Annotated in this window: 50 protein-coding genes and 1 tRNA gene (2 of these 51 only partly in view); 34 read left to right on the top strand and 17 right to left on the bottom strand. The window is 64.6% G+C overall.

Annotation, left to right across the window (positions count from 1 at the left end; genetic code table 11):
- The 7 genes from sufC to IEV62_RS00495 all read left to right on the top strand — a co-directional run.
- Nucleotides 1–617 carry the 3' portion of a Fe-S cluster assembly ATPase SufC gene (gene sufC, locus IEV62_RS00525; protein WP_188444816.1) on the top strand. The gene continues 127 nt to the left of window position 1, outside the view, so only the last 617 of its 744 coding nucleotides appear in the window; the start codon falls outside the window, past its left edge; the stop codon is at nt 615–617.
- A 127-nt stretch (nt 618–744) separates the two neighbouring features.
- Nucleotides 745–1,569 carry a SufD family Fe-S cluster assembly protein gene (locus tag IEV62_RS00520; protein ID WP_188444815.1) on the top strand — a complete coding sequence of 275 codons (825 nt, stop codon included), beginning with the start codon at nt 745–747 and terminating at the stop codon, nt 1,567–1,569.
- Nucleotides 1,566–2,831, top strand: coding sequence for an aminotransferase class V-fold PLP-dependent enzyme (locus tag IEV62_RS00515; protein ID WP_188444814.1), 1,266 nt, complete (start codon nt 1,566–1,568; stop codon nt 2,829–2,831). The genes IEV62_RS00520 and IEV62_RS00515 overlap by 4 nt, the downstream gene beginning before the upstream one ends.
- Nucleotides 2,828–3,286: an SUF system Fe-S cluster assembly protein gene (locus IEV62_RS00510; RefSeq protein WP_188444813.1), complete on the top strand. Its 459-nt coding sequence runs from the start codon at nt 2,828–2,830 to the stop codon at nt 3,284–3,286. Before IEV62_RS00515 ends, IEV62_RS00510 begins: the two co-directional genes overlap by 4 nt.
- A gap of 135 nt (nt 3,287–3,421) precedes the next feature.
- Nucleotides 3,422–3,775, top strand: a complete 354-nt coding sequence (locus tag IEV62_RS00505) for a HesB/IscA family protein (RefSeq protein WP_188444812.1) — start codon at nt 3,422–3,424, stop codon at nt 3,773–3,775.
- 16 nt (nt 3,776–3,791) lie between these two features.
- Nucleotides 3,792–4,244: a MaoC family dehydratase gene (locus IEV62_RS00500; protein WP_188444811.1), complete on the top strand. Its 453-nt coding sequence runs from the start codon at nt 3,792–3,794 to the stop codon at nt 4,242–4,244.
- Nucleotides 4,241–5,128, top strand: coding sequence for an HpcH/HpaI aldolase/citrate lyase family protein (locus tag IEV62_RS00495; protein WP_188444810.1), 888 nt, complete (start codon nt 4,241–4,243; stop codon nt 5,126–5,128). The genes IEV62_RS00500 and IEV62_RS00495 overlap by 4 nt, the downstream gene beginning before the upstream one ends.
- 9 nt (nt 5,129–5,137) lie before the next feature.
- On the opposite strand, the gene IEV62_RS00490 is transcribed toward IEV62_RS00495, so the two are convergent.
- Nucleotides 5,138–5,386 carry a hypothetical protein gene (locus IEV62_RS00490; RefSeq protein ID WP_188444809.1) on the bottom strand — a complete coding sequence of 83 codons (249 nt, stop codon included), beginning with the start codon at nt 5,384–5,386 and terminating at the stop codon, nt 5,138–5,140.
- Nucleotides 5,383–9,393: a putative inorganic carbon transporter subunit DabA gene (locus tag IEV62_RS00485; RefSeq protein ID WP_188444808.1), complete on the bottom strand. Its 4,011-nt coding sequence runs from the start codon at nt 9,391–9,393 to the stop codon at nt 5,383–5,385. The genes IEV62_RS00490 and IEV62_RS00485 overlap by 4 nt, the downstream gene beginning before the upstream one ends.
- Nucleotides 9,394–9,500: 107 nt before the next feature.
- Here IEV62_RS00485 and IEV62_RS00480 point away from each other — a divergent pair, with 107 nt between their 5' ends.
- From IEV62_RS00480 to IEV62_RS00430, 12 genes are all read left to right on the top strand, one after another.
- Nucleotides 9,501–10,406: a LysR family transcriptional regulator gene (locus IEV62_RS00480; protein WP_188444807.1), complete on the top strand. Its 906-nt coding sequence runs from the start codon at nt 9,501–9,503 to the stop codon at nt 10,404–10,406.
- Nucleotides 10,407–10,511: 105 nt separating this feature from the next.
- Entirely contained in the window at nt 10,512–16,004 is a 5,493-nt protein-coding gene (locus IEV62_RS00475; RefSeq protein ID WP_188444806.1) for an AMP-binding protein, read from the top strand.
- Nucleotides 16,005–16,126: 122 nt separating this feature from the next.
- On the top strand, nt 16,127–17,527 hold the full coding sequence (locus IEV62_RS18135; RefSeq protein ID WP_229732735.1) for an SDR family NAD(P)-dependent oxidoreductase: 1,401 nt from the start codon (nt 16,127–16,129) through the stop codon (nt 17,525–17,527).
- Complete coding sequence (locus IEV62_RS18130) at nt 17,518–19,815, top strand: SDR family NAD(P)-dependent oxidoreductase (protein ID WP_229732734.1); 2,298 nt, start codon at nt 17,518–17,520, stop codon at nt 19,813–19,815. The genes IEV62_RS18135 and IEV62_RS18130 overlap by 10 nt, the downstream gene beginning before the upstream one ends.
- Nucleotides 19,812–20,744 carry an acetyl-CoA carboxylase carboxyltransferase subunit alpha gene (locus IEV62_RS00465; protein ID WP_188444805.1) on the top strand — a complete coding sequence of 311 codons (933 nt, stop codon included), beginning with the start codon at nt 19,812–19,814 and terminating at the stop codon, nt 20,742–20,744. Before IEV62_RS18130 ends, IEV62_RS00465 begins: the two co-directional genes overlap by 4 nt.
- A 162-nt stretch (nt 20,745–20,906) precedes the next feature.
- Nucleotides 20,907–22,580 (top strand): M4 family metallopeptidase, encoded by a 1,674-nt coding sequence (locus tag IEV62_RS00460; RefSeq protein ID WP_188444804.1) that lies wholly within the window; start codon nt 20,907–20,909, stop codon nt 22,578–22,580.
- 116 nt (nt 22,581–22,696) lie between these two features.
- The gene (locus tag IEV62_RS00455; RefSeq protein WP_188444803.1) at nt 22,697–23,605 is read left to right on the top strand and encodes an ABC transporter ATP-binding protein; all 909 of its coding nucleotides are present in this window, start codon (nt 22,697–22,699) and stop codon (nt 23,603–23,605) included.
- Entirely contained in the window at nt 23,602–24,354 is a 753-nt protein-coding gene (locus IEV62_RS00450; RefSeq protein WP_188444802.1) for an ABC transporter permease, read from the top strand. Before IEV62_RS00455 ends, IEV62_RS00450 begins: the two co-directional genes overlap by 4 nt.
- Nucleotides 24,351–25,445, top strand: a complete 1,095-nt coding sequence (locus IEV62_RS00445; RefSeq protein ID WP_229732733.1) for a sensor histidine kinase — start codon at nt 24,351–24,353, stop codon at nt 25,443–25,445. Before IEV62_RS00450 ends, IEV62_RS00445 begins: the two co-directional genes overlap by 4 nt.
- Nucleotides 25,442–26,047 carry a response regulator transcription factor gene (locus tag IEV62_RS00440; protein ID WP_188444801.1) on the top strand — a complete coding sequence of 202 codons (606 nt, stop codon included), beginning with the start codon at nt 25,442–25,444 and terminating at the stop codon, nt 26,045–26,047. The genes IEV62_RS00445 and IEV62_RS00440 overlap by 4 nt, the downstream gene beginning before the upstream one ends.
- A gap of 134 nt (nt 26,048–26,181) precedes the next feature.
- Nucleotides 26,182–28,014 (top strand): amidohydrolase family protein, encoded by a 1,833-nt coding sequence (locus tag IEV62_RS00435; protein WP_188444800.1) that lies wholly within the window; start codon nt 26,182–26,184, stop codon nt 28,012–28,014.
- Between the two features lie 126 nt (nt 28,015–28,140).
- A complete protein-coding gene (locus IEV62_RS00430; RefSeq protein WP_229732732.1) occupies nt 28,141–29,448 on the top strand; it encodes a serine hydrolase domain-containing protein in 1,308 nt (435 codons plus the stop codon).
- Between the two features lie 21 nt (nt 29,449–29,469).
- Here IEV62_RS00430 and IEV62_RS00425 read toward each other — a convergent pair whose 3' ends face one another.
- A complete protein-coding gene (locus IEV62_RS00425; RefSeq protein WP_188444798.1) occupies nt 29,470–30,951 on the bottom strand; it encodes an ArnT family glycosyltransferase in 1,482 nt (493 codons plus the stop codon).
- A gap of 219 nt (nt 30,952–31,170) precedes the next feature.
- On the opposite strand from IEV62_RS00425, the gene IEV62_RS00420 reads away from it, so the two are divergent.
- Entirely contained in the window at nt 31,171–31,320 is a 150-nt protein-coding gene (locus IEV62_RS00420; protein ID WP_188444797.1) for a hypothetical protein, read from the top strand.
- 125 nt (nt 31,321–31,445) lie between these two features.
- On the opposite strand, the gene IEV62_RS00415 is transcribed toward IEV62_RS00420, so the two are convergent.
- Nucleotides 31,446–31,520: transfer RNA gene (locus IEV62_RS00415), tRNA-Glu, on the bottom strand.
- Between the two features lie 132 nt (nt 31,521–31,652).
- On the opposite strand from IEV62_RS00415, the gene IEV62_RS00410 reads away from it, so the two are divergent.
- Nucleotides 31,653–31,799, top strand: a complete 147-nt coding sequence (locus IEV62_RS00410) for a lmo0937 family membrane protein (protein ID WP_188444796.1) — start codon at nt 31,653–31,655, stop codon at nt 31,797–31,799.
- 21 nt (nt 31,800–31,820) lie between these two features.
- Here the strand turns inward: IEV62_RS00410 and IEV62_RS00405 are convergent, their stop codons facing one another.
- The 5 genes from IEV62_RS00405 to cysS form a co-directional block, all read right to left on the bottom strand.
- Nucleotides 31,821–33,407, bottom strand: a complete 1,587-nt coding sequence (locus IEV62_RS00405; RefSeq protein WP_188444795.1) for a class II 3-deoxy-7-phosphoheptulonate synthase — start codon at nt 33,405–33,407, stop codon at nt 31,821–31,823.
- A gap of 171 nt (nt 33,408–33,578) precedes the next feature.
- Nucleotides 33,579–33,899 (bottom strand): 2Fe-2S iron-sulfur cluster-binding protein, encoded by a 321-nt coding sequence (locus IEV62_RS00400; RefSeq protein WP_188444794.1) that lies wholly within the window; start codon nt 33,897–33,899, stop codon nt 33,579–33,581.
- 51 nt (nt 33,900–33,950) lie between these two features.
- The gene (locus IEV62_RS00395) at nt 33,951–35,222 is read right to left on the bottom strand and encodes a cytochrome P450 (protein WP_188444793.1); all 1,272 of its coding nucleotides are present in this window, start codon (nt 35,220–35,222) and stop codon (nt 33,951–33,953) included.
- 146 nt (nt 35,223–35,368) lie between these two features.
- Nucleotides 35,369–36,304, bottom strand: a complete 936-nt coding sequence (locus tag IEV62_RS00390) for a D-2-hydroxyacid dehydrogenase (RefSeq protein ID WP_188444792.1) — start codon at nt 36,302–36,304, stop codon at nt 35,369–35,371.
- Entirely contained in the window at nt 36,301–37,725 is a 1,425-nt protein-coding gene (gene cysS, locus IEV62_RS00385; protein ID WP_188444791.1) for a cysteine--tRNA ligase, read from the bottom strand. The genes IEV62_RS00390 and cysS overlap by 4 nt, the downstream gene beginning before the upstream one ends.
- A 126-nt stretch (nt 37,726–37,851) precedes the next feature.
- Here cysS and rpsU point away from each other — a divergent pair, with 126 nt between their 5' ends.
- The 8 genes from rpsU (at nt 37,852) to rfbB (ending at nt 43,892) form a co-directional block, all read left to right on the top strand.
- Nucleotides 37,852–38,058 carry a 30S ribosomal protein S21 gene (rpsU, locus tag IEV62_RS00380; protein WP_010162663.1) on the top strand — a complete coding sequence of 69 codons (207 nt, stop codon included), beginning with the start codon at nt 37,852–37,854 and terminating at the stop codon, nt 38,056–38,058.
- Between the two features lie 76 nt (nt 38,059–38,134).
- A complete protein-coding gene (locus IEV62_RS00375; protein WP_188444790.1) occupies nt 38,135–38,773 on the top strand; it encodes an FKBP-type peptidyl-prolyl cis-trans isomerase in 639 nt (212 codons plus the stop codon).
- 158 nt (nt 38,774–38,931) lie between these two features.
- Nucleotides 38,932–40,341, top strand: coding sequence for a cytochrome ubiquinol oxidase subunit I (locus IEV62_RS00370; protein WP_188445006.1), 1,410 nt, complete (start codon nt 38,932–38,934; stop codon nt 40,339–40,341).
- Nucleotides 40,338–41,339 carry a cytochrome d ubiquinol oxidase subunit II gene (gene cydB / locus IEV62_RS00365; protein ID WP_308510330.1) on the top strand — a complete coding sequence of 334 codons (1,002 nt, stop codon included), beginning with the start codon at nt 40,338–40,340 and terminating at the stop codon, nt 41,337–41,339. The genes IEV62_RS00370 and cydB overlap by 4 nt, the downstream gene beginning before the upstream one ends.
- Entirely contained in the window at nt 41,336–41,461 is a 126-nt protein-coding gene (locus IEV62_RS00360; RefSeq protein WP_229732731.1) for a DUF2474 domain-containing protein, read from the top strand. The genes cydB and IEV62_RS00360 overlap by 4 nt, the downstream gene beginning before the upstream one ends.
- Nucleotides 41,462–41,488: 27 nt before the next feature.
- Complete coding sequence (locus IEV62_RS00355; RefSeq protein WP_188444789.1) at nt 41,489–41,815, top strand: hypothetical protein; 327 nt, start codon at nt 41,489–41,491, stop codon at nt 41,813–41,815.
- Between the two features lie 89 nt (nt 41,816–41,904).
- Entirely contained in the window at nt 41,905–42,786 is an 882-nt protein-coding gene (gene rfbA / locus IEV62_RS00350) for a glucose-1-phosphate thymidylyltransferase RfbA (RefSeq protein WP_188444788.1), read from the top strand.
- Nucleotides 42,783–43,892 (top strand): dTDP-glucose 4,6-dehydratase, encoded by a 1,110-nt coding sequence (gene rfbB, locus IEV62_RS00345; protein ID WP_188444787.1) that lies wholly within the window; start codon nt 42,783–42,785, stop codon nt 43,890–43,892. Before rfbA ends, rfbB begins: the two co-directional genes overlap by 4 nt.
- Before the next feature lie 196 nt (nt 43,893–44,088).
- On the opposite strand, the gene IEV62_RS00340 is transcribed toward rfbB, so the two are convergent.
- The 3 genes from IEV62_RS00340 to IEV62_RS00330 form a co-directional block, all read right to left on the bottom strand.
- Nucleotides 44,089–44,580, bottom strand: a complete 492-nt coding sequence (locus IEV62_RS00340; RefSeq protein WP_188444786.1) for a hypothetical protein — start codon at nt 44,578–44,580, stop codon at nt 44,089–44,091.
- Nucleotides 44,581–44,701: 121 nt separating this feature from the next.
- A complete protein-coding gene (locus IEV62_RS00335; RefSeq protein WP_229732730.1) occupies nt 44,702–45,457 on the bottom strand; it encodes a metallophosphoesterase in 756 nt (251 codons plus the stop codon).
- Nucleotides 45,458–45,500: 43 nt separating this feature from the next.
- The gene (locus IEV62_RS00330; protein ID WP_188444784.1) at nt 45,501–46,736 is read right to left on the bottom strand and encodes a glycosyltransferase family 4 protein; all 1,236 of its coding nucleotides are present in this window, start codon (nt 46,734–46,736) and stop codon (nt 45,501–45,503) included.
- A 359-nt stretch (nt 46,737–47,095) separates the two neighbouring features.
- Here IEV62_RS00330 and IEV62_RS00325 point away from each other — a divergent pair, with 359 nt between their 5' ends.
- The 5 genes from IEV62_RS00325 to IEV62_RS00305 all read left to right on the top strand — a co-directional run bounded on the left by IEV62_RS00325 (nt 47,096) and on the right by IEV62_RS00305 (nt 54,165).
- A complete protein-coding gene (locus IEV62_RS00325) occupies nt 47,096–48,328 on the top strand; it encodes a sugar transferase (protein ID WP_229732729.1) in 1,233 nt (410 codons plus the stop codon).
- A 133-nt stretch (nt 48,329–48,461) separates the two neighbouring features.
- Nucleotides 48,462–49,226: a polysaccharide biosynthesis/export family protein gene (locus IEV62_RS00320; RefSeq protein ID WP_188444782.1), complete on the top strand. Its 765-nt coding sequence runs from the start codon at nt 48,462–48,464 to the stop codon at nt 49,224–49,226.
- Between the two features lie 51 nt (nt 49,227–49,277).
- Entirely contained in the window at nt 49,278–51,530 is a 2,253-nt protein-coding gene (locus tag IEV62_RS00315) for a GumC family protein (protein WP_188444781.1), read from the top strand.
- Nucleotides 51,527–52,750, top strand: a complete 1,224-nt coding sequence (locus tag IEV62_RS00310) for a hypothetical protein (protein ID WP_188444780.1) — start codon at nt 51,527–51,529, stop codon at nt 52,748–52,750. Before IEV62_RS00315 ends, IEV62_RS00310 begins: the two co-directional genes overlap by 4 nt.
- Nucleotides 52,750–54,165, top strand: coding sequence for an O-antigen ligase family protein (locus IEV62_RS00305; protein WP_188444779.1), 1,416 nt, complete (start codon nt 52,750–52,752; stop codon nt 54,163–54,165). The genes IEV62_RS00310 and IEV62_RS00305 overlap by 1 nt, the downstream gene beginning before the upstream one ends.
- A gap of 3 nt (nt 54,166–54,168) precedes the next feature.
- On the opposite strand, the gene IEV62_RS00300 is transcribed toward IEV62_RS00305, so the two are convergent.
- The 5 genes in view from IEV62_RS00300 to IEV62_RS00280 are tightly spaced (each overlapping or abutting the next) and all read right to left on the bottom strand, a layout consistent with a single transcriptional unit that may run on beyond the window.
- On the bottom strand, nt 54,169–55,275 hold the full coding sequence (locus IEV62_RS00300; RefSeq protein ID WP_188444778.1) for an acyltransferase family protein: 1,107 nt from the start codon (nt 55,273–55,275) through the stop codon (nt 54,169–54,171).
- The gene (locus tag IEV62_RS00295; RefSeq protein ID WP_188444777.1) at nt 55,272–56,090 is read right to left on the bottom strand and encodes a glycosyltransferase family 2 protein; all 819 of its coding nucleotides are present in this window, start codon (nt 56,088–56,090) and stop codon (nt 55,272–55,274) included. The genes IEV62_RS00300 and IEV62_RS00295 overlap by 4 nt, the downstream gene beginning before the upstream one ends.
- Complete coding sequence (galE, locus tag IEV62_RS00290; protein WP_188444776.1) at nt 56,080–57,084, bottom strand: UDP-glucose 4-epimerase GalE; 1,005 nt, start codon at nt 57,082–57,084, stop codon at nt 56,080–56,082. The genes IEV62_RS00295 and galE overlap by 11 nt, the downstream gene beginning before the upstream one ends.
- Nucleotides 57,081–57,611 carry an LbetaH domain-containing protein gene (locus tag IEV62_RS00285; RefSeq protein ID WP_229732728.1) on the bottom strand — a complete coding sequence of 177 codons (531 nt, stop codon included), beginning with the start codon at nt 57,609–57,611 and terminating at the stop codon, nt 57,081–57,083. The genes galE and IEV62_RS00285 overlap by 4 nt, the downstream gene beginning before the upstream one ends.
- Nucleotides 57,608–57,671: the 3' portion of a glycosyltransferase gene (locus IEV62_RS00280; RefSeq protein WP_188444775.1), read on the bottom strand. The gene runs 1,145 nt beyond the window's last position; 64 of the gene's 1,209 nt are visible here — the last part of the coding sequence; its start codon lies off the right edge, out of view; the stop codon is at nt 57,608–57,610. Before IEV62_RS00280 ends, IEV62_RS00285 begins: the two co-directional genes overlap by 4 nt.

Here is a 57,671-nt window from a genome sequence, read left to right as displayed (position 1 = left end):
TCGGCTATGTGCTCGGTGGGCGGCCGGGGTATGAGGTTACCGCCGGTAGCGTAACTTTCGGGACTTTAGACCTGCTCGCCCTCGCCCCGCACGAGCGCGCCGCCGCGGGCCTGTTCCTCGGCTTCCAATATCCGGTCGAAATCCCCGGTGTATCGAACGTGCAGTTCCTGCGCGAATCCTTGAACGCGCAACGCCGTGGGCGCGACGAGAAGCCGTTGTCGGGTGCCGAGTTCCTCAAACTCGCGCGCGCGCAGGCCGATGCGCTGAGTATGGACCAGGAGATGCTCAAGCGCCCGGTCAATGTCGGCTTTTCGGGCGGCGAGAAGAAGCGCAACGAGATGGTGCAGATGGGCATTATCAATCCCATGCTGGCGATCCTCGACGAGACCGACAGCGGGCTCGACATTGATGCGTTGCGCGTCGTTGGCGACGGCATCAACCGGATCATGCGCAAGCCCGACAAAGCGGTGATCCTGATCACGCATTATCAGCGGCTGCTCGATTATGTCGCGCCCGATTTCGTGCATGTGCTGGCGGGCGGGCGGATCGTGCGCTCGGGCGGGCCGGAACTGGCGCTGGAGCTTGAGCGCGAAGGCTATGCCGGGGTGGCGGCATGAGCGCTTTCTCCTGTTTCCTCCCCTCCCTGGAAGGGAGGGGCTGGGGGTGGGTCGGCCCGTTGTTCGGGCAGACCGCGCTCCTCATACCGACCCACCCCCGACCCCTCCCTTCCAGGGAGGGGAGGCAATGAGCGTTGCCCTTCCAACGCGCCGCGATGAGGCTTGGCGCTATTCCGATCTCGAAGCCGTCGCCTCGGTCTGGCCCGTCGCGGCCGCCGACGTGATCGACGTTCCGGCTGGCACGCAGGTGTCGCGCGTCATCGTGCAGGATGCCGCGACCGACGCCGTCGCGATTCGCGATTACCGCGTGATCCTGCGCGAGGGCGCCACCGCAACCTTCCACGTGCTCAACACCGGTGGCCAGCTCGGTCGCGTGACCATCGACGTGACGTGTCACGAAGGTTCGCACTTCGAACTCGGCGCGGCGATGCTCGGTGGTGGCGCGCAGACGCTCGAGATCGTCACCACGCTCAACCATATCGAGCCGAACTCGACCTCCAACCAGGTTGTGCGTTCGGTGCTGGGCGGGCGCGCGACGGGGTCGTATCTCGGCAAGGTCGCGGTCGCGCGGCATGCGCAGAAGACCGATGCATCGCAATCGGTGAAAGCGATGCTGCTGACGCGCACCGCCACCGCCAATGCCAAGCCTGAACTTGAAATCTATGCCGACGATGTGAAGTGCGCGCACGGCGCGACGGTTGGCGAGTTGGACGCGAATGCATTGTTCTACCTCGCCTCGCGCGGGATTGCCCCCGCCGAAGCCAAGGCGCTGTTGCTCCGCGCGTTCATCGGATCGGTGTTCGAAGGGATTGCTGACGACGCCGAGCGCGCCCGCGTCGAGGCAGCCGCACAAGGGGCTTTGGAGCGGATGCTCGACAGCTCCCTCTCCCAACGGGAGAGGGAAGGGGTCCGCTCGGCGAAGCCGAGTGGGAAGGGTGAGGGTGACTTATGACGATTGCGCTGCACCCTCACCCTTCCGCGGCTTTGCCGCTCCCTCCCTCTCCCAACGGGAGAGGGATAAACGCGCTCGACCACCGCGCCGATTTCCCGGCGATCCCGGCAGGCTGGGCGTATCTCGACACCGCCGCCACGGCGCAGAAGCCGCAAGTCGTGATCGATGCGATCACGCGCGCGTATGACACCAGCTACGCCACGGTCCACCGCGGCGTGTATCAACGCTCCGCCGACATGACGCTCGCCTATGAAGCGGCACGGCGGACGGTTGCCCGCTTCATCGGTGCTGCTTCCGAGAACGAAATCGTGTTCGTGCGCGGCGCGACCGAGGGGATCAACCTTGTCGCGCAATGCTGGGCGGGCGAGCAACTGCAGGCGGGCGACCGCATCCTGCTCAGCCAGCTCGAGCATCACAGCAACATCGTGCCGTGGCAGATGGTGGCGGAGCGTGTTGGCGCGCACATCGACGTCCTCCCACTGACCGCCGATTACCAGATCGATCTCGACGCGATGGCGGCGATGATCACACCGGCGCACAAGATCGTCGCGCTGGCGCATGTCTCGAACGTGCTCGGCTCGGTGCTCGACGCGCGTCGCGCGGCGGACATCGCGCATTCGGTCGGCGCGAAGATTCTGCTCGACGGGTGTCAGGCGGCGCCGCGCATAACGCTCGACATGGCAGCGCTCGACTGCGATTTCTACGTCCTGTCCGGGCATAAGCTCTATGGCCCGACCGGGATCGGCGTGTTGTGGGCGCGGGCTGAGCTGCTCGATGCCATGCCGCCGATGCAGGGCGGCGGCGCGATGATCGACAAGGTCAGTTTTGCAGGCACGACTTATGCCCCGGCACCGGGGCGGTTCGAGGCCGGGACGCCGCATATCGTCGGCGCGCTCGGGCTGGCGGCGGGAATCGATTATGTTGAAAGCATCGGGCTGGCGCGCATCCATGCGCATGAAACCGCGCTGGTGAAGCTGACGCGCGACGCGTTGTCGCAGATCAATTCGGTGACACTCTATGGCCCGGAGGATTCCGCCGGGATCGTCAGCTTCAGCATCAAGGGCGTGCATCCGCACGACATCGGCACCATTTTGGACGAAGCGCACGTTGCGGTGCGCGCGGGGCATCATTGCGCGCAGCCGCTGATGGAGTATCTCGGCGTCGATGCTACGGCGCGGGCGAGTTTCGGGGTCTATAACAGCGCCGCCGATGTGGATGCGCTGGTCAAGGGCATAGCGCGCGTAACAAGGATTTTCGGATGAGCGACCGGATCGAAATCGAGGAAGTGAACGCGGTCGAGCAGCCACCGCGCGCGCGCGTCGACGCGCCCACTGAAACGCGCGAGCGCAAGCGCGACTATCTCGAAGGCTTTCTGTCGCAAAAACCGCAAGTCGAAGCGGCGGGCGAACCCGGCGGCGAATTGTACGAAGCCGTCGTCGCGGCGCTCAAGGACATTTACGATCCGGAAATCCCCGTCAACATCTACGATCTCGGTCTCATTTACGGCGTCGATGTCACCACCGACGGCCACGCCGTCGTCACAATGACGCTGACCACGCCGCATTGCCCGGTCGCCGAGACGATGCCGACCGAAGTCGAACTGCGCGTCGGCGCGGTGCCGGGGATCGGATCGTCCGAGGTCAATCTGGTGTGGGAACCCGCCTGGGACCCGGCCAAGATGTCCGACGATGCGAAACTTGAATTGGGCATGCTGTAATGCATCAAGCCCCTCCCCTGAAGGGGAGGGGTTGGGGTGGGGCCTCTCCGCGCATTCCGGCGGTGGATTAGGCGGCACGGCCCCACCCCCACCCCCTCCCCTGAAGGGGAGGGGCTAAAGAAGAAAGAGACGCCGATGACCACGACCACCCGCACCCGCCCCGCCGCGCTGATCCTGACCGCTTCGGCCGAGGCGCGGATCGCCGATCTGATGGCGAAGGCACCCGCCGATGCGATCGGCGTGAAGCTGTCGACTCCGCGGCGCGGTTGTTCGGGCCTGGCGTATTCGGTCGATTATGTGAGCGACGCCAAGCCGTTTGACGAACGCATCGATACGCCCGGCGGTACGCTGTTCGTCGATGGCGGATCGATCCTGTATCTCATCGGCAGCACGATGAACTGGGTCGAAGATGATTTCGCGGCGGGCTTTGTTTTCGTCAACCCCAATGCCAAGGGGGAATGCGGGTGCGGCGAGAGCTTCACGGTCTGATTGGGGATAAGGCGACATGGCAGGACTTTGGTTCGACGAATTAACGGTCGGACAGACCTTCCACCACGCGATCCGCCGGACGGTAACCGAGACCGATAACCTGCTCTTCTCCACGCTGACGCATAATCCGGCGGCACTGCACCTTGATGCCGAGGCGATGAAGGACAGCGACTATGGCCGGATCATCGTCAATTCGACCTTTACGCTGGGGCTGATGGTCGGCGTGTCGGTCGGCGATACGACACTCGGCACCGCGATCGCCAATCTCGGCTGGGACGAAGTGCGCTTTCCGGCACCCGTGTTCATCGGCGATACGCTGCGGATCGAAACCGAGGTGGCCGATCTTCGCGAGTCCAAATCGCGGCCCACTGCCGGGATCGTCACCTTTCTCCACCGTGCGTACAATCAGCGCGACGAACTGGTCGCGACGTGCAAGCGCAGCGGCCTGCAACGGAAGAAACCGGCATGAGCCTGCTCCGATCCTGGCTGTTCATCCCCGGCGACAGCGAAAAGAAACTGGGCAAGGCGGATGGCACGGGCGCGGATGCGCTGATCCTCGATCTCGAAGATTCGGTTGCGGCGGAGAACAAGCCGCGCGGGCGGGCGCTCGTTGCGGCGTTCCTGCGCGATCGTCCCGCATCCGCGCGCACCAGCCAACTGTGGGTGCGGATCAACCCGCTCGACAGCGGCCTGGCGCTCGACGATCTGGTCGCGGTGGTTGCCGCCGCGCCCGATGGGGTGATGCTGCCGAAATGCGGCGGCCCGGCGGATATCGCGCAGCTGTCTTACTATCTCGATGCACTTGAGGCGCAGGCGGGCATCGCGGCGGGGTCGATCCGGATTGTGCCGGTGGCGAGCGAGACGGCTGCTGCGCCGTTTGCGCTCGGCGATTATGCCGGTGCCAAGCTCGATCGGCTGCTTGGGCTGACCTGGGGGGCGGAGGATCTGGCGACCGCGCTCGGTGCCAGCACCAACCTTGATCCCACCGGCGGGTGGGCGCTGACCTATCGGCTGGTGCGATCGCTCACTTTGATGGGTGCGAAAGCGGCGGGGGTGCAGGCGATCGACACGCTGTATGTCGACTTCCGCGATGAGGCGGGTCTGCGCGCAACGTCGCGCGCCGCGCGCGGCGAGGGTTTTACCGGGCGCCTCGCGATCCACCCGGCGCAAGTCGCGGCGATCAACGAAAGCTTCCTGCCGTCTGCCGAGGAGATTGCGCATGCCGAGCGGGTCGTCGCGGCGTTTGCTGCTTCGCCGGGCGCGGGCACCGTCGCGATCGACGGCCGGATGACCGACATACCGCATCTGAAGCAAGCCCAGGCGGTGCTGGCGCTCGCCGCCGCGACGCCGTAACCGCGCGCCTTACCCCACCGACGCCGTTGCCAAAGCGAGATCGATCTGCGCCTGGCAGCGCGGCAGCAGCAAATGCCGGATCATTTCCATGTCGTTCTGCAACGCGACCGGATCGGCCCCCTCCGCCGCCCGCAACGCCTGTTTGAGCCAATCGCTCATCCGCGGGTGATCCAGCACCCAGGCGATCCGTGCGTCCGCCGCTGCGATGCGGAGTTCGGGCTCCGGTCGCGCTACTTCCATCTGACGGTTCGGCGTCATGCCTGGACCGCCGGATCGCGCGCCGGGGCGACGGCGAGTTCCGCGGCGACGACCGCTTCCCACGCCAGATCGCCACGATAGCGCCACGCCATCTGCCCGGCATCATCGAGCGCGAAGAGATGGAGCCAGCGATTGTCGAACAAGGCGCGCACCGCCGGATGCCGTTCGAGGATCGCGGTCATCGCCTCGCGCGGCGCCTCGATACACACGCTCAGCCGCAGCGGCTCGTGCGCCAAGGCAACGCCGTCATGCAGCGATTGCCATGGCAGCCCCGCGCGCAGCGTCCCGCCATTACCTTCGACCACGCCGATCCCGCCGACGACATTGTGGAGCAATTTGTTGCCGCCGCCGAACAGATCGGGCGCCACGCTCGATCCGTAATATTGCAAGCTGATCCAACTCGCCACAACGACGGGCGCGGTCATGATCAGCTTGAGCACGCCGAACCCCGCATCGTCGGGCCAATGATAGTCGTGCAGGAACGCGCGACCCTGCAGTGATTTGCCCGTGGTGCGGCTGCGCGGCGCGGCGATGAACGCCTTGCATCCCGCCAGCGCCCATTCGGGGCGGGTTTCGGCCCAGTCGCGGCTGCGCCGGGTCAGGCAGCTTTCGGACAGAGCGCGCGGCAGGCGCAGCGCGCGCTCCCCGCGCGTCAGGGCGCCCGCATCCGCCAGCAACCCGCGCGCGCGGATCACGGCGGCGCGGTGCTCGGGCGAGGGATGGTCGCCGGCATAGATAAACACCGTGTCGGTAGTCGTGTCGTGCAGCGCGGCGAGGAACAAGGTCGCCGCCGGGATCAGAATAGCGCGCGCGCGCAGACCGTCGCGGATCGCGGGATCGTTGAGCAGTCCCGCCAGCAAGCGCGCATTGACCTCCCCCGAATAGCCGCCGCACGCGCCGCACTGCAGGCCGCTCGCATGCGGATTGTTGACGACGTTCGCACCATGCCCGACCAGCAGAACGAGCGGCGCGAAATCGCGCGTGAGCGACATCGCCCGCAGGATCGATTCCGCCATGCCGATCCGCGCTGCCAGATCGAGCGGCGGTTCGGCGTGCGGTGGCGGATCGTTGGGCACGGCATTGGCGTGGAGCGCGAAGGCGTCGCGCAGCAGCTTGCCGATATAGACCGGCCCCGCCGCCTCGACAAAGGCGAACGAGGATATCGCCGCCAGCTTGAAGCGGCCCCATGCCCGCGTCGCGCGGGCCTTGTAGCGCGCGAGCGTATCGGCATCGAAGTCTGCGTTTTCGCCCGAACGCGAGGTGAGGCCGGGATTGAGCAGCACCGGCAAACGATGCTCTGCCACATCGGAGGCAAAGCGGCGATGCGATGCGGTCAGCCCGAAAAAGCCCGCAAACCCCAACGTCTGAATGCCGGGATGCACCGATTCGAGTGCGCGCCGGAAAACCTCTGATCGCACGTCGATGCAGAATGCTGCTTGCAGGATGACGGGGGTCGGATCGGCGACGGGGTGCGCTGCCGATAGCGTCCGGCCAAGATCACGCTGCGCCGCGCGTTCGCATGCTTCCTGCAAGATGGCATCGACGATCGCGTCGGCGCTGGGCGCGACGGGTTGCGCGTGCGCCGCGATCGCTGCGTCCCATTGTCCCGCGATCAGCGGTGCGTAGCGGGCGAACAGCGCTTCTTCCCACAATAAGCGGATCGACAGAAAGTCGGTGATCGTAGCATCATTCGCCCCGCTGAGCTCGGCTTGCCAGAGCTTGTAGCGCGCGTATTGCGCCCACCCGCCGAGCGTGATCAGCAAGCTATGGAAATAGGTCTGCGCGGCTGCAGCGGGGAAGCCCAATTGTCCGGCGGCGCGCGCGCTTGCCTCCGCCGCCGTCTCGGGCGCGTCGGCGACGAAGCGTGCAAACCCCACCAGACCGGCAATTTCGGGCGTCAGATCATGCGTCGCGACCGCCTGCCAGGCGGCGTAGGCGCTGCGTCCCGTGGGGGCCGCCCACAAGGCTTGCCCTTCGTCGAAATAGGCTGCTGCCCAGGCACCGAAGCGCTCGGCGATGATACCGGGCCAGTCGATCCCCGATGCCGCCGCCGCCAGATCGGCAATCGTCGGCAGCGCCGCGATCGGCTCCGACGACCGCTCGGTTGCGGTCTTCAGCGCAGCGACCGAGTCGGGACGAAGCGCTGCAGGCGCGATCGCAAGTGCGGCGGCGAGATCGTCATCGCTCACGGTGCCGTCGGCGATGCGGGCGCGATACCAGTGGCGCGGCATTGTGACGGGGGCACCGGCAACGCGCGCCAGCAATGCGGCGGTCTCGGCAAGGGTCTGGTCGCTCTGGCCGAAATAGGGGTTCACCGCGACGCTCGACGCCAGTGGCCAGACCGGCGGGATGGCGCGCGCCGCCGCATCGGCGGCTTCGAACAGCGCGCTGGGATCGACAGTCTGCGGTTCGAATCGCTTAGCCATTGGCTTCCTCTCCTTGCCCGACATGCGCACCGGCTGCACCGTCCAGCCGCCGAGCAACCGGTCGAACAGGGCGTTGGCGTAAACGCCGTTGGACAAATGGACGCGCAGACCGGCGGCGGCGGGGTGGTAGGCCCAGAGCGGGAACATCGCCTGCGCGATCGCGACCAACCCGAAGCTCAGCACCGCAAGCACGATGAGCGCCCATTCGAGCGGCCCCGGCATCGGGGTTGCGGGCAGCGCGTCGGTGGTCAGCCACTGCGCAAGGCCATGCAGCGCGAAATAGCCGATCGACGCCGCGACGGCATAGACCGCCACGCGCCGCGTCAGCGCGCGCGGGGCGGCATCGGCAAAGCCCTGCGCGAAGAGATAGGCGATCCCGAAAATCAGGATCGCGCCGAGCGCAATGCCTTGCGGCGATTGGTGGTGGAACCCGAATGCCGCGCCGATCGCGCCATAGATGCCGAGCGCGACCAGAAACGCGCGGCCAACGGCCTTGGTATTGGGGATTGCCACCGGCCCGGGACGACGCGTGACCGCGATCCGCTCGACTGCGCCGCCCGAGGCAAGAAACGAATGCGCCTTGTACAGCGAATGCGCGACGATATGCAGCAGCGCGAGCGGGAACAGCGCCAGCCCGCATTGCATGATCATGAAGCCCATTTGTGCGACCGTCGACCAGGCAAGCGAGGTCTTCACCGCCGGCTGGGTCAGCATCACCACCCCGCCGAACAAAGCGGTCAGCCCGCCGATCATCACCAGCACCGCGAGGACGCCGGGTGCCAACAGCATGACGTCGGCAAAGCGGATCAGGAGGAAGCCGCCGGCATTGATGACACCCGCATGGAGCAGCGCCGAGACCGGGGTCGGCGCTTCCATCACTTCGGTCAGCCAACCGTGGAGCGGAAACTGCGCCGATTTGAGCAGCGCGGCGATTGCCAGCAGCCCGGCGGCGGCCACCGCAAGACCGCCGCCTTCCCCGGCGCGCGCGGCAGTCAGGATCGCGGCAATGTTGCTCGTTCCGTAGCTGATGACGAGCAGCGCCGCTGCACCGACTAGGGCTGCATCGGCGGCCCGCGCGGTGACGAATTTCTTGCGCGCCGCGCGCTGTGCCGCGACGCGATCGGGATAGAAAAGCAATAGCCGGTGGAGCCCGAGGCTCGTCGCCACCCAGGCGAGGACGAGCTGCACCAGATCCCCCGACAGGACGAGCAGCAGCACGGCCGCCAGCGTCACGCACAGCCAGCCAGTGAAGCGTCCTTGCCGCGCTTCCCCGTCGAGATAGGTCCCGGAATAGCGCACCACGATCCATCCAACGAACGACACCAGCAGCGCCAACGTTACGCTGACCGCGTCGAGCCGCGCGGCAAAGCCGACGCCCGCAAGTCCGATCACGCGGCTTTCGACCGGCCCGTGGCTAATCAGCACGACCGCTGAAATGGCCGCCACTGCAACCGCCGCCAGCGCCGCGCCTTCCGCCAAGCGCGCCACCCCGCGAATGCTGCGCGGTGGCGTGATAAAGGCGATGGCCGCGCTCAGCAGCAGCGTGAGCGGGGCGGTGAAGGGCAAGAGATCGAATGGCACCGGTTTCCCCCAAGCGCTGTATTGCGCGTGAAAGCGGCCATTACGCTTGCGATTTGATCGCGAAAAATTCATTGTTTTTATCGTATCGTTCTGTTTTAAAGAACGATGTGAAGACGCTCAACTTTAACCACCTGCGCTATTTCTGGGCGGTCGCGCATGAGGCTAGCTTGACGCGCGCGGCCGAGCGGCTGAACCTGTCGCAATCGGCACTGTCGGTGCAGATCCAGAAACTGGAATATCAGATCGGCCACATGCTGTTCGACCGCGTCGGCAAACGGCTGGTGCTGACCGAGGCCGGACAGATCGCGCTCGATTATGCCGATACGGTGTTTCAGGCGGGCGATGAATTGCTGAGCACGCTCGACGGGCGGCCGCTCGCCAACCGCCAAGTCTTGCGCGTCGGCGCGCTCACCACGCTGTCGCGCAACTTCCAGCTCCAGTTCCTGCGCCCGCTGGTCGGTCGCGCCGATGTCGAGCTGATCGTGCGATCGGGCACGATCCGCGACTTGCTCGCCCAGCTTGAGGCGCACAGCATCGATGTCGTCTTGTCGAACAGCGCCGCCCCGCGTGATGCCCGCGCGTCGTTTCGCAACCATTTGCTCGATCAACAGCCCATCAGTCTGGTCGGTCGTCCGCGGCCCGGCCCGCGCACATTCCGCTTTCCCGAGGATTTGCGACACGAACCGATCCTGTTGCCGAGCCTCGACAGCGATATCCGCGTCGGGTTCGACCGTTTGCTGGAATTGGCCGGAATCCGGCCGATCATTCTTGCCGAAGTCGATGACATGGCGATGTTGCGCTTGCTCGCGCGCGAACGCGAAGGGGTGACGCTCGTGCCGCCGATCGTCGTCTTCGACGAACTCGAAGCCGGAACGCTGGTCGAGCATTGCCGCATCCCGCAATTGACCGAGCGTTTCTACGCGATCACCCAGAAACGCCGCTTTCCCAATCGGCTGCTGGGCGACCTGCTCGAACGATCCGCCCCAGCGGGAACCGCGCTCGCCGACGACTGATTCGCCGCTACGGAACGCTGGCGATCGGATGTCCCGTCGGGCGGAGTTGCCAATCGCTCGATATTGAGGCTCAATGTTGCCAAAATATCAGGGGGATGATTCGGGATGGTGGGAGCGTCAACGATCGTCGCCGATGTGGTTCCCACGCATAATCCCGTCCGTACCCGCAGCGACTGGGCGACGATGCGCGCGGCGGTGCTCGCCGATCCGGGCGCGTTTCATGGGAGCATCGCCGCACGGACGATGCACTGGTTCGTCGCCGCTGTCGGCGCGGCGGGGGCGTGGCTCTCGCGGGGCGACGATGGACATTGGTCTGGTTGGGACGCGCAGACCGGCGCGGCGGTAACGCCCGCTCTCCCCGCCGACTTCGCGCCGTGGACGCAGGCGTTCGACGGATCCGAGCCGCCGCACTGGCGCTGGTTCGTCGGTGGGCGCACCAATGCCTGTTTCAGCGAAGTCGACCGCCACGTGCTGGGCGGGCATGGCGATGAAACCGCCTTGATCTTCGAGGGCGACCGCTGGGACATGTCGGCGGGGGGCGGGCAGGGTGCGCCGGTCGATTGCTTCAGCGTGTCGCGCAAGCAGTTGCTGCTCGAGACCGCGAAATGCGCGCTTGCGCTGGAGGCGTTGGGGCTGAAGGCGGGCGACCGCATCGCGCTCAACATGCCGAGCATCGTGCCGCAGATTTACTGGACCGAGGCGGCAAAGCGACTCGGCATCGTCTACACCGCCGTGTTCGGCGGTTTCAGCGACAAGACGTTGTCGGACCGCATTTGCGATGCCGGCGCGCGCGTCATCGTCACCTCGGATGGCAGCTATCGCAATGCGCAGGTGGCTGCCTTCAAGAACGCCTATACCGATCCGGCGCTCGACAATTACGTGCCGGTGGCGACCGCGCTGGCGATCCTTGCCGAGACCGACCTCGAACTTGCCCCCGCCGAAACCGAAACGATCCTCGCGACCGTCAAGCAGACGCTGGCGGGCGAAGTATCGGTCGAACGCTCCGACGTGATGCGCGGCGTCGGGCGCGCGCTGATTACGCTGGGAAGCGAGAGCCGGATCAGCAGCGCCAACGCCGCGCGCGTGCGCATCGCGATCGCCTCCAGCCTGGTAACGCTGCCGCCGCGCGTCGAGACGGTGATCGTCGTGCGCCACACCGCGCAACCCGACATCATCTGGCGCGAAGAGCGCGACCGGTGGAGCCATGAGCTGACCGATGCGGCGCTCGAAACGCTGCTGGCGAAGGCGGGCGATGCCGGTTTCGCGGTGACGACGCAGGCCGAGTTGCTGGCGTTGCCCGATCAGGATTTCGTCCGCGCGATCTGGGCCTCGTCAAAGCCGCTGCCGGTCGATGCCGATTATCCCATGTTCTTCATCTACACCTCGGGCTCGACCGGCAAGCCCAAGGGGATCGTCCACGCGCACGGCTATGCCGCCGGGCTGGCCGAGACGATGGCGGTGGCGTTCGATGCGCGGTCCGGCGACACGCTGTTCGTCGTTGCTGATCCGGGCTGGATCACCGGGCAATCCTATCTGATCTGCGCGCCGCTGATGACGCGGGTGACGAGCGTGGTGTCGGAAGGGTCGCCGGTCTTCCCGCACGCCGGGCGCTTCGCCTCGATGATCGAGCGGCACAAGGTTACGATCTTCAAGGCGGGCGTGACCTTCCTCAAATCGGTGATGTCGGACCCGTCCAATCTCGCCGACCTCCAACGCTACGACATGGGGCGCCTGCGCGTCGCGACCTTCTGCGCCGAGCCGACCTCGCCCTCGGTGCAGGCGTTCGGGATGCAGCATGTCGTGCCGCAATATATCAACAGCTATTGGGCGACCGAGCATGGCGGCATTGCCTGGACGCATTTCTACGGCAATCGCGATTTCCCGCTAAAGGCCGACGCGCACGCCTATCCCTTGCCGTGGATCGTCGGCGATGTGTGGGTCGAGGATGCCGATGCGGTGACCGATGCTACGCCGTTCGCGCGCGACGGCGGGGAGGGCGTGCCGTGGCGCCAGGCCGCAATGGGCGAGAAAGGCGAGATCGTCATCGCCGCGCCATACCCCTACCTCGCGCGCACGATCTGGGGCGATGTCGAGAATTTTCGCGTCGAAAATGGCAGTGTGGCAACTGAGTGGCGCGGTGACGCGGCACGCTGGATCGACGGCTATTGGAAGCGCTGGCGCGGGAGCTGGGCCTACACCCAGGGTGATTTCGCGATCGCGCATGACGATGGCTCTTTCTCGCTCCACGGGCGCAGCGACGACGTCATCAATGTCTCGGGTCACCGCATGGGGACCGAGGAGATCGAGGGCGCGGTGCTGCGCGACAAGGCGCTCGACCCCGATTCGCCCGTCGGCAATGTGCTGGTGATCGGCGCGCCGCACCGCGAAAAGGGGCTGACCCCGCTCGCCTTCGTGGTGCCCGTCGCGGGGCGCAAGCTGACGCTCGACGACAAGCGCCGCCTGTTCGAACTGGTGCGCAGCGAAAAGGGCGCGGTCGCGGTGCCGGCCGATTTCATCGAAGTCTCGCAATTCCCCGAAACGCGCTCGGGCAAGTACATGCGCCGAATGGTGCGCGCTTTGGTCGAGGGCGGAGACGTCGGCGACGTGACGACGCTGCGCAACCCCGAAGCGCTGACCGAACTCAAGACCGCGATCGACGACTGGCAACGCAAGCAGCGCCTCAGCGAGGAGCAATCGCTGTTCGAACGCAACCGCTATTTCCTGGTGCAGTACAATACCGTCGCACCGGGCAAACGCGTCGCGACCGTCACCGTCACCAATCCGCCGGTCAACGCGCTCAACGAACGCGCGATCGACGAGCTGGTCGTCGTGGTCGATCAACTCTCCCGCAAGGACGATGTCGTCGCGGTGGTGTTCACCGGGCAGGGCACCGCCTCGTTCGTCGCGGGCGCGGACATCCGCCAGATGCTCGAGGAAATCCATACCTTCGACGAAGCGATTGTCCTGCCCAACAATGCGCAGCTCGCCTTCCGCAAGATCGAAACGATGGGCAAGCCGTGCATCGCCGCGGTGCAGGGCGTGGCGCTCGGCGGCGGGATGGAGTTCGCGCTGGCGTGCCACTACCGCATCGCCGAGCCGACCGCGCGCTTCGGCCAGCCTGAGATCCGCTTGCGCTTACTGCCCGGCTATGGCGGGACGCAGCGTCTGCCGCGCTTGTTGGCGGATAGGAATGGCGCGGAGGGCGTGCGCGACGCGCTCGATCTGATCCTAGGCGGGCGGAGCATCAATGCGGCTGCGGCCACGGGCATTGGCCTTGTCGATACCTTGGTCGAAGGATCGCGCGACGCGCTGGCCGAGGCGCACGCGGCGGTGCGCGCCTTTGTGAAGGACGGCGAGAAGAGCCCGCTCGGGGCAGCCTATGCTGCGCGACAGGCTGCCACCAACGCGTGGGAAGCGGCATCCTCGGTCGATCTCGATGCGGTGCTGGAAGACGATTTCCTCAAGCGCATCCAGCGCCAGCTCGACTGGGCGGGACGTGGCACGGCGGGTGCGCGGGCGCTCGAAGCGGTGCGCACCGGCCTCGAGCAGGGCATGACCGCAGGCCTCGCGCGCGAAGCGACGTTGTTCGCCGAGGCGATCATCGATCCCGAAGGCGGCAAGACCGGCATCCGCCAGTTCATGGACAAGGTCAGCCCGCCGCTTCCGGTGCGGCGCGACGGCGTTTGGCTGGACGACGAGCATGAACCGCGTGGGAAATCGCTGGAGGCAGCGGGCGAACTCCTCCCCGTCGGCGCGCCCTTCTACCCGGGCGTCACGCGCATTCCCGAATGGCAGTACGCCTTCGGTATCGCCCGCGATGCCGAGACCGGCGCCCCGCGCTTCGGCCCGCCCGCGAGCCACGAACGCGAACTGATCGTGCACGTGCCCGAGCCAGCGCCGAACGAGGCGTTGCTCTACATGCTGACCAGCGAGGTCAATTTCAACGACATCTGGGCGCTGACCGGTATCCCGGTCTCGCCGTTCGATTCCCATGAGCAAGACGTCCAGATCACCGGCTCCGGCGGCATCGCGTTGGTCGCGGCCCTTGGCAGTGAGACGCGGGCCGAGGGGCGGGTGAAGGTCGGCGATCTCGTCACCGTCTATTCGGGCACCAACGATCTGCTGAGCCCGCAGGTCGGCAACGACCCGATGTACGCCGACTTCTCGATCCAGGGCTATGAGACCGAAACGGGCAGCCATGCGCAGTTCCTGACCGTGCAGGCGCCGCAGATGCACGCGATCCCGCCCGACCTGACGCTGGAACAAGCGGGCAGCTATGTCCTCAACCTCGGCACGATCTCGCGCTGTCTGTTCACCACGCTCCAAATCGCGCCGGGGCGGACGCTGTTCGTCGAAGGCGCGGCGACCGGCACCGGACTCGATGCCTTGCGCAGCTCGGTCCGCACCGGCTTGCAAGTGACCGGCCTGGTCTCCTCACCCGAACGCGCCGCCTTCATCACGGAACAGCAAGGCGCGGTCGGCGCAATCGATCGCAAAGATCCGCGCCTTGCCGACCTCTATACGATCGTCCCGGAGGATCCCGAAGCCGCGCGCGCTTGGGAAGCGGCCGGCGCACCGCTGATCGCCGAATACGAGTCGCTCAACGGCGGTAACCGCGCCGATTATGTCGTCAGCCATGCCGGCGAAACCGCTTTCCCGCGCAGTTTCCAATTGCTGGCGGAAGGCGGCACGCTTGCCTTCTACGGCGCGTCATCTGGCTACCATTTCAGCTTCATGGGCAAACCCGGCGCGGCTTCCCCGGAGGAGATGCTGCGTCGCGCCGCTTTGCGCGGTGGCGAGGCGGTGCTGATCTATTACGGCCCGCGCTCGACCGCCTTGCTCGACGAGACCGGCCTCGAAATGATCGAGGCGGCGCGGCGCTTCAACGCGCGCAGCGTCGTCGCCACCACCACCGATGGCCAGCGCGAATTCCTGCAATCGCTCGGCCTCGAAGACGCGATCGAGGGGATCGTCAGCCTCGAATCGATTCGGCGGAAGGAGGGCGCCAATTTCCTGTGGCCCGACACGATGCCGCTGCTGCCCGATTCCAAGGTTGATATCGAAATCTTCAAGGCGGCAGTGCGCGATTATCAGGATCGCGTGATGAAGCCGTTTGGCAGCGCCGTCGGCAAGATCTTGCGTTCGCCCGACAATCCGCGCGGCAGCCCCGATCTGATCATCGAACGCGCAGCACAGGATACGCTCGGCGTCTCGACGTCGCTGGTGAAGCCCTTCACGGGCCGCGTGATCTTTGCCGAGGATCTGGCGGGCCAACGCTTCACTTTTTATGCACCGCAAGTGTGGACGCGGCAGCGCAAGATCCTGATGCCGACCGCTTCCATCCTCGGCACGCATCTGTGCAACGCCTATGAAGTGTCGCGGATGAACGACATGATCGCGGCGGGGCTGCTCGAAGTCACCGAGCCGCACGTGGTGCCGTGGGACGGCTTGCCCGAGGCGCATCAGGCGATGTGGGAAAACCGCCATTCGGGCGCGACCTATGTCGTCAACCACGCGCTCCCCGAACTGGGCTTGCGCAGCCGCGATGCTTTGCTGGAGGCGTGGGCTGCGACGGAGGCAAATCCGCCCGACGCTTAATTGCATCGGGAACGCGCAACTCCCGTTGCCGTTATGAAAATCCTCGATAAGATCAGACACGCCCTCCCCAGGCTCTGAACACCAAGGTGCGAACCAATATCGCACGACACGTGGAGAGTGACATGGCGAAGGCGAACACCCCTGTGGTTGCACCCGGCGACGGTCGGTTGGCGGGCAAGATCGCCGTCGTAACCGGGGCGGCCGGCAACATCGGCGGCTATATCGTGCGGCACTATCTCGCCGAAGGCGCAACGGTGGTGATGACCGGGCGCACGCCCGAGCGCACCGATGCCGCCGCTGAGGCAATCCGGGCGGAGACGGGAGTCGATACCGCACGGCTCGCGACCGTGGCGCTCGATGGCGGCGATCCGGAATCGGTCCGCGCAGGGGTTGCCGATGTGGTGAAGCGCTTCGGGCGGATCGATATCCTCGTCAACAATGCTGGATCGGCCGGGCCGAAGCAGCCGATCGAACAATTGCCGATCGACGCCGATGAGCTCGCCGCGCTGAAGAAAGCGGGCTCGACCGACGGAGAAACCGTCGGCGACGCGATCCGCAACATCTTCGGTGTCGCCTGGAACGTCTCGCGCGCGGCGGCGACGGCGATGGGCGAGGGTGGATCGATCATCAACATCTCGACGATCTTCTCGCGCACGCCGTATTACGCGCGCACGGCGTATGTCGTGGCCAAGGCGGCGATGAACGCTTTCTCGCGTGAATTGTCGCTCGAACTCGGCCCGCGCGGCATCCGCGTCAATCTCGTCTTCCCCGGCCCGATCGAGAGCGAGCGCATTCGCAGCGTGTTCGCGACGATGGACACGATGCGCGGCGACGATGCCGGCACCACCGCCAGCCAGTTCTTCGACATGATGTCGCTCGAACGCGCGACCGGCGGCAATGCCAAGGCCAAGACCTTCCCGACGCCGAGCGACATCGCGACGACCTGCGTCTTCCTTGGCAGCGATGAATCCGCCGCTTATAACGGCCATGATTTCGAAGTGACGCACGGCATGACGGTTCGCAAGGAAGCGCGCTCGACCTATCTCTCGCGCCCGACGATGCGGTCGATGGACGGGGCGGGGCTGGCGGTGCTGATCGCGGCGGGCGACGGCTGGCAGGAAGCGCTGGAGATCGCCAATATCCAGATCGCGTGCGGCGCACGCGTGCTGCTCGGCCTCACCCGCCAGGCCGATGTCGCGATCGCGCAAGCCCGCGCCAAGGCGGAGGGCGCCGACGACCGGCTGACGATCATCCGCTTCAACCGCACCGAGCCCGCCGCGATGGAGGCCGCCCTCGCCTCCTATACGCAGGAGTTCGCCGCGATCACTGGGGCGATGTTCATGCCGGTACTGGGGCCGGGCGAACTGGTCGGCGATCTGGTCGATGCAAGCGACGAGGATGTCGCAAGCTTCATGGACGTGGAGTTGGCGGGCAACATCGCGCTCGCGCGCTCGCGCGCACGCTCAGCCGCTATTGGAAGCGCAACGATACGCTGCTGCAGGAACCGCGCTTCGTGTTCCTGACCAACCCGAGCGACGGCAAGGGTGATGTCTATGCCCAGATGCTGCGCGCCGCGACCGAGCAGTTGATTCGCATCTGGCGCGACGAATCCGAGATCGACGTCGCGCACGGGCGGCGGCGGCAAGCCGAATGGGGCAACCAGATCGTCCGCTTCGGCAATGTTGAGGCGGAGAACACGCGCTTCACCGCGGGCCACGCCGCGCGGATCGTGCTCAAGGAAAGCAAGATCCGCGAAGTGACGCTCTACGTGCCGAGCAGCATCGGCGAGGCGACCGGATCGCGCAAAGCCATGCCGGGCTTCAGCGAGAACATCACCGGGCTGCATATGGGCAAGGTGGCGCTCATCACCGGCGGATCGGCCGGGATCGGCGGGCAGGTGGCGCGGTTGCTGGCGCTGGCGGGTGCCAAGGTGATGATCGTCGCGCGGCGCGAAAGCGAGCTCGCGGTGGCCCGCGCGCGGATCGTCAGCGAGCTCGAAGACATCGGCTTCTCCGGCGTCGAACGCCGCGTGCAGACGCTCGGCAATGTCGACGTCAGCAATTTCGCGTCGCTCAAAGGCGCGGTCGATGCGACGCTGAAAGCATTCGGGCGGATCGATTATCTGATCAACAATGCCGGCGTCGCGGGGGCCGAAGACATGGTCGTCGACATGAGCGTCGATGCCTGGAACTACACGCTCGATGCAAATCTGATCTCGAATTTCTTTGTGATGCACCACGTCGTGCCGCTGATGAAGGCGCAAGGGTCGGGCTATGTGCTCAACGTCTCAAGCTATTTCGGCGGCGAGAAATATCTCGCGGTCGCCTATCCCAATCGCGCCGATTACGCCGTCTCGAAATCGGGCCAGCGCGCGATGGTCGAATCGATGTCGCGCTATCTCGGGCCGGAGGTGCAGTTCAACGCGATCGCGCCCGGCCCGGTCGATGGCGATCGCCTCGCGGGCACGGGCGGCAAGCCCGGCCTGTTCGACCGGCGCGGCAAGCTGATCCTCGAAAACAAGCGCCTCAACGCGGTCCACGCCGCCGCGGTCAAGGCGCTGCGGCGCGGTGTGCGGGTCGAGGCGCTGCTGACGCGGCTGGCGCGCAACGATACCGTGCGGATGTCGCACGACACCAATGTCCCGCGCGAAATTCGCGATCTGGCGCTGGCCTGCGCGCGCGAGGGCGACGGCGTTTGCACCTGGGACCAATATCTGCTCACCGCGCCGATCGCCGCCGCGCTCGTTTCGCGGCTGCGGCAGGGCGGCTATTTCCTCGATGCCCCCGGCTGGCGCGACCGCGCCGATACGGCCGAGGCCAACGGCGGCTGGCTGCTCCGCACCCCGCCCGAGGATGCGCCCTTCCTCCCCGCCGAGAGGATCGCGGTCGAGGCCAAGAAAGTCGGCAGCGGCGTTTTGTCCAAACTCTATCTCGGCAAGATGCCGACCGAGGGCGACGTCGCGCAGGCGACGGTGTTCTTCCTCGCCGATCGCGCGGTGTCGGGCGAGACGTTCATGCCCTCGGGCGGCCTGTCGGTCGAACGTTCGACCACCGAGCGCGAACTGTTCGGCAGCCCCAAGCAGGAACGGCTCGATCAGATGCGCGGCAAGACGGTGTGGATCATCGGCGAACATCTGATCGATTACATCGCCGAGACCGCGCGCGCCTTCGTCACCGAAGCGCAAGTCGCGCGCGTTGTGCTGATCACGCGCACTGCGGAGGGGTTCGCGGCGCTGAAGGATGCGCTGTCCGATGTCGCAGACTCGGTCGAATCGATCGTCTGCGGCGATGTGGTCGAGGGCGCGATGGACCAGGCGATGGTGCAATGGGGCCGACCTACCACGGTTCTCTCCACCCCGTTCGAAGCGCTGCCGCAAAAGCTGTTCGAGCGCGACGATCCGCTCGATCCCGATGCGTTCCGCTTGCTCGTCGCCAACAATCTGACCAACCATTTCCGCGTTTCGCGCAAGGCCTCGTTGTACGATGATTGCCAATTGGTCCTCGCCTCGCCCGATGTGCCGATGGGCGACAAGAGCCCGGCCTTCGCGCTCGCCAATTTCATCAAGACGACGCTCCACGCCTTCACCGCGACGCTCGCGGTGGAGAATGAGCGGCTGGTGCACGACGTGCCGGTCAACCAGATCAACCTCACGCGCCGCGTCCAGTCGGAGGAGCCGCGTAACCTCGACGAACATCTCGAAGAGGTGAAGCGCTTTGCGCGTGCGGTATTGCTGGTCGGTGCGCCGCTGCCCGATGCCGAGGATTCGCGCTACCGCGCGCGGATCTATCGCGGCATGTCGATGACGGTGTGATGCAGTATCTCGGGTTCGAAAAGCCGATCGAGACGCTCGCCGCGCACGCGGCGGCGCTGCGGCGGAGCGGGGCGGGCGAGGCCGAGGCGGCGATGCTCGATGAGCGGGCCGAGCGGCAACTCGTCGATCTCTATGCGCGCCTCACACCGTGGCAACGCACGCAAGTTGCGCGGCATCCCGATCGCCCGCATTTCCGGCATTTCGTCGAGGGGCTGTTCGACGAGTTTCTACCGCTCGCGGGCGACCGCGCCTTTGCCGACGACACTGCCATTATCGGCGGCCTGGCGAAGTTCGAGGGGCGATCGGTGCTCGTCATCGGCCATGTGAAGGGCGAGGATACGACTTCGCGACTCCACCATAATTTCGGGATGGCGCGGCCCGAGGGGTACCGCAAGGCGATCCGGCTAATGGATCTGGCCGACCGCTTCGGCCTTCCGGTCATCACGCTGGTCGATACGCCGGGCGCCTTTCCCGGCATCGATGCCGAGGCGCGCGGCCAAGCCGAGGCGATCGCGCGCAGCACCGAGCGCTGCCTGTCGCTCGGCGTGCCGCTGATCGCGGTGATCGTCGGCGAAGGCGGATCGGGCGGCGCGGTTGCGCTGGCGGCGGCGAACCGCGTGCTGATGTTCGAACATGCGGTCTATTCGGTCATCTCGCCCGAGGGCTGCGCGTCGATCCTGTGGCGCGGCGCCGATCGCGCGCCCGATGCCGCCGAAGCGATGAAAATCACCGCCGCCGACCTGTTGCGGCTGGGGGTGATCCACCGCATCGTCTACGAACCCAAAGGCGGCGCACACCGCGATCATCCCGGCGCGATCAAGCGCCTCTCGCTGGCTTTGCGCGCCGAGCTGGACGGGTTGAAGACCCTCAGCCCCGCCGAACTACGGACCGAGCGCCGAAATTTCTTCCTTCAGCTCGGGCGAGGCTGATCGCCCGCCGCCAGGATCGCGCCAGCGCGGTCCTCGGGGCAAAGGATCAGCGCACGGCCCCGCGCGCCACGCCACCCGATCGATCCGGTACGGCTGCATCACGATTCTGGGGTTTGCTGCTTGGCTGATATGCTGCGCCGCTGAACGCAAGGAGGGTGTGTGATGGCGATTACCGATGCTCCGGGGAATGGGCTTAAATCTTTCTCGCTCCATGCCGGCGATGTGGCCGAACAGCCGACCTTTGCAGCACTCGCGGCGGAGCGGGATACGTTGCCTGCGTTCAGCGCCGCTGCGCTGGCGACCGCAGCGGTCGATCCCGAAACCGCCGCGCGACGCTATCTCGACCAAGCGCTCGACAGCGACAGCGCGCCCGCGTTCACGGCGCCGGCCAGCAATACCGGCACAAGCCGCTTCAAAGTGGTGGGAACCGAAACCGTCCCGCTGACCGGTACGAAGACGGTCAAGTTTCGCCAGACGCTGCACGATATCCCGGTTTACGGGTCGCTGGTCACGGTCGAGCTCGATGACGACAATGCACTGGTCAGCCTGAATTCGGCGCTGGGCGCGCCGACCGATATCACGCCGGTCGCAAAAATCTCGCCCGCCGAGGCCGCGGCCGCGGTGGAGGCAAAGCCGCCTTACGAGAAGCTGCTGACCGACATCGCGCCGCGGCTCACCTATTATTTTGAGGCGGCGCGATCGAAATGGCGCTTGGCGTTCATTTTCGAAGACGTCCCCGTCACGGCTCCGAAAACGCCTGGCACAAAGGTGGAGCCGGTTGCTCCGCGCTATTTCGACTATGTCGTCGATGCGCAAACCGCGCGCGTGATTGCCGAATTGCCCCGCACCCCAAGCATGGCGTCGCAAGTGCAGCAGGCACCCGACGCGCACAACGTCGTCCGCGACATTCGCGTCGAGGCCGTAGCCGGCCGCACCATTTTGCGCGACACGGTCTACAATATTACGACCTACGATTTCGGGTTTGGCGATCCGACCGTGAACGACTCGGCCTTGCCGGGGAGCGAAGTTTCGCCGGTCTTCCCGCAAGCAGCGGTCAGCGCGCACGCCAATGCGGCTGCAGTGGCCAGCTTTCTGCGCGAGGTCGTCCAGCGCAACAATATCGACGATCGCGGCGGCGCAATGGACTCCAGCGTCAATTGCGTCGTGCAGAACGAAAGCCCGGGCAATCAGATATGGCTCAACGCCTATTGGAACGGCCGCCAGATGGTCTACGGCCAAATTCGTGTGGGCAACGGGTTGCTGACGCTGGCCGCCGCGCTCGACATTGTCGGGCATGAGATGTTCCACGGCGTGACCGACCATACATCGCGGCTGGAATATGCCGGCCAATCGGGTGCGCTCAACGAATCCTATTCCGACATATTCGGCGTGATCATCGCCAATCGCGGCAAGCCCGACCCGCGGACCTGGAACTGGCTGATGGGCGATGGCTACGATAACGGTAAGCCGTTTCGCGACATGGCCAATCCGCCCAGTCGTGGGCAGCCCGACCATGTCCGCGATTTCAAAGTATTGCCGAATACGCGGCGCGGCGATTGGGGCGGCGTCCATACCAATAGCGGCATTCACAACAAGGCGGCGTACATCGTGCTGACGGCAGCCGACCAAAATGGACTGGTCTTTACGCCGGAGGATGTCGCCGCGGTTTTCTATGTCGCGGTGACGCAGCTCCTGTCGCGAACGTCGCAATTCGGCGATAGCCGTCGTTACGCCGTGAGCGCGGCACGATCGCTGTTCCGACGGTCATCGCCCGCCGAGCTGCAACGCAAGATCGCCGCGCTCGAAGCGGCGTTCACGTCGGTCGGGATCGTCTGAACTGCAACCGCTGCGGCGACGGTTGCCCATGACAAACGTCACTCGCATCGGCTGACATCCGGCAATGCCGCGCGCTGTCGCCCTGCCATAGACTCCTTGCAGAAGGAGATGCTCAGATGGTGCAGGATTTGTCCGCAGTCGCGACGCTGGAGGCGGTATCGAAGCGGCTTGGCGGTCGGCAGGTGCTCGACCGGTTCGAATTGGCGATCCGCGCCGGGGAAGTCACCGCGCTGCTTGGCCCCAACGGTGCGGGCAAGACGACCAGCGTCAGCTTGCTGACCGGACGCTTGCGACCCGATGCCGGCGAAGCGCGACTGTTCGGCCTCGATCCCGCCCGGCCCGCGGCGCGTGCGCGGATGGGCGTCATGTTACAGGCCGCTGGCCTGCCTGATGTCATGACCGTCGCGGAAATCGTTACGCTCCAATCGGGCTATTATCGCGACCCGCGTCCGCTCGCCGAAACGCTGGCGATCGCCGATATCGCCGATCTGGCAACGCGCCGCTGTGGCGCGCTGTCGGGCGGGCAGGCGCGGCGGGTGCTGTACGCGATGGCGATGTGCGGGCGGCCCGATCTGCTGGTACTCGACGAACCGACCGCGGGCATGGACCGTGCCGCCACGCGCGCGCTGTGGGGAACGATCCGCGAAGCGGCAAACGCGGGCGCGGCCGTGCTGTTGACGAGCCATGATCTGGCCGAGGCCGACATGCTTGCGGATCGCGTCATCGTGATCGATGCCGGGCGAATCGTCGCCGATGATACGCCCGCGGCACTCCGCGCGCGCGCTGGCGGCTCGGTGATCCGCTGCCGCTCGTCGCTGCCGCTGGCGCGCGTGGCGATCTTGCCGGGTGTGCGCGACGGTGCCGCCGACGGGGCCGAAGTGCGGATCGTGACGACCGACGCGGTCGCGACGGTGCGCGCGCTTTGCGGGGCCGATCCCGGACTTGCCGATCTGCGCGTCGCCGATGCCGCGCTCGAAGACGCCATCGCCGCGTTGCTGACGCCGGACCACAGGATTGCCGCATGACCGCGCTCGCTTCGCCGATTGGCGTCTGGAACCGCGAATGCATCGCCGAACTCAAGCGCTCGTGGCGGTTGCCGCAATTCATCCTGCCCTCGGTCATTACCCCTGCTGCGTTTTTCGGCCTGTTCACGCTGGCGATCGCCAAATCGCCACAACCCGGTGCAGTGGCGGCGATGTTGGCCGGATATGGCGTGTTCGCAGCGATCGGCCCCGCGCTCTTCGGCTTTGGCGCGGGCGTGGCGATGGAGCGCGAGCAAGGCCTGATCGAACTCAAGCGCGTGTCGCCAATGCCGGCGGGTGCTTATGTCGCCGCCAAATTGTCCGCCGCGATCACCGCAACCGCCGCCGCTGTCGCGCTGATCTACGCGCTCGGCATTCTCGGAGGGGTGCGGTTGAACGCCGCGCAGTGGATGCACCTTGCGATCGTGCATTTAGCATCGACAGTGCCGTTCGCGTTGATCGGTTTTGGCATCGGCATGCGGATGGGCGGGAAGGGCGCGGTCGCCATGGCCAATGCGCTGTTCCTCGGCTCGGCGGTGCTCGGCGGGCTGTGGATCCCCTCGGCGCTGCTGCCCGGTTGGATGCGCGGCATTGGCGAGGTGCTGCCGTCCTACCATCTCGGCCAGATCGCGCGCGGCATCGTCAGTGCGGATATGATCGGCACGACCGCCGGGCACTTGCTCATTCTGAGTGGCATCACCGCTGTCTCCGCCGCCTGGGCGTGGACCGGCTGGCGGCGCAGCCCGGCTTGACGGCCACCCTTCCGCCGCGCGACGAGAGCGTCATGCAGACCAAGACCGAACGCTGGTGGGATGGGCCGTGGCCATGGCTGATCTATCTCGGCTTTTACGCGATGCCGTGGCTGTGGCGTGCCCCGACGCAGCTTCAGCTGATCGTGTCGGTGATCGGCATCGCGGTGTTTCTGCCGACCTATTTCATCAGCCACCGGTTGCACGGGGTGCGGCTGCTCGGCACGATTGCGGTGATGTTCGCGATCGGCGCGCTGCTTGCGCCCTTCGGCGGGAGCTGGACGGTGTTCTCGGTCTATGCCGGTTCCGAAGCCGGTCGCTTGCGCCCGCCGCGCCACGCGATTGTCGTGCTCGCTGTCATCGCTGTGGCGACTGCCGCGGTCGGAATCGTCTGGGGGCAGCCGCTCTTGTGGTGGCTGACGGGCATCTTGCTGGTGGTGATGACCGGCGGCGCGACGATTTCGCGCGAAGCCTTTTACGCGCGTACCCAGGCCTTGCTCGCGACGCAGGAAGAGGTTCGCCGTCTCGCCGGCACCGCCGAGCGCGAACGGATCACGCGCGATTTGCACGACGTTGTCGGGCGCACGCTGACGCTGGTCGCGCTAAAGGCTGACCTGGCCGGAAAACTGGTCCGCTCCGACGCCACGGCGGCGGAGGCCGAATGCCGCACCATTGCGATGCTGGCGCGCGAGGGATTGGCCGAAGTGCGCGCCGCGCTTGCCGGGCAAGCCGGAGGCAGTCTGGCGCAGGAGGCAGCGGCCTCCAGCGCCGCGCTGGCGGCGGCATCGGTCAGCCCGCACCTCACCGGCGACTTTGCGGCGATTCCGTCGGGGGCGGGCGCGGTACTGGCGATGACGCTGCGCGAGGCGGTGACCAACGTCATCCGCCATGCCGAGGCACGCAGCTGTACGATCGATCTGGCGCTGACGGGACAGGAAGTTCGGCTGGCGGTGTCCGATGACGGGCATGGCCGTAGCGTCACCGAAGGGCGCGGGTTGACCGGTATGCGTCAGCGACTGCTGGCGGCGGGCGGGTCGTTGACGATCGACCCGAGCGTCGGCGGGCTGCGGCTGATTGCGACGGTTCCGGCATGATCCGCATCGTTCTGGCCGAGGATCAGGCGATGGTGCTCGGCGCGATTGCCGCCTTGCTCGACATGGAGCCCGACCTCACGATCGTCGGGCGCGCCGCCGATGGTGCCGCCGCGCTCGATCTTGTGCGCGCGCTGGCGCCCGATATCTTGCTGACCGATATCGAAATGCCGCACCTGACCGGCCTCGATGTCGCGTTGGCGTTGGCCGATCAGCGGCTGGCGACGCGCACCGTCATCGTCACGACCTTCGCGCGACCGGGCTATCTCGCGCGTGCGCGGGCGGCGGGGGTTCGCGGCTATTTGTTGAAGGATACGCCGGTCGAGCAACTCGCCGCCGCGATCCGCGTGGTTGCGGCGGGCGGCACCTTTATCCCGGCCGAGCTCGCGGCGTCCGCATGGGAGGCCAGCGTCGATCCGCTGACCCCGCGCGAACGCGATGCGCTGCGGTTGGCGGAGGAAGGGCTGTCGAACAAGGAAATCGCGCGCCGTCTCGATTTGTCGCCCGGCACGGTGCGCAACTATCTGTCGGACGCGGCGGGCAAGCTCGGCGCCGGCAACCGGATCGAGGCCGGCCGGATCGCCCGCGCTAATGGCTGGCTGTGACGCGCCGCTAAGCACTGCAGCGGCCCCGCGCAGTGGCGCGTGTCACGCGCGACAGGTGACACATGTCACTGCGCCGCCGTCCGCGCCCCGCTTAGCCATGGATCGATCCACACCGATTTGGGAGTTCGATTCCGATGAGACTGACTCGTGCAATCCTGTTGCTGTCGTGCGTTGCCGCCGGACCGGCGCTTGCGGAGCCGAAACCGGCCGCGCCGACCCAGACGCTGATCCGCAATGTCAGCGTTTTCGATGGCATCCGAAAACAGGGCGAACGCTCGGTGTTGATCGTGGGCAAGACCATCGCCGACGTGGATTACCGGGGGAAGGTGACCGCGACGATGCGGGTCGTCGACGGACGCGGCAAGACGCTGCTCCCCGGCCTGATCGACAGTCATGTCCATGCCTATGCCGGGCAGGATGACGCGCTGCTGTTCGGCGTCACCACCCAGCTCGACATGTTCAGTCCGCCCGAAGCGACTCGCGCCGTGCGCGACCGGATGGCGCGCGGTGAGAATGCCGAAGCATCGGATATCTTCACCGCCGGATATCTCGCGACGGTGCCAAAGGGCCATGGCACCGAATATGGGCTGCCCGTCCCGACGCTGACCAAGCCCGAAGAGGCGGATGGCTGGGTGGCGGCGCGGATCGCCGAGGGATCCGATTATATCAAGATCGTCGATGAACCGGGCACGGTGATCGGTCGGCCGGTCCCCACGCTCGATGTGGCAACCATCCACGCCTTGGTCGTGGCCGCGCACAAGCACGGCAAGCTGGCGGTGGTGCATGCGCAAACGCTGATGACGGCAACCGAATCGATCGAGGCTGGCGCAGACGGGCTGGCGCATCTCTTTGCCGATCGCGATGGCGGGGCGGCCTTTGCCAAGCTTGCCAAGGACAAGGGCGTGTTCATCGTGGTGACCTACGCCGTGCTGGAGGTGTTCAGCGGCCGGTTCGGGACGGCGACCTTGCTCGACCAGCCGGCCTTGTCGGGATTTTTGCCCAAGGCGGCGATCGGTACGGTGCGACAGGCGTTCGGGTCGGATCGTTCGGCCAAGCTCGACGCCATCGAAGCCGCAAACCTGGCACAGCTCGTCAAAGCAGGCGTGCCGATCCTGGCCGGGACCGATGCCGGCAATCCGGGGACGTGGTACGGGCTCAGCTTGCACCGCGAGCTGGATTTGCTGGTCAAGGGCGGCTTGTCGCCGACACAGGCGCTCTCCGCGGCGACCGCCGCGCCGGCCAAAGCCTTCCGACTCACTGATCGCGGGCGCATCGCCAGGGGGCTGAAGGCGGATCTTCTGCTCGTCGAAGGCGATCCGACCAGCACGATCGCCGCGGTCCATACTATCGTCGAAATTTGGAAGGATGGTGCGCCCGTCAGCGCGCTGCGCGCCGCGCGCCGTACCGCCATCTCCAACGAATCTGTCGCGGTGGCACCGCCGATCGCGCTGCCCGCCGACGGACGAATCGCCCGTTTCAGCACCGCGGGCGGGAAAGCGGTGATCACAGCGCCGTTTGGTGCTGGGTGGAGCGACTCGACCGATGCCATCGTCGGCGGAAGCTCGACCGTGGCGACCACGCTCGGCGGAACGGCCCCCACTGGCCAAGCGGCGTTGGTGCTGAGCGGCGCGATCAAGCCGGGCTATATCGCGCCATGGGCAGGCCTCGCCTTTTATCCCGCCGCTCAGCAATTCCGGCCCGCCAATCTTGCAGGCGCCAAGGCACTGCGTTTCTGGGCGCGGGGTAAGGGAAGAAGCTTCGCGGTTATGGGGTTTTCGACCACCGGTGGACAGCGGCCCAGCGTTGCGCCGATCACCGTCGGGGCGGATTGGGCCGAAATCACGCTGCCCTTTGCCGCACTGGCGAATTTCGACCCGAGCACTGCGCAAATGCTGCTGATCGGTGCCATGCAGCAAGACGGGCCGTTTCGTCTCGAAATCGCCGATGTGCGATTGGTCGCGCCATAAGCCTACAATAAGAGGCTGACATTGATGCCCGATCTCGGCAGGAGGGGAGGATCGAACGGGGGAGGGTGATGACGGCCGCAAGGTGCGTCGCGGAAAGTCGGGATGCGCGTGTACGGAGTAAAAACGATGCGGCGGGGACAGTGGCTGGCGATTGGGCTGGTCGGAACGCTGGTTCTGGCCGTCCTGGCCGGAGTCGCGTTGTTGGCCAGCAAATCGCTTTGGGTGTCGCGCCATACGCCGGCGAACCAGTCAGCCGTCGCCGCTGTCCGCGCGCCCGATCCGCGCCCATCGACGGTCGATTATGCGCGGCTGGAACAGCGCATCGCCAGCCTGATGCAGGATCGCGACATGGTCGGGTTGGCGGTCGGCACGGTCGAGCACGGACGGGTTCGCTTGCTGCGCGGCTTCGGATCGACGCTCGCGGGTTCACCCGGTGCGGTCACCCCCGACACCGTGTTCCGCTGGGCATCGCTCTCCAAAAGTGTCGCATCGGCGCTTGTCGTCGGGCTGGCGGCCAACGGAAAGCTCTCGCTTGATGCGCCGCTGTCGAGGCTGGGTACGACGCTGACGCTGCCCGGGGATTTTAGCCGGGTCACCGTGACCGACATCCTGTCGCATCGCACCGGTTTGGTCCGCGATGCGTGGGACGAGCGGCTGGAAGCCGGGGAAGACCCGAAACAGCTCCGCGCCGCGCTCGGCACGCTGGCGCCGTTTTGCGCACCGGGCACGTGCTACGCCTATCAGAACATCGCCTACGACACGGCGTCCGAGATCGTCGAGCGGGTGTCGGGTCAAAGCTATGCGACTGTCGCGCAAACCCGGCTGTTCACGCCGCTGGGGATGACCCATGCGAGCATCGGCGAGGCCGGTCTGGAGAGTGCTGCGAGTTGGGCGCATCCGCACCGCAAGGGACGCGTGCCGACGGTGGTGCGGGACGCCTATTATCGGGTGCCGGCCGCAGGCGGGGTCAATGCGTCGATCCGCGATCTTACCCGGTGGATGCTGGCACAGATGGGTGAGGCGCCCCGGATTTTGTCCTCTCAAATGCTCGACACCATGCATCGCCCGCGCGTGGCGACCCCGCCGCATGGGCCGCGCGGGCCGATGGACCGGGCGCTGCTCAACGCGTCCTATGGCCTGGGCTGGCGCAGTTTCACTTATGCCGGGCACGCATTAGTCGGGCACCGCGGCGCGGTCGACGGCTATGGCGCGCTGATCCTGTTCGACCCCGCCGAAAAAAGCGGCATCGTCATGCTGTGGAACAGCAACCAAAGCAAAGCGGCGCGGCTCCAGCTCGAGTTTTTCGATATGCTCTACGGCTTGCCGCGTACCAACTGGCTGGGGATGGGTACGCAGGCGGAGGAGGCGGAGGGCGGTTCGGGCGATGCCGCCGCGCCGACTCTGCCCGCGAAAGGCAGCAAGCGGCAAAAGTGAGATCGGCGACGCGCGCGACGGTCAATCCACCGCCACCGCAGCACATTCGGCGACGCCGCCAATATCGCTGGCTCTGGTTTTGAGGCGCGCGACTGCGTCGGCGTCGCAGCTTGCCAGGATAACGCCGCGCGCGTGCGCCACCGCCAGCAAGTTCGTCGTGTGGCCAATCACGCTGCCGCGCGCCGCCCAGAGTTCGCGATAGGCCAGCAGTACCGGGGCGTAATGCGGCTTGCCCTCAAGCACGAAACCCGGATCGACGACGAGGATCCGGCGATCGGCGTGCGGTACAATTCGCGCGAAGAGCGCGCCATACTGTCCCGACCGCGCACCCTCGCCGACGATCGGCACATAATAGCGTCGGGCCACCGCTCCGGCCGTGCCCATCAGGATGGGCGCGACTGCGGCAATGATCAGCGCCGCTCCGAGGAGGCGGGCGTAGCGCGTATCGGCGCGGAGCACCGCGCGCGCTTGCGCGATCATGATGCGAACCGTCGTTGCCGCTGCGATCGCCATGAACGGAACCGCCGGGAGGATGTAGTGATGGAGTTTCGACGCGGCGCAGGTGAAGACTGCCAGCGTCGTGAGGATGATGCACACGGCATAGAGCAGCACCATTCGCGTGCGACCGCGCGCGACGAACACGGCCGCCGGCGACAAGAGCAGCAGCAGCGCCGTCGAAAAGAAGCCGGCGCGGAGCTGGTCGACGTAGAAATAGTGCGACTTTGCTGTGACCAGCGACGCTGAGAAGCGGCCGCGGACGTCGTTGAACCACGCAGCCTCCAGATAGCCCGGCGCTTGTCCCTCGCGCAGCGCCAGAAACAGCCCCACCGCCAGAGCGACACCGAGTCCCAGGATCACATAATTGGGCGTGGCGACGACGCGGCGTCCCCGTGCGGTGATCGCAAGATAGACAATCACGCCGAGCCCCGGAACCACCGCCGCGACACTCTTGGTGAGAAGGGCACAGCAGATCGCGACGCCGATCAGCGCGAGCCGCGTCGGCGACGGTCGTTCGCGGTGCAAGGTAAGGAACAGCAAGCAGAGATAGGTGGTCACGAAGAACAGCAGCAGCGCATCATAATCCGCCGTGCGCGCGCTATGTTCACCGAAATAAGCGGGGCTGAGCACCAGCAGCGCAGCGGCGAGGCCGGCCGTCGCGACCGATCCGGTCGTACGGCGAACGAACCAGAACACGATCGCAACGGTGCCGAGCGCTGCAACCATGCTTGGCAAACGCAGCGCCCATTCGCTCGGACCGAACACGGTGACGCTCGCCGCCATCAGCCAGATCAGCAGCGGGGGCTTGGTGTTCCACACATCGGGTGCGCCGGCATAAGTTGTGACGAGCCCGAAACCACGCGCCTGCAGCTCCAGCGCGTTCACGATGTTGCGCGATTCATCCCACAACTGGATCGGCATCGTCCGGCGATCGAGGAACAGAAAAAGCGTGGACAGCAGCAGGATCGCAACGAGCGTGGTCGCGCCCGCCCGCCCACCGGTCATGCGGGAGGCCGAAGTCCGATTACGGAACGCTGGCGACGGTGACCGCATCGGGTTCGCGATATCAGCCAAACCTCAACGAGGTGATAAGGCTTTGGTTACCATGGTGTCGCAACGCCGCCGCGGCTCGGCCGGCGAAAAACAAACGACGCACAAATGGCTCGTGAAGCATTAGCGACGAATTTTATGAGCGCCTTAATCGCGCCGCGCTATCGTCGAGACGTGAAGGGCTTTATATTCATCGTTGCCGCAATGCTGGCCGTGGATGCGGCGCTCAACCATAGCGAAAACACGATTTCGATCTTTCACGGTGCGATGCAAGTGATCCACGGCTTCAAAAGCTCGCTTTCGGGATCGATCTTCAGCTCATGAGCCTCCCCCGGGTTGCAACGCGGGCGTAACGCTGTCGCTCGACGACCAGCAACTCGATGCGTGTCCGGCTCCGCTTCCCGAAGGATTTCTGTCACACATAGCGTGAGGATCTATTTTGGCTGAAATGGTGACCCCTACGAGAATCGAACTCGTGCTTACGCCGTGAGAGGGCGTCGTCCTAACCGCTAGACGAAGGGGCCATGCGTAGAGCGGGTTGGAATACGCATCGGCAGGGGGGGCGTCAAGGCGCGGTGGAACCGGTTGCGCAAAGCGGCGTTTTGGGTTGTGCTACGGCCCGAACGGGCGGGCCGCGGGAATCTTGGGAATTTCAGATGCTTTGGACGATTGTCGTTGTTTTGCTGGTGCTGTGGGCACTCGGTTTTGCCGTTCACATCGGCGGTGGGTTGATCCACGTGCTACTCGTCATCGCGTTGATCGTCGTGGTCGTGCGGCTGCTGCAGGGGCGCCGGGTGGTCTAAACGCCACCGCGCGCGGTGGCGCTATGCCGCCGCGCGCCGCCGTTCGGCCATTTCGACGTTGAGCATTTCTGCCAGCAGAAATGCCAATTCGAGCGACTGGCCTGCATTCAAACGCGGGTCGCAATGCGTGTGATAGCGGTCGGCCAGCGATTGCTCGGTCACATCGACCGCGCCGCCGGTGCATTCGGTAACATTCTGTCCGGTCATCTCGGCATGGATTCCGCCCGCGATTGATCCTTCGGCGCGGTGGACCGCGAAGAAGCCGCGCACTTCGGCCAGGATGCGATCGAACGGGCGCGTCTTGTACCCATTGGCCGCCTTGATGACGTTGCCGTGCATCGGGTCACAACTCCACACGACGGGATGCCCCTCGCGTAACACCGCGCGGACAAGCTTGGGCAAGCCAGCCTCGATCTTGTCATGGCCATAACGCGTGATCAGCGTCATCCGGCCGGGCGTACGGTTGGGGTTGAGCGTGTCGAGCAAGCGCAAGAGCGCATCGGGCTCAAGGCTCGGCCCGCATTTCACGCCGATCGGATTGCCGATCCCGCGCAGATATTCGACATGCGCGCTGCCTTCAAAGCGCGTGCGGTCGCCAATCCACAGGAAATGCGCGCTGGTGTCGTACCAGTCACCCGTCAGCGAATCCTGCCGGGTCAGCGCCTGTTCGTAGCGCAGCAGCAACGCCTCATGGCTGGTGTAGAATTGCGTTTGTGCCAGTTGCGGCACAGTTTCCGGGCTGATCCCGCAGGCGGCCATAAATTCCAGCGCTTCGCCGATCCGGTCGGCGGTTTCGGCATATTTCTTCGCCCATGGACTGCGCCCCATATAATCGTGCGTCCAGCGATGGACTTGCGCGAGGTTCGCATAGCCGCCGCCGGCAAAGGCGCGCAGCAGGTTGAGCGTCGCGGCCGACTGGCTGTACGCGCGAATCATGCGTTGCGGGTCGGGCCGACGACCTTCCAGCGTGAAGTCGATATCGTTGACGATGTCGCCGCGGTACGCGGGCAGGGTGATATCGCCCTGTGTCTCGGTATCTGCCGAGCGCGGCTTGGCGAACTGTCCTGCCATCCGGCCGAGTTTCACCGTCGGCAGTTTCGAGGCGTAGGTCAGCACCACCGCCATTTGCAGGATGACGCGGAAGGTATCGCGGATGTTGTTGGCGCTGTGTTCGGCGAAGCTCTCGGCACAATCGCCGCCTTGCAGCAGGAAGGCCTTGCCCTCAGCGACGCGCGCGAGATCGGCGGTCAGGTTGCGCGCTTCGCCCGCGAAGACCAGCGGCGGGAAGCTGGCGAGCGTATCGGTCGCGGCGTCGAGTGCGGCGGCATCGGGGTAGCTCGGCATTTGCCGCGCGTCCGCCCGCGTCCAGCTATCGGGGGTCCAGGCGGTCATGTCATTCTCCGTGCGAATCTGTATGTACCAGTCGGCGTGGCGGGCGATGCCGTTGGCGGCGATTTGATTGACGACCGGGCCGCTCGCGCGTTTGCCGTCTTCCTCCCAGCCCTGAACGGTCGAGCCCGGCGCGCCATACCACGCCCCGAACGCCGCGCGGGTCAGCGCACGGTCTTCGCGGAAACGCCGGATCTTGATGCCTGCCATCGTCGTCATGCGCCGCATATTACCCAGTCTGGGTAAGTCGGGCAAGCGCGAATTTCCCAAACGGGGTAAATCGCGCGTTGGGGCTAAACGGGCCGCCCGGGATTAGCGGTGCGGTGGCGGCCAATCGCCTAAGCGGCGGCGTTGGGTTGGGGTTTGGCTGGTCCCGAGAAGGTCATTCGATCAGTGCTGTGAATCCGCGATATGCACGACGAGACCGTCAAGCGTATCGGACATTTCGATCTGGCAGCAGAGGCGGCTATCCTCGCGCACGCCTTCGGCGAATTCGAGCATGTCATGCTCCATTTCGCTCTGCCTGCCAGTCCGCTCGCGCCATTCGGCCGCGACGTAAACATGGCAGGTGCCGCACGCGCAATTGCCACCACAATCGCCATCAATCCCGCGAATGCTGTTGTTGAGCGCGCCCTCCATCACCGAATAGCCGTTCGCAATCTCGACCGGATGTTCGGTACCGTTGGGTTCAATAAAAGTGACGCGCGGCATGAAGTCCCCCGAATATTCAGTGATGTGGCAGATCGGCAAGCAAAGCGGGGATCAGCCCGGAATCCGCACCATCATGCGCTCATAGCCTTTGACAAAGGCCGATTTTACCCGGACCGGCGGCTCAATCACCTCGATCATCGGCCAACGCTTCAGGATTTCTTCCCAGACGATCTTGAGCTGCATTTCGGCGAGACGATTGCCGACGCAGCGGTGGATGCCGAACCCGAACGACAGGTGCTGGCGTGGCCGTGCGCGATCGATGATGAACGCATCGGCATTTTCAATCTCGGTTTCGTCGCGATTACCCGAGACGTACCACATCACGACGCGATCGCCTTTCTTGATATGCTGTCCACCCAGAATGGTATCCTGAAGCGCGGTGCGGCGCATATGCGCGAGCGGGGTCTGATAGCGGACGATCTCCGGCACCATCGATTCGATCAGCGCCGGGTTATCGCGGAGCTTCTGATACTCGCCGGGATTCTCGTTGAGGAACAACAGCCCGCCGGTGATCGAGTTGCGCGTGGTATCATTGCCGCCAACGATCAGCAGCAACAAATTGCCGAGATACTCCATCGGCTGCATGTCGCGCATCGACGGATTGTGCGCCATCATCGAGATGAGATCGCCTGCCGGTGCTGCGTTGACGCGCGCGTTCCACAGGCCGGTGAAATAGGTGAGGCATTCGATCAGGATCGCACGCTGTTCGTCGCGCGTCATTTTGGCGTCGGGCGCACTGACGTCGATCGTCGTCACGTCGGACCAATAGGTCAGCTTGCGCCGGTCCTCCCATGGGAAATCGAACAGCGTTGCAAGCATTTGCGTCGTCAGTTCGATCGAGACGCGATCGACCCAGTCGAACGGTTCGTTGATCGGCAAATTATCGAAAATCTTCTGCGCGCGCTCGCGGATCAGCACTTCGAGCACGGCCAGATTGGCCGGGGCAACAATCGGCGACACGGCTTTGCGCTGCACGTCATGCTTGGGTTGATCCATCGCGATGAACATCGGCAGGATAAAATCATCCTCCTGGTCCTTCGCCGTAATCCCACCGAGATGCGCTTCGGAGGAGAAGACAGCATGGTTGGTATCCACCGCCATGATGTCCTTGTAGCGCGTCACCGACCAGAACGGCCCAAACCGGCCATTGGCGCAATAATGCACCGGGGCTTCCTTGCGGAGCCGTTCAAAAAACGCCCAATGGGTATTATCGACGAAGCGCGCGGAGTCAGTCATGTCGATGTCTTCGATCGGCATCGAATAGGCGACCGAGCGGGCCATCTCGATGGCCTCATCCTCGATCTGCTTGAAGGCGGTCGCCATGATCAATCTCTCCCTCCGCCGATCCAGGTTGATGCTGGATGATCGTTCGTGCCGGCAAACTGCCCCGCTTCGAGGACAATGGCAATGCACCACGCCGCTTCAAGGCAAAGGGCTATCGCTGTCGGATGCTGTGGATCACCCCACGCCTAATACCCCGTCTGCAAATCGACGACGTTTTCCATCGGCCGTCCGCCGAGAAAGGCGTCAAGGTTGCGCAGAAACAGTGCCGCACCGCGTCGAAACATCTTGGTCTGGCTGCGGCCCGACAAATGCATCGTGTGGATCAGGTTCGGCGCAATCCAAAGCGGGTGGTCGCTGGGCAGCGGCTCGGGCGTGACGGTGTCGAGCACGGCCCCGGCGACGCTTTTGTCGGTCAGCGCGGTGATCAGCGCGTCCTGATCGACCATGTCGCCGCGCCCGACATTGAACAGCCACGCACCCGGCTTCATCGCGGCGAGTTCATCGGCACCGATCATCGCCTGGGTCGATTCGGTCGAAGGGGCAGCAAGGATCACCCAATCATAGTCGCCGAGCTTCGCTTTCCACGCATCGGGCGTCAGCGTACCGTCGCGACCCGAGCGCGTGACGCCGGTGACAGTAACGCCGAAAGCGGTCAGTCGATCGCCGATCAGTTTCCCGATCGCGCCATAGCCGACGATCAGCGCCGACGTTTCGAACAGTTCGATGCGGCCGGGCGCATCATCGGGCCAGACGTGGCGATCGGCGATGCGGACGACCTCGTCATACCGTTTGGCCGCCACAAGCACGCTCATTACGGCATATTCGGCGACCGCGATCGCGTTGATCCCGCTGCCGTTGGTGACGATCGTGCCGTCGCGCGCAAGCTTTGCCAGATCGAGCGATTCGAGGCCGGCAACGGCCGACGAAAGCCACTTGAGCGATGTCGCCGCCGCCACCGCTTCCTGCGTCAGGCCATGCGGGTAGAGATCGACCCAGCCGATATCGGCATCGACCATCGCCGCCGTCGCTTCCGCGCGCGTCATGACCCAGGCGACGTCGAGGTCGGCGGGCAAATGCGCTTCGAGCAGACCACGCGTGAGTGCGGGGAGGACAGCTTTCATACGGTGAGTTTCCAATCCCAGCCAAGTGGATCGCCGTCCATCACTTCGACCCCCGCTGCAGCCAGCGTATCGCGGATCGCGTCGGAGCGCGCGAAATCTTTCTCCGCGCGCGCCGCGCGCCGCGCGGCGAGATGCGCGTCGATCTCGCTTTCGGTAAGCGTCGCGGTGAAGGGCCTGAGCCGGAGATCGGCGCGGCCGAGCGTTTCGAGCTTCAGCCCGAGGACCGCGTCGAAATTGCCGAGTGCGCGCAGCCGCGTCGCGGGCGACAGGCGCTTGTCGGCGAGCAGGTCGTCGAGCACGGTCAGCGCCCGCGGCGTGTTGAGATCGTCGCCGACCGCGTCCTCCAACCGCGCGAGATAGGGTTCGGTATCGCCCTTCAGCACATAATCGTCGCGCGCGCGCAACGCATCCCGCGCGATCACCAAGCGCTTGAACCGCGTGAACGCCGCCGCGAGATTTTCCCAGGTGAATTCGAGCTCGCTGCGGTAATGCGCCTGCAGGCACATCATGCGGTACGCCAGCGGATGGAAGCCGGCATCGATCAGCGTCTGGAGCCGCAGGAACTCGCCAGTCGATTTCGACATCTTCGATCCGCGATCGACCAGGAAATTATTGTGCATCCAAATCCGCGCGCCGCTGTCAGCGCAGCCGCAAAAGGACTGGTTCTGCGCGATTTCATTGGGGTGGTGGATCTCGCGATGGTCGATCCCGCCGGTGTGGATGTCGAACGGGTGGCCGAGATGCTGGCGGCTCATCACCGAACATTCGAGATGCCACCCCGGTGCACCCTTGCCCCACGGCGAATCCCATTCCATCTGGCGCTGCTCGCCCGGCGGCGAGCGCCGCCAGATCGCGAAATCGGCTGCGTGGCGTTTGCCTGAGACCGGGTCGATCCGGCTCTCGCCCTCTTCCGATACCGGCCGGGCCAGCGCCCCGTAATGCGGCACGCGCGTCGTATCGAAATACAGTCCGCCCTCGATCAGATAGCAATCCTTCTCGATTGCCTGCGCGAAGGCGATCATGTGCGGGATATGGTCGGTCGCGACGGTCCATTCGGCCGGCGGATCGATATTGAGCCGTGCGACATCGTCCTTGAACGCCGCAGTATAATGCGCGGCGATCTCCCAGATCGACTTGGCCTCGGCAGCAGCGGCCTGCTCCATCTTGTCGTCGCCGGTATCGGCGTCGGACGTCAAATGTCCGACATCGGTGATGTTGATCACGTGCTTGGTCGGATAGCCCTTCCAGCGCAGCACCCGCCCGAGCGTATCGGCGAACAGGAAAGCTCGCATATTGCCGATATGCTGATAATTATAGACCGTCGGCCCGCAGGTATAGACCCGTATCAACGCCGGATCGATCGGTACGAACGGTTCGGCCGCACGCGTGAGACTGTTATAGAAGGTGAGGGGAATGGTCATGCGGCTCGCTTAACGACGACGGCATGGGTTGAAAAGCGCGGACACCACTGGTAGGGCGCACGCCTTGCGACGCAGACTCAATGTTTGCGGCGGCGCTTATCTATCGATTCGGAGCACTTCGGGTTTATGCAAATCATCGTACGCGACAACAATGTCGACCAGGCGCTGCGCGCGCTCAAGAAGAAGCTGCAGCGCGAAGGCGTCTATCGTGAGATGAAGCTGCGCCGGCATTATGAAAAGCCGAGCGAGAAGCGTGCGCGCGAGCGCGCCGCCGCCGTTCGCCGCGCCCGCAAGCTGGAGCGCAAGCGCATGGAACGGGACGGGGCACGGTAAGACCGGTCTCGGGCCGGCGCTGTTCGCCGGCCCTTTCGTCTCGATTTCAAGACCTCGACCCCGCCCGGGAGCCACCATGTCGATTACCGCTGTCCCGCTGAAGCCCGTCAAGCGGCGCATTTTGGTGTATCTGTGGATCGGCATCGCGCTGGCGGTGGTCGCGGCTGCTTCGCTCGCGATGCAGACGCCGATCGATCCGACCACGGCGTTCCTTGCGAAGAATGCGCGCGCGAAGGGTGTCCTCACGACGCCATCGGGTTTGCAATATCAGGTGCTGACCCCGGGCAAGGGCGCTGGCCCGACCGACGAAGACATTGCGCTGATCAATTATGAAGGCCGGCTGGTCGACGGCACGGTGTTCGACAAATCGCAGCAGCCCACCCCGATCCCGGTGGTGGCAAGCAACCCGGAAACGGGACGCCAGGGTGTGATCACGGGCTTTTCCGAAGCGCTGAAGCTGATGTCGAAGGGCGCTAAATACCGCGTCTGGATCAAGCCGAGCCTCGGTTATGGCGAAAAGGATCAGGGCGTTATCCCGCCACATTCGACCTTAGTGTTCGACCTTGAACTGTTCGAATTCATCCCCGAATCGACCTACCGCCAGATTCAGCAGCAGCAAATGATGCAGCAGCAGCAACGTGGTGCCGTGCCCCCCGGCGCGTTGCCGTCGGGTGCGCTGCCGCCAGGGGCAGAGGGCCGGCCGAGCGCCCGCTGATCCTCACCTAATCGGGATAGCGGCGATGAATCTGTGCGCGCATCCTTTATAGAAGTGGTACGTTCCTCGCCTGTGGCGGCCATCTTGCCGGGGTGCGTGCTGCGTCCTTGCACCCCGCGCAAAGCGGCGGCAAGGGCAGCAGAAGAGGTAGCGACGACATGTTCGACGGCATCGACCCGATTCTGCTCGCGCGCGCGCAATTCGCCTTTACGGTTAGTTTTCACTTCATTTTTCCGTCCTTCTCGATTGGCCTGGCAAGTTATCTCGCGGTTCTCGAAGGGCTGTGGCTGCGCACCGGCAAGCAGCTCTATCTCGACATCTTCCGCTTCTGGGTGAAGATCTTCGCGGTCGCCTTTGCGATGGGCGTCGTGTCGGGCATCGTGATGTCGTATCAGTTCGGCACCAATTGGTCGGTATTTTCGGATAAGACTGGGCCGATCCTCGGGCCGCTCATGGCGTATGAAGTGCTGACCGCCTTCTTCCTCGAGGCCGGGTTTCTCGGCGTGATGCTGTTCGGCATGAAGAAGGTCGGCAAGCGGCTCCACTTCACCGCCACCTGCATGGTCGCGGTCGGCACCGCGATCTCGGCGTTCTGGATACTGTCGGCGAACAGCTGGATGCACACCCCACAAGGCTATGCGATCAACGCGCAAGGCCAGTTCGTGATGGCGGGATCGTGGCTGACGGTGATCTTCAACCCGAGCTTCCCGTACCGCTTCGTTCATACCGTGATCGCCGCCTATCTGACGACGTCGCTGGTGGTGGGGGCGACCGGCGCGTGGCATTTGCTGAAGGACAAGACCGATCCGCATGCGCGAAAAATCTTCAGCATGGCGATGTGGATGGCGGCGATCGTAGCACCGATCCAGATCTTCGTGGGCGACGAACACGGTTTGAACACGCTCAAATATCAACCGGCCAAGGTGATGGCGATGGAGGGGCATTATGACAGCCACCCCAAGGGCGCGCCGCTGATCCTGTTCGGCATGCCCAACCCGGACAAGAAGCGGATGGAATATGTGGTCGAGATTCCAAAGGTCTCGTCGCTGATCCTCAAGCATGATCTCAACGCCCCGCTCGCCGGTCTCGATACGATCCCGCAGGATAAGCAGCCGCCAGTCGCGATCCTGTTCTGGTCGTTCCGCGTGATGGTTGGCCTTGGCTTCGCGATCTTCGGGCTTGGCCTGTGGAGCCTGGTCGCGCGCTGGCGCGGCAAGCTGTACGACTGGCCGTGGCTGCACCGCGCGGGCGTGCTGATGGGCCCGGCCGGGTTCGTCGCGGTGATCGCCGGCTGGATCACGACCGAGACCGGGCGTCAGCCATACACGGTTTACGGCCTGCTGCGCACCGTGGACAGCGTGTCGCCGCTCGCTGCGCCTGCGGTCGGCGCATCGCTCATCGCCTTCGTGCTGGTCTATTTCGCGGTGTTCGGCGTCGGCACTTGGTACATCCTGCGTCTGATCGGCAAGGGGGTTCACACCGGCGAGACCGAGATCGATGATTCTCCGATTCGTACCGCCGGAACCACGCCCTTGCCCGCACATCTTCCCGAAGGGCAGGCGGCATGATAAACGCCGATCTTGCCACGATCTGGGCCTTCATCATCGCGTTCGCCGTGTTCGGCTATGTCGTGCTTGACGGGTTCGATCTCGGGATCGGCATCCTGTTTCCCGCCTTCAAGGTGGGCGCGGATCGCGATGCGGCGATGAACGCGATCGCGCCGGTGTGGGACGGGAATGAGACGTGGCTGGTGCTGGGTGGCGGCGGGCTCTTCGCCGCCTTCCCGCTGGCCTATGCGATCCTGATGCCGGCGATGTACCCGCCGATCATCGCAATGCTGCTGGGGCTCGTGTTTCGCGGCGTGGCGTTCGAATATCGCTGGCGTGACCCTGGGCATCGCCGCTGGTGGGACATCGCCTTCACCGCCGGTTCGTTCACCGCCGCCTTCGCGCAAGGCGTGATCCTGGGTGCCTTGCTACAGGGCGTGAAGGTTTCCGGACGTGCTTATGGCGGCGCATGGCTCGATTGGTTGACGCCGTTCAGCGTGTTGACCGGCGTGAGCGTGGTGATCGGCTATGCGCTGCTCGGCGCGACCTGGCTGATCGCCAAGACCGAGGGGCGCACCGCCGAACAGGCACTTGGCTTCGCGCGGTGGCTGGGAGTGGCAACGCTGGCGGTGGTGGCATTGGTCAGCCTGGCCACGCCGTTCCTCAACCATGATTATTACAGCCGCTGGTTCCGTATGCCGGGGCTGTTGCTGACGGCGCCGGTGCCGATCCTCGTCGCGGGCATTGCCGTGCTGTTCTGGCGCGCGCTGCGGCGTGGTGCCCAGATCTTGCCGTTCGTACTGACGATCGCGGTGTTTGCGCTGTGCTTCATCGGGCTGGGGATCAGCATGTATCCCTATATCGTGCCTGATGCCGTGACGATCTGGCAGGCGGCGGCACCCGAATCATCGCAAGTGTTTATGCTGGTCGGCGTCGGCATCATGCTGCCACTGATCATTGGCTATACGGCCTGGGGCTATTGGGTGTTCCGCGGCAAGGTGGGAGAGGGCTACCATTGATCGTCGATGATCCCGCTGTGCCCTTTTGGCGACGGCTCGCCTGGATGGCGGGCATCTGGGCGATGAGCGTAACCGCGCTCGCCGTGGTGGCGTTTGGCATCAGAGTGTGGTTACGCGCCTGATCTTTCCGACATAAGGGCGCGCGCACGGTGGATTGGGGTGTCTTCAAGCGGCAGCTGGGCGAACAACTGCACATCAGCGACGATGCGCTGCACGTGCATGTCGGGATGGCGATCCTGCTTCTCGTCGCCTTGCTGTTGCGGCGGCCGCCGTGGAACTGGCGCCCGCTGCTCGTCGTCGCGGTGATCGAGGCGATCAACGAAATCTACGACATGCGCTCGCTTGGCATTCGCCCCAATCATGAAAGCGCGCTTCCCGACAGCATCCATGATTTTGTGCTGACAATGCTGTGGCCGGTCGTGATCGCGCTGACCTTCCCGCTGTTTCGCCGCTTCCTCGCCAAGCGTGATCAATAGCATCGCCGTTCGATGAAAGCGCCCGCCAGAGAGCCTTAACTAATTCGCGCTAGACCCGTCCTCATCCACGAAAACGGGTTCGAAAACGCATGAAGGGTATCATTCTGGCCGGTGGGGCGGGGACGCGGCTGTATCCGGCGACGCTCGCGCTGTCGAAGCAATTGCTGCCGGTGTTCGACAAACCGATGATCTATTATCCGCTGTCGGTGCTGATGCTGGCGGGCATTCGCGATATCCTGATCATTTCCACGCCGCGCGATCTGCCGATGTTCCGGCTGCTGCTCGGCGACGGCTCGGCGTTCGGGATTGCGCTGTCATACCTCGAACAGCCCGAGCCCGGCGGCCTGCCCCAGGCATTCCTCTTGGGTGCCGACTTTCTCGATGGAGAAGCGTGCGCGCTGATCCTGGGCGACAATATCTATCACGGCGACGGTCTCGGCGCGAAGTGCCGTACGGCGGCGCTGGCGGCAGAGCAGGGCGGCGCGACCGTGTTTGCCTATCAGGTCGATGATCCCGAGCGCTACGGTGTGGTCTCGTTCGATCCGGAGAGCGGGCGGGCGACGGGAATTGAGGAAAAGCCCGTCTCACCGCAATCGAACTGGGCGGTGACCGGGCTGTATTTCTGCGATGACAGCGTGGTCGAGATCGCCCGCGGCCTTACCCCCTCGGCGCGCGGCGAAGTGGAGATCGTCGATGTGCTCAAAGCCTATATGGCGCGGGACGCGCTTTCGGTCGGGCGGCTCGGGCGCGGCTATGCTTGGCTCGACACCGGCACGCACGATTCGCTGCACGACGCGTCGTCGTTCGTGCGCACGATCGAGCGGCGGCAGGGGATCAAGATTGCCTGTCCGGAGGAGATCGCGCTCGATCTCGGCTGGCTCGATGCCGCGCAAGTGACGGCGCGCGCCGATACCATGGGCACGACTGACTATGCGCGGTATCTGCGCACCTGCGCCAAGGCGGCGGCATGAGCGCGGTCGTGTCGCTTGGTGCGGCAGAGCCCGAACGCTGCGTTTTGGTCACGGGCGGAGCCGGGTTCATCGGCTCGGCGGTGTGCCGTCACCTCGTTCGCGGCGGCACGCGTGTCATCAACCTCGACAAGCTGACCTATGCCGGCTCGCTTTCGGCGCTCGCCGAGATTGCCGGGTCACCGCATTATCGCTTCGTCCAGGGCGACATTGCCGACCGCGCGTTGGTTGCGCGGTTGTTGGCCGAGGAACGCGTCGATGCGGTCATGCATTTGGCGGCGGAAAGCCACGTCGATCGCTCGATCGCTGGGCCGGCGGTGTTCATCGAGACCAACATCACCGGCACCTTTCACTTGCTGGAAGTGGCGCTCGATCATTGGCGTAGCCTCGACGGTGCGGCAAAGGAGCGCTTCCGCTTCCACCATATCTCTACCGATGAAGTGTTTGGTGACTTGCCCTTCGATTCATCCCGGTTCGACGAACAATCACCGTATTGCCCGTCATCGCCTTATTCGGCGTCGAAAGCGGCGTCCGATCATCTCGTGCGCGCCTGGCAACACACGTTTGGTCTGCCGGTCGTGCTGTCTAATTGCAGCAACAATTACGGCCCGCACCAATTCCCCGAAAAGCTGATCCCGCTGACGATTACGCGCGCGGCGGCAGGGCTGAGCTTGCCAGTGTACGGGACGGGCGAGAATGTTCGCGATTGGTTGCATGTCGAGGATCATGCGCGTGCGCTGGAAGCGGTCATGACGCGCGGCGCCGTTGGCGAAACCTATGTCATTGGCGGACGGGCCGAGCATAGTAACATCGCGGTGGTCGCGATGATTTGTGATCTCCTCGACGCGAGGGCGGCGCTGGCTAACGGCAAACGTCGCCGATCGTTGATTCGCTTTGTGACCGACCGACCCGGCCACGATCGCCGCTATGCAATCGACCCGACGCGCGTCGAGCGGGATCTGGGGTGGCGAGCGGAGATCGGCTTTGCGGCGGGATTGGCGGGGACAATCGACTGGTATCTGGCTGATCGCGCTGCCCAACCAATGGCAATTCCGCTGGTGTCGGTTGAGCATATGCCCGCGTCAGCCGGGGGCGCGCTTTTGAGCTGATCCTCCCGCCTCGATCGTCTGGCACAACGTTGAGGCGCGACGGCGGATTCGCGTGATCGGGTTTTTGATATCGCGTGGCCCAAAGGGGCCCGCTCCGTCACTTATATGCGCGTTTGATGTCCCCGTGCTGCAATCAGAAAAAGGGGCCAAACTTACGTTCGACCCCTTAAAATTCTGTCTAGCAGAAACCCTGAGACTAGGGGCTAACTGCCTTAGTGCTGGTGTTGCTTGTTGCTGCAACAACGCCGCCGGCGACCGCAGCGATTGCGAGACCGGCAACGATATAGCTGTTCGCGCCAATGCCGCGGCGTTCGCCGCCGCCGGTCGTGCCATCCTGCGCTGTCGTAAACGACTGCGGCGCTGCGCATGCCGACGTTCCGACCGAAAGGACCGACGTTGGCTTAAGCGAAACGTTGCAACCCTGCATCGCGACCTTTGCCGACGAACCGCGGGTGATAACCCGATCGCCAACGAAGAGCGACTGACCAGCGCGTGCTGGAAGAAGCTTGCCGTCACGTGCCACAACAGTACCCTGCGAGGCTGCGGTCAACGTGCCGACGGATTGCTCGGAAGCCGCAAACAGCGGTGCCGAAAGGCTCGCCATCACAATGGCGGCGGTTACCCGCGAAAATTTCATTTCAGTCTCCCTTGAACCCGTTTGGCGGTGCTCGATGGACGGTTTACCCACGAGCGGTGTTTTTGTCTACCCTCAAATCGTTCGCGCTTGCACAAAAAACCTGAGTGAGATGCCGAAACGCCACACCCTGATTTTGGTTGCACGCAAAGCGTGAGGGATTGGAAAAAACGTCTTAGCGGACCGCCGTCAGATACGTGCGGTCGGTCCCCTCCAGGCACAGCGCGGTGAGGACACCGGTAGCATAAGCGCCGGTATCGATTCCGATGCGATTTGGCTGTTCATCGGGGCCATCGCTGATCGTGTGGCCGTGGACCACGACGAACGGATGGATGACCGTGCTGTCCAGAAAGCCTTCGCGGATCCAGCGCAAATCTGCGATTTTCTGCTGCTCGAGCGGGGTGCCGGGGCGGATCCCAGCATGGACGAACAGATAATCGCCGAATCGAAAGCTATCGATGAACGATTCGACGAAGCTGAGATCAGCCGGCGGCATCGCCGCGCGAATTTCGGCCGCCGCCGCCGCCGCCGAAAGCGTTGCGAGGCGCCCCACTTCGACACCGTAACTCTGCGCGAATTCATACCCGCCAAAGCTCATCCAGTCCCACACACGTTCGGGATCGTCGCCCAGCACGCGCAGCAACATCTCCTCGTGATTGCCCATTACGAAGACCGGGTTGGGCAAATTCGGGCGGATCGACTGAAGCAGTTGCAGCACGCCGCGCGACTCCGGGCCTCGGTCGATCAAATCGCCCAGAAACACGACGAATTCGCGCGCGCACGGTCGTGCCTGACTGTCGGCATCGATCTGTTCGAGCAAATCGCGCAGCAGATCGAGTCGCCCATGAACGTCGCCGATCGCATAGACGCGGGTCCCCGGCGGGCCGCTGGGCGGCGGAGCGGGTTTCGGTGTTTTTCTAAACAGTGCCACGGTCGTTTCCAAATCGTCCGGCAACGGCCGGGCGCAGCTGCGCTTATTGCGCTGCGGTATCCCCGCTGACGGTATCGAGCAAGTGCAGCCAGCGTGCCAGTGCGTGCGCGCGGGTGTAGCCGCCGTCGAGCAGCGTGCGTGCGGCGCGTCCCATCGCCGCGGTCTTTACACGGTCGTCAGCCAGAACGACGATCGCGTCGGCTAGGGCGGCAGAATCGCCGGGTGCAACCGCTACGCCAGCACCGGCGGGAACGATCAGCCGCGCCAGCTCGCCGTCGAGCGCACACACCGCGACCACGGCGCGCCCCGCAGCACAGACGCCGAACACCTTGCTCGGCACGATCAGTCCTTCGAAAGCGGGGCGTAGCGAAATCCAATGCGCGTTCCCCGTCGCCAGCGATTCGGACAATTTCTCGCGCGGTTGATAGGGAACGAACCGAAAATTCGTCAGCCCAAGCGCAGCGACCTGTGCGGCAAGTTGCTCCGACATATGGCCGCCGCCGACGAACAGGAACACGATGTCAGCGCGCGCGCGGAGCGCAGTCGCTGCCGCGAGCACCGTGCCATATTCATGCGCGCGTCCGAGGTTGCCCGAATAAGCGAGGACGAAGGCATCTGGCGGAATCGCCCAAGCGGCGCGCAGATCGGGCGAATGGCCTGCAAGCGGGACGATGTCGGCGTCGTTCGACCAATTGGGGATCACCGCGATGTGATCGCGCTCAATCCCGATGCGCGCGACGCGGTCGGCCATTAATTCGCCGATCGCCACAATCCGGGCTGCTTGACGCAGCGACCGGTTGCGCAACCCCGTCAGCACCCGCCCGAGGGGGCCTTGCGTTATGCCGATCCCGTAAGCGATCGCGACCTCGGGATAGAGATCCTGCAACCACGGGATCAGCACGGCACCGCGCAGCCGTGCGACGATCGCAAGCGGCACGGACAGCAGCGGCGGATCGGTTTTCACCACCAGAACGCTGCCGCGCCGCGCAATTCTTGCGGCGGCGATTGGTGCAAGCAGCAGATAAAAGAGATATGCCGCAATCCGCCCCGCCATGCCGCGCCGATTGCGCGGGGTCGTAACGCGGTGAATCGTCACTCCGGCAGTCGTTTCCCGGCGCGGCAAGACACCCCGGTCCTGACCGTATAAACCGCGGCTTGCGATCACCGTCACATCGCGCCCTTGCGCCGCCAGGTCGACCGCAAGGTCGGTCAGGATCTGCGCGGTCGCCGAATGATCCGGCGCATAGAAACGGTTGAGGAAGATGATCGGGGCAAACATCGCAGGGCGCGTTCTCGGTCAGAGGCAGTCATACGGCCAAAGCACGATGGAGTTGATCTGATCAACTGCTTCCTTTGCCGGTCGCGGCGCCGGACCTGTGAAGAGGCTTTGGCGCACCCGCCGCTATCATGTTGTTTCGGTAAAACTTGTTGTAAAGTTTTGCACGGCGTGGAACGAAATAGTGTGGTACTGTGTTTGGTTTTGGCGTCCGGACCGCACTGGTCCTGCACGCTAAGGGGCAAGCGCGATTTGCGGACTAACCAAGGGGTTTTGCAATGCTGCAGGCGCGATTGCAAAGTAGGGATGGGCAACGACGTGCCGCGGTCCAACGGTATCGCTATCAAATTCTGATAGGCTTTATGATCGCGGTGGTGCTGCCATCGACGGTCCGCGGCCTGTTCGACTCGCGTGACTTCGACTATTTCAGCCGAACGATCCTCGAATATGGCAATAGCCGAAATTCGCTCATCGCCTCGTTCGTTGGGCTGTTTGTTGGGGTCGCGCTGTTCCGGCGATTGTGCAATTTTCCGGGCGTGCGCTCCTATGAATATGTGCTGCCGTCCTTTTTCATGTCGTACGGCATCGTCACCGCCGCCCTGCTGATCTTTCGCCTCGAATATATCGTGTCGGTGGTCGCGACGAGCTTTGCGCTGGCGGTGATGACCTTTTTTGTGATTTGCTACCTAAGTCAGCGGTACACGGCGTATGTGTTTCACGTCGTACCGTGCGGCGACATGTCCCGGCTGCATGGGATTCCACATGTCGAGTGGGACTATCTGTGCGAACCCGTTCTACCCAAGATGCCCGGCGCGGGCATTGTCGTCGATCTGCGCGCTGAGATCGGCGATGAATGGGAGCGCTTGCTGGCAGAGGCCGCGCTCGCCGGCGTCCCGGTCTACCATTGCAAGCAACTGTTGGAATCGATCACTGGCCAAGTCCAAATCGAGCATATTTCGGAAAACAGCCTTGGCTCGCTCAACCCCAATGACGGGTATGGCAAGGTCAAGCAGGGGATCGATCTGCTGATCGCCTTGGTCGCGTTGCCGATGTTCTCGCCGCTCCTGCTGTTGATTGCGCTGGCGATCCGGCTCGATTCACCGGGACCAGTGCTGTTTCGCCAGTTGCGGATGGGGTTTCGCGGGCACCCGTTTCAGGTCTACAAATTCCGCACGATGCGCCCGGTGACCGCGCCCGGCACCAATGATGATGCGCGCCGCGCCGCGATAACCCAAAGCGACGACGATCGCATCACGCGGATCGGGCGATTCCTGCGTCGCACGCGGATCGATGAAATTCCGCAGATTCTCAATATCCTGCGCGGCGAGATGAGTTGGATCGGCCCACGGCCCGAGGCAATGGCGCTATCGGGATGGTATCAAAGCGAAATCTCCTTTTACAGTTATCGTCATGTCGTAAAACCGGGAATTACCGGCTGGGCGCAAGTCAACCAAGGACACGTCGCCGAAATCCATGACGTCCATTACAAACTTTGTTATGATTTTTATTATATAAAATATTTGTCGGCATGGCTCGACACCTTAATTCTATTCCGAACTATTCGTACGGTCATTACCGGTTCGGGAGCGAAATAAAGTCTAGTTGATGATAAGCTATTCGAATTGTTCCGCCGATATTGGATCGATGCGGGTGCCGCTGTCGGGTTGATTTCGACGCCTCCGATGCTAAAGCCCGGTTTGGGCAAAGGGCCATGCCGCCACCTGATTTATGGAGACCACTTTGACCGCTCACGCCGAAGCTGCGAATCGATCGCCGTCCGTGCCGATCGCCTCGGCATATCGCACGCTGCTTGCGCTCGGGGCGCTGTGCCTGGCGGCATTGCTGATGCTGGGTGGCTGCGCCGATACCCGGGGTGGATCGATTCCGTACGGGGTCGCAAAGTTTAACGCACCCGACCCGATCGCCGCGATCGCCGCCGAAAACGCGTATCGCACTGGCCCTGGCGATACGCTGGCCGTTGCGGTGATGCGTGTACCGGATCTGTCAGGTGATGCGGTGATCGACCCGAGTGGTGACATCACGATGCCGCTGATCGGGAAGGTTCCGGCGATCGGCAAGACCACTGATCAGATCGCGAGCGAGATTTCAGGGCGATTGAGCGCCAAATATCTGCAGAACCCAGAAGTTCGCGTGGCGCTGAAATCCTCATCGAGCCAGCGAATCACGGTTGATGGGTCGGTCAACGGACCCGGCATTTATTCGATTGCCGGGTCGACCACGCTGCTTCAGGCGATCGCGCTTGCCAAGGGCACCACCTCCGACGCCAATTCCCGCAAGGTCGCGGTATTCCGCACGATCGCGGGGCAGCGTCAGGCGGCAGCGTTCGATCTGACCGACATCCGCCGCGGCAAGGCCGCGGATCCAGAAATTTTCGGCAACGATATTATCGTGGTCGACGGATCGGCGTCCAAGGCAGCGTTGAAGAACGTGCTGCAGACAATACCGCTCATCTCGATTTTCCGTCCTTTCTGACGCACGCGCAACGCGCTGCCCCGGTATGATTTTGTTAGGCGACCATAGCTGATGAACAAGGAAACCAACGAGATCGTTGCTGCGGGGGCGGGCGGACAGTCGCGCGGTTTGCAGCATGCGATCGCCGGGAACCTCTTCGGCGCGGCAGAAGCCAGCGCGGAGAGCACCAATCAGATCACGACGCGCGAAGCGCTTCGCGTTCTCGGCAAATGGCGTTGGCTGATCGCGGGCATCGTCGGCGCCGCGCTGATTATCGGCATTGTCTCGACCATGCTGACCAGCAAACGCTATCAGGCGACCGCCCAGGTCGAGCTGGCGTTGCAAGAAATCAATTTGGGGCCAGGTAAGGACGGCACCGGCGCCGAATCGCAGGTGATGCGCGACCCGCAGTTCATGGGCACGCAAATCGGCCTGTTGCGCAGCCGCGATCTTGCCGAGCGCGTCGCGCGCAGCTTGGACGGAGCATCGCGCGCCAAGTTCGCGCCCAATGCGGGCAACCCCGCCGCTCAGATCGCCGCTGCGACCGCCGCCATCGCGGGCGGCTTGCGAATCGACGTCGTGACCGGCAGCCGGCTCATCAACATTACGTACGAAAGCGGCGATCCAGCCTTGGCGGCGAACGTCGCCAATGCGGTGGCCGACAATTACATCGCTTCGAACCTCGAGCGGAAGTACGAATCCTCAGCCTTCGCGCGCAAATTTCTCGAACAGCGCCTGACCCAGACCAAGGCCGCGCTCGAAAAGTCGGAGCGTGATCTGGTTGAATATGCCGGCCGCGAAAAGATCGTCATGGTTGGCGGTGGCGCGGATCAGGGCGGCGGCAAGGATGGCGGTGAATCGCTCGAAGGCAGCACGCTGACCTCGCTGAACGCGGCGTTGGCGACGGCGCAGGCCGAACGCATCGCGGCGGAACAGAAGTATCGCAGCGAAGGTGCGTCCGCCGGACAATCCGCCGCGATTACCAGTCCGGCCGTGAACAGTCTGAAGAGCGAGCGCGCCAAGCTCCAGGTCGATTTTCAGGAAAAACTCGGGACATTCAAACCGGATTATCCCGAGATGGTCGCGCTGAAGACGCGAATGCGCGAGCTCGATCAACAGATCGCACGCGCCCAGGGGGAAATCACTGGTTCGGTGACCAACAGCTATGCCGGCGAATATCGCGCCGCGCTGGGGCGTGAGCAGCAATTGCGCGCGCGTGTGGCGCAATTGACCACCGGCGTGCTCGATCTGCGCAACCGCCAGATTCAGTACAACATTCTGTCGCGTGAAGTGGACACCAACCGCTCGCTCTATGACGGGCTGTTGCAGCGCTTCAAGCAAGTCAGCGTCGCAGGCGGCGTTGGCGCCAGCCAGGTTTCGATTGTCGATCGTGCGCTGGTGCCAGGTGGGCCGTTCGCACCCAATTTGCGGAACAATCTACTCGTCTCGCTGCTGATCGGGTTCATGATCGGTGCGGGTGTCGCCTTCGCGATCGAGTTTGTCGACGACACGATCAAGAATCCGGATGACGTGCGCAACCGGCTCAATCTCACCTTGCTGGGTGTGGTGCCGTCGGTCGCCAAGGGCATGACCATGCTTGAGGCACTCGACGATCCGAGCTCGGCACAATCGGAAGCGTATTTGTCGACGCGTACCGCGATCAAGTTCACGACCGCAGGCGGCGCGCCAAAATCGTTGCTCGTGACCAGCTCGCAGGCGGCCGAAGGCAAATCGAGCAGCTGTTTTGCGATTGCGCGTGGCTTCGCCCGGCTTGGCGAATCGGTTCTGCTGATCGACGCGGATATGCGGAAGCCATCCTTTTCCGTGCCGACGGGCGCGGAGGGTGCCGGCCTGTCGTCACTGCTCGCCTCGACCGATGATTTGCGTAAGCACATCACGCAAACTTCCGTCCCGAACCTGTTTCTCTTGCCGAGCGGACCGATTCCCCCAAACCCGGTCGAATTGCTCGGCGGCATGCGGCTGCGCGAAGTGCTGGCCGAAGCGGAGGGCATTTTCGACATCGTGATCTTCGATTCGCCGCCGGTGATGGGGCTGGCCGACGCGCCGATCCTGGCGTCGGTGGTCGATGCGTCGATCTTCGTGGTGCAGGCCGGTCGCATTCGTCGCCCAGCCGCCCTTCGCGCGCTGGCCCGGCTTGAGCAGGCGGGCGCGCGCGTCGTCGGTGGCGTGATTACCAAGTTTGATCTGAAGGGCGCGAGCTACGGCTACGGCTATGGCTATGGCTATGGCTACAGCTACGGTCAAAAGCAGATCAAAAGCGTTGAGGCGGGTGCCCGGCGCCAGATTTCGATCGAGAAGGAATGACGGCCAACCGCAGCCTATGGGTGCGGCGCTGTGGCGCGCTCGTTGGTGCGGTGGTGTTCATCGGGATCATCACCGTCTCGACCGAACAGGCGCGTCCGGCGGCGACCCGGCTTGGTCGCACGATCGGCATCGAGCCGGTCGAACCGCGGCTCGCGGCGATCGCCGACACGATCGCGGTTTCGCATCGTCGTCCGTCTGATGCCGACCTCGCATTTGCCAGCCACGTTGCGACGCGGCAGCCTTTGGTCGCCTTGCCCTATTACATCGCTGCGGCGACACGAGCCCCGAGCGCGGTACAAACTGCGCGCGCGCTCAACGCCCTCGCGCTGCAGCGCGACCCGCGGTTGCGCCCGGCTTGGGCGTGGCGCGTTATCGACCGGGCGCAAGCCAATGACGTCGGCACAACGACGCACGCACTGATCCGGCTTGCCGTGCTGAGTGCCGAGGCCGCGCCGATCTGGTCGGCGATCGCGCAAATCAGTGCCGACCCTGCCGCCCGCAAGGAGATCAAGGCCGAAATCGCCCGCGGCGCCATCTGGCGCGATGTGTATCTCACTACGTTGAGCGGCTCCACGGTGGATCGCGCGATCGTGTTCGAGATGCTCGAATCGGCGGGCAACCATGCGCCGGTGACGAACGTCGCACCGCCGTCCGGTACACCGGATGATCGCCGCGCTTTCCTTGCGCAGATGATTACGCAGCGCGATTATGAGCGGGCCTATCTTGCCTGGGTGCAATGGTTGCCGGCCGCATCGCAAGCGGCGGTGGGCCATGTGTTTGACGGCGATTTCAAAGGTGCGGCAGCGTTGCCGCCGTTCGCGTGGGACTTGGCGAACGGGACCGGCGGCACGACCGCGATCATCCCCGCAAACGGCCTGTCGATCGATTATTCGGGCAGCGATGGTTCGGTTCTGGTGACGCAAATGGTTCTGCTCCAGCCGGGTCGGTACCGCTTGGTGACACAGGCCACATTCCAGCCGGTTTCTAACGAAAACGGCAACGCGCCGCTCACTTGGACATTGGCGTGCGTCACCGGGAATACGCCGTTGAACGACCTTGCCGTGCCGCTCGATGGCAGCACTAAGCGCGTGGCGGGCCCACCGTTCGAGGTCGCGGCGGGATGCGATGCACAGACCTTGTCGCTGAAAGTTAATTCCGCTGATTTCGCTAAGCATTTGTCCGGCGCGATCCGCTCGGTCGCCATCGAGACGGTCAAATAATGCGCAATCAGCCCGAATCGATCATCCCTTCGCTCGATCTGACGGGATCCGCCTTGTGGCAAGCGCTTGCGGTCGGCGGGCTTCTGGCCGTCGCCGTCGCGCTTGGCGGCTCGAGCGTCGCTGGAATGACGGCGAACGCCGTGCTGCAAGTCGCTGCGGTCATCGCGATCGCCGCGACCGTCGCCCAGCCTGACCCGACGCCGCGCAGCTCCGGCGAACGGCACTTGCTGATTCTGGCCACGCTGTTCGGCGCGCTGTTCGTTGCGCAGCTGATCCCGTTGCCGCCAGCGCTCTGGAGCGCCTTGCCCGGGCGGCAGCATGTCGTAGAGGGGCTGACCGCGCTCGGTCTGCCCTTGCCGTGGATGCCGCTCTCGCTCGCGCCCGACAAGACCGTCCAATCCGGCCTGTCGCTGCCTGCACCAGTCGCGATGATCGTGATGATCGGGGCGTTCCGGCGTCCGGTCGCGCGGGCGGCGGTGCTCGCGTTGTTGATCCTGATGGTGCTGTCGGTGCTGCTCGGCGTTGCGCAGGTTGCGGGCAATGCGCAGCTCTACTTCTACACCTTCACCAATGGCAGCAGCGCGGTTGGGTTCTTCGCAAATTCCAACCATTTCGCGACATTGATGTGTTTAACGCTACCGCTCGCCGCCGGGCTTGTCGCACGCTGGCGCAGCGGATCGGACGGCGCGCAAGGCGCGTCGCGCCTGTTCGCCGCGGCAGTGTTGCTTGGCATCGTGCTGCTGGGGTTGCTCGGCGTGACGATGACCAAGTCCGTCGCGGGCGTGGGGCTCGCGCTGCTCGCGCTGGTGGGGAGCGCGGTGATCGTGCTGCCGGGTCTGCCACGCGGTTTGCGCTTGGGGTTTCTCGCTGGGGTCGTCGTCGTGCTGATCGTGGTTGCGGCCGCTGCGCTCAACAGCGGCATTGACGATCTGACGACGACCGACATCGGCGGCGGCGATCTTAGTCGCACCGAGATGTGGCGGGTGACCGCGCACGCGATCGGCGCATTCGGGCCGGCCGGGGCGGGGTTCGGCAGCTTCCCGCAACTGTTTCACCTGTTCGAAGATCCGGAGCAGGTGAACGCTGTTTTCGCCAATCACGCGCATAACGATGTACTCGAATTCGTGCTCGAAGGCGGGATTCCGGGGGTGCTGCTGCTGCTTGCCTTCCTGATCTGGTTCGTCGTGCGGGTCGCGTCGGTCTGGCTGGTCGAGCGGCGCGATCCGTTGGCGCAGGGGGCGTCGATCGCCGCGCTGATCATTCTGCTGCACAGCCTGGTCGATTATCCGCTGCGCACCGGGGCGATCGCGACGCTGTTCGGCCTGTGCCTCGCGCTGCTCGCGCGCGATCCGGCGGGCCGCTCGACCGATGGAGCGCCCGTTGCGGCGCAGCCAGGACGGCACCTCTCGGCGTGAGCGTTATCGTCCGCCGCTGATGATGGCGGTCAAGCGTTTCACGATTTGCCGCAGCCCGAAATACACCAGCGTCAGCGCGCCCGCGAGCACCAGTGGCAGCAGGGCATAGGCCGTGAAGATTGTCGCTTGCGACGCCTGCAGCGCGCGATAAATCAGCTTACGGCACAGCGTCATCAGCGGTTCATGCGCGGCAAAGACGAAGAAGCTCGCGAGCGACAGTGTGGCGAGCGTGCGCGACACACGGCTTCCGGCGCGGACCAGCCCGGTCAGAGCGAGGACGAAGACGATCCCGACCAGGATTGTGATGCAGAAGAGCAGCGACCGCCCCGTGATCGTGCGGATCGCGACGTCACTCGCCAGAAGCGTGAGATAGAGCGGTGCAAGCCAGCGCAGCCACCCGACCGGCGGGAACATCGGGCGTGCCGTCATCGCCAGCCATGCGCCGATCGTGAAGTACGTTGTCGCTTCGAGCGAGGGCACTTTGAGAAACGGCATCTGCAGCGGATCGAACAGCCACCAGACCAGCAACAGGATCGGTACCGTCGGCCCGGTTCGCTGCAGCAGCCAGTGCAGCGGCAGCGCAAACAACGCGATCACCATTAAATCGCGGATGAACCAGAATTGGTAGGCGAGCGGGAAGTGCGTGATTCCGATCAGCAAGTCGACAAAGCCGAACGGCGTCAAAGCAAGCATGCGGCCATTGTCGGCGTTGAAATATCCGGCGATGGCGGGAATACTTTGGCCAAGGGCGAACAGCGCGATGATCAGCAGGTTCCAGAATAGCAGCGGTACCAGCAATGTCCCGATCCGGCGCACCGTCTTGGTGCGATAGGCGGCGAAACTGCCACCGAACCCAACGAAATACAGATAGCCGGATATCAGGAAGAAGAGCGGGACCGCCGTGCGCGCGAATCCGTTCGACCATGCCGCCTGTAGCGTGATCAGCCACTCCGCCGGGACCACCGCGACTGTGCTGCTGCCCAGCCGCACCGGTGCCAGATAGCAATGGATATACAGCACCAGCAAGATCAGCGGGAAGCGCAACAGCTTCACGCGGTGCGATGTCGCATCGTCGAGCACTGTCAGCGGGCGCGGCCGGGCGGCGGTCATGGGCGCCCCTTGATCCGCGCTTCCATCAGAAAGACCGCGATCATCGTTTCATAGGCGGTGCTCATCAAACAATAACACAGGCCCGCCGGGCCATCGAGCAAGCCGCGCCGCCAGAAAGCGAGATAGGCAAAGCGTGCAAGCGGGCGAAGCGCGGGCGGCATGTGATTGGCGGCTTGCTTGAGCGCGCGCCGCCGGCTCGTCGCGTCGGCGGCCGGACGCTGGTCTGGCGAGGGCGCGGCGTGCAAAATCTGGTCGGCTTCGGCGCGTGCATAGCCAACATGTTTGATGAACCATTTGACCAGGCCGTGCGAGAAGGCGTGATGGTCGTACGGAACGTCGAACAGGCCGATTTGATCGGGCGGCAACGTCTCGCGCTGGCCGTGGCCATGTTGGCGAAAGGTGCACTGCGCGCGGTGGCCGATGCGGACCTGATAGCTCGGGTACATGCCGGATCGCTTGAGCCATTGGCCGAACAATAGGGTCCGCGATGGCGCGCGGTAGCCGAAAATGCCTCGCGGGGGGGTGAGCGCGGCAAGCGCCGCGCGAAACGCCGGGGTCACTTCCTCGTCGGCATCGATATGCAAGATCCACTCGTGTCGGAGTGCCACCGTTTCGAGCGCGAAATTGCGTTGTTCCGCGAAATTGACGAATGGATTTTGCACCACGCGCACGCCATGTTCGGCGCAAATTGCGATCGTTCGGTCGGTGCTGCCCGAATCGATGACGACGACATCGTCGCACCAAGCGAGCGATGTCAGGCACCGCCCGATATTGATCTCTTCGTTGAAGGTCAGGACGACGGCGCTAACCTGCATCGCGGGTTCCGTTGCCGAGTGGATGGAGCGGGTTGTGCATCCAGTCCCAGGCGGACCGGATGATCGTGTCGAGCGCGGCGTGGCGGGGCGACCAGCCGAGCAGGTCGGCGGCCAATGTCGCGTCGGCGACGAGGGCGGCGGGGTCGCCGGAGCGGCGCGGGCCCCGCACGACGGGCACCCTGCGTTCGGTCACGCGCTCGACTGTGGCAATCAGTTCGAGCACGGAATGGCCGGTGCCGGTCCCCAGATTGATCGCGGTGAACCCGTCCAATCGCTGGAGGGCCTCGACCGCGCGGACATGCGCATCGGCAAGATCGGCGACGTGCAGAAAATCCCGAACGCAGGATCCATCGGGGGTGGCGTAATCGGTCCCGAAGACCGAGAAAGCCGGGATTGTGCCGCGCGCCGCCGCTAGGATCAGCGGAATGGCATGCGTTTCCGGGTCGTGCGCCTCACCAAGCTCGCCGTCGAGATCGGCCCCGGCCGCGTTGAAATAGCGTAGCGCGATGCAGCGCATGCCGTACGCTGCGGTGGCGGCGCGCAACATCGATTCGCCCACCAGCTTGGTATCGCCGTAGGGATTGATCGGCGCTTGCGGCATGGTCTCGACGATCGGGACCGATGCGGGCGTGCCGTAGGTCGCGCACGAACTCGAAAAAATGATATCGCGCACCCCGTGCGCGACCGCCGCAGTCAGCAGGTTGCACGTACCCCCGACATTGTTGCGGTAATATTTGAGCGGGTCTTGCACCGATTCACCCACATAGGCGGAAGCCGCAAAATGGATGATCGCATCGGGGCGATGCTCGGCAAAGGCGCGGTCGAGCGCGGCGCGGTCGTTGAGATCGCCCTCGACCAGTGGCCCGAACCGTACGAAGCTGCGGTGCCCGGTCGACAGATTGTCGAACACGATCGGGTCGTGTCCACATGCCTTCAACCGCTTGCAGGTATGGCTGCCGATATAGCCGGCACCCCCGGTCACCAAGATTCTCATGCTGGCACCTCGTTCAATCCGCTCTGACCGATCGTCCGGGAGGGATTGCCCGCCACCACCGCGCCCGCAGCCACGTCCTTGGTCACCACCGCACAGGCTGCGACCACCGCGCCCGCGCCAACCGTTACACCGGGGCCGATAAAGGCGGCTGCCGCGACCCAGGCATAGGCTTCGATCTCGATCGGCGCTCCGGTCAGCGCGAAATCACCGCCGGTGATATCGTGGCTCGCGGTGCACAGATAGGCTTTCTGGCTGACGATCGCGCGACGCCGCAGCACGACGGGTGCCACATTGTAGCAATCGGATTCGTTGGCGAGGCAGCTCTCGGCTTCCATCGTCAGGTTCCACGGTGCCCAGATCCGCGCGGACGGATAGGGGTGCGCGGCCGCGCCAACCTTTGCCCCAAAGGCGCGCAGCACGACGCGGCGCCAGATATGGAGCTGGTTCGGCGTCGGACGATAGAGCAGCAGCCAGACGAACTGCCACACGGCGCGGCGCAGCTTGTTGGCGAAACTGGGTGGCGTCATGCGTTGCAGCGCCATAATGTGTCTTTCGAAGAGAGTTGCACGAAGGCCGGCACGACGTCG

It is taken from the genome of Sphingomonas psychrolutea (genome assembly GCF_014636175.1).
In the GTDB taxonomy this organism is placed as follows: Bacteria; Pseudomonadota; Alphaproteobacteria; order Sphingomonadales; family Sphingomonadaceae; genus Sphingomonas; species Sphingomonas psychrolutea.
This window is presented reverse-complemented; position numbering and strand designations above follow the sequence as displayed.

Bases quoted from the DNA above. Each gene is read 5' to 3' on its own strand.
- IEV62_RS00305 (WP_188444779.1), top strand. From the start codon at position 52,750: ATGCGCAATCAGCCCGAATCGATCATCCCTTCGCTCGATCTGACGGGA.
- IEV62_RS00425 (WP_188444798.1), bottom strand. From the start codon at position 30,951: ATGACCGGTGGGCGGGCGGGCGCGACCACGCTCGTTGCGATCCTGCTG.
- IEV62_RS00370 (WP_188445006.1), top strand. From the start codon at position 38,932: ATGTTCGACGGCATCGACCCGATTCTGCTCGCGCGCGCGCAATTCGCC.
- IEV62_RS00510 (WP_188444813.1), top strand. From the start codon at position 2,828: ATGAGCGACCGGATCGAAATCGAGGAAGTGAACGCGGTCGAGCAGCCA.
- rfbB (WP_188444787.1), top strand. From the start codon at position 42,783: ATGAGCGCGGTCGTGTCGCTTGGTGCGGCAGAGCCCGAACGCTGCGTT.
- IEV62_RS00505 (WP_188444812.1), top strand. From the start codon at position 3,422: ATGACCACGACCACCCGCACCCGCCCCGCCGCGCTGATCCTGACCGCT.
- IEV62_RS00500 (WP_188444811.1), top strand. From the start codon at position 3,792: ATGGCAGGACTTTGGTTCGACGAATTAACGGTCGGACAGACCTTCCAC.
- IEV62_RS00395 (WP_188444793.1), bottom strand. From the start codon at position 35,222: ATGGCGACCGCCTTCAAGCAGATCGAGGATGAGGCCATCGAGATGGCC.
- IEV62_RS00460 (WP_188444804.1), top strand. From the start codon at position 20,907: ATGGCGATTACCGATGCTCCGGGGAATGGGCTTAAATCTTTCTCGCTC.
- IEV62_RS00430 (WP_229732732.1), top strand. From the start codon at position 28,141: ATGCGGCGGGGACAGTGGCTGGCGATTGGGCTGGTCGGAACGCTGGTT.
- IEV62_RS00330 (WP_188444784.1), bottom strand. From the start codon at position 46,736: ATGTTTGCCCCGATCATCTTCCTCAACCGTTTCTATGCGCCGGATCAT.
- IEV62_RS00300 (WP_188444778.1), bottom strand. From the start codon at position 55,275: ATGACCGCCGCCCGGCCGCGCCCGCTGACAGTGCTCGACGATGCGACA.
- IEV62_RS00520 (WP_188444815.1), top strand. From the start codon at position 745: ATGAGCGTTGCCCTTCCAACGCGCCGCGATGAGGCTTGGCGCTATTCC.
- IEV62_RS00320 (WP_188444782.1), top strand. From the start codon at position 48,462: ATGGAGACCACTTTGACCGCTCACGCCGAAGCTGCGAATCGATCGCCG.
- IEV62_RS00375 (WP_188444790.1), top strand. From the start codon at position 38,135: ATGTCGATTACCGCTGTCCCGCTGAAGCCCGTCAAGCGGCGCATTTTG.
- IEV62_RS00285 (WP_229732728.1), bottom strand. From the start codon at position 57,611: ATGACGCCACCCAGTTTCGCCAACAAGCTGCGCCGCGCCGTGTGGCAG.
- IEV62_RS00410 (WP_188444796.1), top strand. From the start codon at position 31,653: ATGCTTTGGACGATTGTCGTTGTTTTGCTGGTGCTGTGGGCACTCGGT.
- IEV62_RS00435 (WP_188444800.1), top strand. From the start codon at position 26,182: ATGAGACTGACTCGTGCAATCCTGTTGCTGTCGTGCGTTGCCGCCGGA.
- galE (WP_188444776.1), bottom strand. From the start codon at position 57,084: ATGAGAATCTTGGTGACCGGGGGTGCCGGCTATATCGGCAGCCATACC.
- IEV62_RS00450 (WP_188444802.1), top strand. From the start codon at position 23,602: ATGACCGCGCTCGCTTCGCCGATTGGCGTCTGGAACCGCGAATGCATC.
- rfbA (WP_188444788.1), top strand. From the start codon at position 41,905: ATGAAGGGTATCATTCTGGCCGGTGGGGCGGGGACGCGGCTGTATCCG.
- cysS (WP_188444791.1), bottom strand. From the start codon at position 37,725: ATGACCATTCCCCTCACCTTCTATAACAGTCTCACGCGTGCGGCCGAA.
- IEV62_RS00440 (WP_188444801.1), top strand. From the start codon at position 25,442: ATGATCCGCATCGTTCTGGCCGAGGATCAGGCGATGGTGCTCGGCGCG.
- IEV62_RS00390 (WP_188444792.1), bottom strand. From the start codon at position 36,304: ATGAAAGCTGTCCTCCCCGCACTCACGCGTGGTCTGCTCGAAGCGCAT.
- IEV62_RS00310 (WP_188444780.1), top strand. From the start codon at position 51,527: ATGACGGCCAACCGCAGCCTATGGGTGCGGCGCTGTGGCGCGCTCGTT.
- IEV62_RS00315 (WP_188444781.1), top strand. From the start codon at position 49,278: ATGAACAAGGAAACCAACGAGATCGTTGCTGCGGGGGCGGGCGGACAG.
- IEV62_RS00490 (WP_188444809.1), bottom strand. From the start codon at position 5,386: ATGACGCCGAACCGTCAGATGGAAGTAGCGCGACCGGAGCCCGAACTC.
- IEV62_RS00495 (WP_188444810.1), top strand. From the start codon at position 4,241: ATGAGCCTGCTCCGATCCTGGCTGTTCATCCCCGGCGACAGCGAAAAG.
- IEV62_RS00515 (WP_188444814.1), top strand. From the start codon at position 1,566: ATGACGATTGCGCTGCACCCTCACCCTTCCGCGGCTTTGCCGCTCCCT.
- IEV62_RS00400 (WP_188444794.1), bottom strand. From the start codon at position 33,899: ATGCCGCGCGTCACTTTTATTGAACCCAACGGTACCGAACATCCGGTC.
- IEV62_RS00475 (WP_188444806.1), top strand. From the start codon at position 10,512: ATGGTGGGAGCGTCAACGATCGTCGCCGATGTGGTTCCCACGCATAAT.
- IEV62_RS00455 (WP_188444803.1), top strand. From the start codon at position 22,697: ATGGTGCAGGATTTGTCCGCAGTCGCGACGCTGGAGGCGGTATCGAAG.
- IEV62_RS18135 (WP_229732735.1), top strand. From the start codon at position 16,127: ATGGCGAAGGCGAACACCCCTGTGGTTGCACCCGGCGACGGTCGGTTG.
- rpsU (WP_010162663.1), top strand. From the start codon at position 37,852: ATGCAAATCATCGTACGCGACAACAATGTCGACCAGGCGCTGCGCGCG.
- IEV62_RS00405 (WP_188444795.1), bottom strand. From the start codon at position 33,407: ATGACGACGATGGCAGGCATCAAGATCCGGCGTTTCCGCGAAGACCGT.
- IEV62_RS00325 (WP_229732729.1), top strand. From the start codon at position 47,096: ATGATCGCGGTGGTGCTGCCATCGACGGTCCGCGGCCTGTTCGACTCG.
- IEV62_RS00295 (WP_188444777.1), bottom strand. From the start codon at position 56,090: ATGCAGGTTAGCGCCGTCGTCCTGACCTTCAACGAAGAGATCAATATC.
- cydB (WP_308510330.1), top strand. From the start codon at position 40,338: ATGATAAACGCCGATCTTGCCACGATCTGGGCCTTCATCATCGCGTTC.